The organism is Bradyrhizobium ferriligni, assembly GCF_056837965.1.
Genome location: NZ_JBXEJO010000055.1, coordinates 1 through 56792, shown reverse-complemented (window position 1 = coordinate 56792; position 56792 = coordinate 1). Strand labels below are relative to the sequence as shown.

At 65.3% G+C, this 56792-nt stretch carries 51 protein-coding genes (1 of these 51 running past the window's edge); 33 read left to right on the top strand and 18 right to left on the bottom strand.

The features are described from left to right. The 5 genes in view from AC1VNY_RS29000 to AC1VNY_RS28980 are tightly spaced (at most 14 nt apart) and all read left to right on the top strand, a layout consistent with a single transcriptional unit that may run on beyond the window. Positions 1-631: the 3' portion of an ABC transporter ATP-binding protein gene (locus tag AC1VNY_RS29000; RefSeq protein ID WP_482407751.1), read on the top strand. It extends 218 nt beyond the left edge of the window; 631 of the gene's 849 nt are visible here — the last part of the coding sequence; the start codon falls outside the window, past its left edge; its stop codon occupies positions 629-631. A 14-nt stretch (positions 632-645) separates the two neighbouring features. Further along, on the top strand, positions 646-2052 hold the full coding sequence (locus AC1VNY_RS28995; RefSeq protein WP_482407750.1) for a hypothetical protein: 1407 nt from the start codon (positions 646-648) through the stop codon (positions 2050-2052). Continuing rightward, a complete protein-coding gene (locus AC1VNY_RS28990) occupies positions 2049-3200 on the top strand; it encodes a Gfo/Idh/MocA family protein (protein ID WP_482407749.1) in 1152 nt (383 codons plus the stop codon). The genes AC1VNY_RS28995 and AC1VNY_RS28990 overlap by 4 nt, the downstream gene beginning before the upstream one ends. 14 nt (positions 3201-3214) lie before the next feature. Further along, positions 3215-4423 carry a dihydrodipicolinate synthase family protein gene (locus tag AC1VNY_RS28985; RefSeq protein ID WP_482407748.1) on the top strand — a complete coding sequence of 403 codons (1209 nt, stop codon included), beginning with the start codon at positions 3215-3217 and terminating at the stop codon, positions 4421-4423. Next, positions 4423-5286 carry a sugar phosphate isomerase/epimerase family protein gene (locus AC1VNY_RS28980; protein ID WP_482407747.1) on the top strand — a complete coding sequence of 288 codons (864 nt, stop codon included), beginning with the start codon at positions 4423-4425 and terminating at the stop codon, positions 5284-5286. The genes AC1VNY_RS28985 and AC1VNY_RS28980 overlap by 1 nt, the downstream gene beginning before the upstream one ends. A 42-nt stretch (positions 5287-5328) precedes the next feature. On the opposite strand, the gene AC1VNY_RS28975 is transcribed toward AC1VNY_RS28980, so the two are convergent. The 4 genes from AC1VNY_RS28975 to AC1VNY_RS28960 all read right to left on the bottom strand — a co-directional run bounded on the left by AC1VNY_RS28975 (position 5329) and on the right by AC1VNY_RS28960 (position 10669). Continuing rightward, a complete protein-coding gene (locus AC1VNY_RS28975; protein ID WP_482407746.1) occupies positions 5329-6108 on the bottom strand; it encodes a potassium channel family protein in 780 nt (259 codons plus the stop codon). Positions 6109-6149: 41 nt separating this feature from the next. Continuing rightward, positions 6150-7499, bottom strand: coding sequence for a Spy/CpxP family protein refolding chaperone (locus AC1VNY_RS28970; RefSeq protein WP_482407745.1), 1350 nt, complete (start codon positions 7497-7499; stop codon positions 6150-6152). 606 nt (positions 7500-8105) lie between these two features. Continuing rightward, positions 8106-9320, bottom strand: a complete 1215-nt coding sequence (gene rocD, locus AC1VNY_RS28965) for an ornithine--oxo-acid transaminase (protein ID WP_482407757.1) — start codon at positions 9318-9320, stop codon at positions 8106-8108. Positions 9321-9445: 125 nt separating this feature from the next. Continuing rightward, entirely contained in the window at positions 9446-10669 is a 1224-nt protein-coding gene (locus tag AC1VNY_RS28960) for a cytochrome P450 (RefSeq protein WP_482407744.1), read from the bottom strand. Positions 10670-10873: 204 nt separating this feature from the next. Between AC1VNY_RS28960 and AC1VNY_RS28955 the strand changes: the two genes are divergently transcribed. The 6 genes from AC1VNY_RS28955 to cnbZ all read left to right on the top strand — a co-directional run bounded on the left by AC1VNY_RS28955 (position 10874) and on the right by cnbZ (position 18013). Next, a complete protein-coding gene (locus AC1VNY_RS28955) occupies positions 10874-11407 on the top strand; it encodes a phosphonopyruvate decarboxylase (protein WP_482407743.1) in 534 nt (177 codons plus the stop codon). Beyond that, positions 11404-11994, top strand: coding sequence for a thiamine pyrophosphate-dependent enzyme (locus tag AC1VNY_RS28950; protein ID WP_482407742.1), 591 nt, complete (start codon positions 11404-11406; stop codon positions 11992-11994). Before AC1VNY_RS28955 ends, AC1VNY_RS28950 begins: the two co-directional genes overlap by 4 nt. 64 nt (positions 11995-12058) lie before the next feature. Then, positions 12059-12760: a TetR/AcrR family transcriptional regulator gene (locus tag AC1VNY_RS28945; RefSeq protein WP_026192475.1), complete on the top strand. Its 702-nt coding sequence runs from the start codon at positions 12059-12061 to the stop codon at positions 12758-12760. A 1-nt stretch (position 12761) separates the two neighbouring features. Further along, on the top strand, positions 12762-13955 hold the full coding sequence (locus AC1VNY_RS28940) for an efflux RND transporter periplasmic adaptor subunit (protein WP_016842923.1): 1194 nt from the start codon (positions 12762-12764) through the stop codon (positions 13953-13955). An 81-nt stretch (positions 13956-14036) separates the two neighbouring features. After that, positions 14037-17138 carry a multidrug efflux RND transporter permease subunit gene (locus AC1VNY_RS28935; protein ID WP_038383847.1) on the top strand — a complete coding sequence of 1034 codons (3102 nt, stop codon included), beginning with the start codon at positions 14037-14039 and terminating at the stop codon, positions 17136-17138. Positions 17139-17269: 131 nt separating this feature from the next. Beyond that, positions 17270-18013: a 2-amino-5-chloromuconate deaminase CnbZ gene (gene cnbZ / locus AC1VNY_RS28930; protein WP_482407741.1), complete on the top strand. Its 744-nt coding sequence runs from the start codon at positions 17270-17272 to the stop codon at positions 18011-18013. Between the two features lie 244 nt (positions 18014-18257). On the opposite strand, the gene AC1VNY_RS28925 is transcribed toward cnbZ, so the two are convergent. From AC1VNY_RS28925 to AC1VNY_RS28870, 12 genes are all read right to left on the bottom strand, one after another. Next, positions 18258-19148 carry an ABC transporter permease gene (locus AC1VNY_RS28925; protein ID WP_482407740.1) on the bottom strand — a complete coding sequence of 297 codons (891 nt, stop codon included), beginning with the start codon at positions 19146-19148 and terminating at the stop codon, positions 18258-18260. A 4-nt stretch (positions 19149-19152) separates the two neighbouring features. Further along, a complete protein-coding gene (locus tag AC1VNY_RS28920; protein WP_482407739.1) occupies positions 19153-20094 on the bottom strand; it encodes an ABC transporter permease in 942 nt (313 codons plus the stop codon). Between the two features lie 22 nt (positions 20095-20116). Beyond that, positions 20117-21628 (bottom strand): ABC transporter substrate-binding protein, encoded by a 1512-nt coding sequence (locus AC1VNY_RS28915; protein ID WP_482407738.1) that lies wholly within the window; start codon positions 21626-21628, stop codon positions 20117-20119. A gap of 17 nt (positions 21629-21645) precedes the next feature. After that, entirely contained in the window at positions 21646-22743 is a 1098-nt protein-coding gene (locus AC1VNY_RS28910) for an ABC transporter ATP-binding protein (protein WP_482407737.1), read from the bottom strand. Beyond that, positions 22740-23729, bottom strand: coding sequence for an ABC transporter ATP-binding protein (locus tag AC1VNY_RS28905; protein WP_482407736.1), 990 nt, complete (start codon positions 23727-23729; stop codon positions 22740-22742). Before AC1VNY_RS28905 ends, AC1VNY_RS28910 begins: the two co-directional genes overlap by 4 nt. Then, a complete protein-coding gene (locus AC1VNY_RS28900; RefSeq protein WP_482407735.1) occupies positions 23726-24436 on the bottom strand; it encodes a DUF1028 domain-containing protein in 711 nt (236 codons plus the stop codon). The genes AC1VNY_RS28905 and AC1VNY_RS28900 overlap by 4 nt, the downstream gene beginning before the upstream one ends. A 15-nt stretch (positions 24437-24451) precedes the next feature. Continuing rightward, positions 24452-26257: a gamma-glutamyltransferase family protein gene (locus AC1VNY_RS28895; protein WP_482407734.1), complete on the bottom strand. Its 1806-nt coding sequence runs from the start codon at positions 26255-26257 to the stop codon at positions 24452-24454. Between the two features lie 112 nt (positions 26258-26369). Further along, entirely contained in the window at positions 26370-27362 is a 993-nt protein-coding gene (locus AC1VNY_RS28890) for an ABC transporter ATP-binding protein (RefSeq protein WP_482407733.1), read from the bottom strand. Further along, positions 27359-28342, bottom strand: a complete 984-nt coding sequence (locus tag AC1VNY_RS28885; protein WP_028338803.1) for an ABC transporter ATP-binding protein — start codon at positions 28340-28342, stop codon at positions 27359-27361. Before AC1VNY_RS28885 ends, AC1VNY_RS28890 begins: the two co-directional genes overlap by 4 nt. Then, positions 28339-29298 carry an ABC transporter permease gene (locus AC1VNY_RS28880; RefSeq protein WP_225160751.1) on the bottom strand — a complete coding sequence of 320 codons (960 nt, stop codon included), beginning with the start codon at positions 29296-29298 and terminating at the stop codon, positions 28339-28341. Before AC1VNY_RS28880 ends, AC1VNY_RS28885 begins: the two co-directional genes overlap by 4 nt. 11 nt (positions 29299-29309) lie before the next feature. Continuing rightward, on the bottom strand, positions 29310-30290 hold the full coding sequence (locus tag AC1VNY_RS28875) for an ABC transporter permease (protein WP_038383837.1): 981 nt from the start codon (positions 30288-30290) through the stop codon (positions 29310-29312). A 103-nt stretch (positions 30291-30393) separates the two neighbouring features. Next, complete coding sequence (locus AC1VNY_RS28870; RefSeq protein WP_304499267.1) at positions 30394-31989, bottom strand: ABC transporter substrate-binding protein; 1596 nt, start codon at positions 31987-31989, stop codon at positions 30394-30396. A 398-nt stretch (positions 31990-32387) separates the two neighbouring features. Here AC1VNY_RS28870 and AC1VNY_RS28865 point away from each other — a divergent pair, with 398 nt between their 5' ends. The 6 genes from AC1VNY_RS28865 to AC1VNY_RS28840 all read left to right on the top strand — a co-directional run bounded on the left by AC1VNY_RS28865 (position 32388) and on the right by AC1VNY_RS28840 (position 40251). Beyond that, complete coding sequence (locus tag AC1VNY_RS28865; RefSeq protein WP_018270495.1) at positions 32388-32636, top strand: DUF6489 family protein; 249 nt, start codon at positions 32388-32390, stop codon at positions 32634-32636. An 8-nt stretch (positions 32637-32644) separates the two neighbouring features. After that, on the top strand, positions 32645-33436 hold the full coding sequence (locus AC1VNY_RS28860) for an alpha/beta fold hydrolase (protein WP_482407732.1): 792 nt from the start codon (positions 32645-32647) through the stop codon (positions 33434-33436). 59 nt (positions 33437-33495) lie between these two features. Further along, positions 33496-35046: a WS/DGAT/MGAT family O-acyltransferase gene (locus AC1VNY_RS28855; RefSeq protein WP_028338799.1), complete on the top strand. Its 1551-nt coding sequence runs from the start codon at positions 33496-33498 to the stop codon at positions 35044-35046. A 12-nt stretch (positions 35047-35058) separates the two neighbouring features. Next, complete coding sequence (locus AC1VNY_RS28850; RefSeq protein WP_482407731.1) at positions 35059-36054, top strand: alpha/beta fold hydrolase; 996 nt, start codon at positions 35059-35061, stop codon at positions 36052-36054. A 135-nt stretch (positions 36055-36189) separates the two neighbouring features. Next, complete coding sequence (locus AC1VNY_RS28845) at positions 36190-39423, top strand: bifunctional cytochrome P450/NADPH--P450 reductase (protein WP_482407730.1); 3234 nt, start codon at positions 36190-36192, stop codon at positions 39421-39423. A 153-nt stretch (positions 39424-39576) separates the two neighbouring features. Continuing rightward, a complete protein-coding gene (locus AC1VNY_RS28840) occupies positions 39577-40251 on the top strand; it encodes a spermidine synthase (RefSeq protein ID WP_482407729.1) in 675 nt (224 codons plus the stop codon). A gap of 65 nt (positions 40252-40316) precedes the next feature. Here AC1VNY_RS28840 and AC1VNY_RS28835 read toward each other — a convergent pair whose 3' ends face one another. Both AC1VNY_RS28835 and AC1VNY_RS28830 read right to left on the bottom strand, forming a co-directional pair. After that, a complete protein-coding gene (locus AC1VNY_RS28835; protein WP_482407756.1) occupies positions 40317-40712 on the bottom strand; it encodes a nuclear transport factor 2 family protein in 396 nt (131 codons plus the stop codon). A gap of 293 nt (positions 40713-41005) precedes the next feature. Beyond that, positions 41006-41926: an alpha/beta fold hydrolase gene (locus tag AC1VNY_RS28830; protein ID WP_438079440.1), complete on the bottom strand. Its 921-nt coding sequence runs from the start codon at positions 41924-41926 to the stop codon at positions 41006-41008. Positions 41927-42104: 178 nt separating this feature from the next. On the opposite strand from AC1VNY_RS28830, the gene AC1VNY_RS28825 reads away from it, so the two are divergent. The 16 genes from AC1VNY_RS28825 (at position 42105) to AC1VNY_RS28750 (ending at position 56666) form a co-directional block, all read left to right on the top strand. Continuing rightward, positions 42105-42488 carry a hypothetical protein gene (locus AC1VNY_RS28825; protein WP_482407755.1) on the top strand — a complete coding sequence of 128 codons (384 nt, stop codon included), beginning with the start codon at positions 42105-42107 and terminating at the stop codon, positions 42486-42488. Then, on the top strand, positions 42485-43567 hold the full coding sequence (locus tag AC1VNY_RS28820) for a PHA/PHB synthase family protein (protein WP_482407728.1): 1083 nt from the start codon (positions 42485-42487) through the stop codon (positions 43565-43567). Before AC1VNY_RS28825 ends, AC1VNY_RS28820 begins: the two co-directional genes overlap by 4 nt. A gap of 26 nt (positions 43568-43593) precedes the next feature. Continuing rightward, complete coding sequence (locus AC1VNY_RS28815) at positions 43594-44190, top strand: GNAT family N-acetyltransferase (protein WP_038383826.1); 597 nt, start codon at positions 43594-43596, stop codon at positions 44188-44190. A 181-nt stretch (positions 44191-44371) separates the two neighbouring features. Next, a complete protein-coding gene (locus AC1VNY_RS28810; protein WP_028331816.1) occupies positions 44372-44848 on the top strand; it encodes a phasin in 477 nt (158 codons plus the stop codon). A 203-nt stretch (positions 44849-45051) separates the two neighbouring features. After that, positions 45052-46335 (top strand): DUF445 domain-containing protein, encoded by a 1284-nt coding sequence (locus tag AC1VNY_RS28805; protein ID WP_482407727.1) that lies wholly within the window; start codon positions 45052-45054, stop codon positions 46333-46335. Between the two features lie 190 nt (positions 46336-46525). Then, positions 46526-47296, top strand: a complete 771-nt coding sequence (locus AC1VNY_RS28800) for an esterase/lipase family protein (protein ID WP_209909809.1) — start codon at positions 46526-46528, stop codon at positions 47294-47296. Positions 47297-47469: 173 nt separating this feature from the next. Then, positions 47470-48339, top strand: coding sequence for a phenylacetic acid degradation operon negative regulatory protein PaaX (gene paaX, locus AC1VNY_RS28795; protein WP_482407726.1), 870 nt, complete (start codon positions 47470-47472; stop codon positions 48337-48339). A gap of 76 nt (positions 48340-48415) precedes the next feature. Continuing rightward, a complete protein-coding gene (gene paaA, locus AC1VNY_RS28790) occupies positions 48416-49408 on the top strand; it encodes a 1,2-phenylacetyl-CoA epoxidase subunit PaaA (protein WP_482407725.1) in 993 nt (330 codons plus the stop codon). Positions 49409-49421: 13 nt separating this feature from the next. Then, entirely contained in the window at positions 49422-49709 is a 288-nt protein-coding gene (gene paaB, locus AC1VNY_RS28785; RefSeq protein WP_244064672.1) for a 1,2-phenylacetyl-CoA epoxidase subunit PaaB, read from the top strand. Positions 49710-49876: 167 nt separating this feature from the next. Then, on the top strand, positions 49877-50653 hold the full coding sequence (paaC, locus tag AC1VNY_RS28780) for a 1,2-phenylacetyl-CoA epoxidase subunit PaaC (protein WP_482407724.1): 777 nt from the start codon (positions 49877-49879) through the stop codon (positions 50651-50653). After that, a complete protein-coding gene (gene paaD / locus AC1VNY_RS28775) occupies positions 50647-51150 on the top strand; it encodes a 1,2-phenylacetyl-CoA epoxidase subunit PaaD (RefSeq protein WP_482407723.1) in 504 nt (167 codons plus the stop codon). Before paaC ends, paaD begins: the two co-directional genes overlap by 7 nt. 2 nt (positions 51151-51152) lie before the next feature. Beyond that, positions 51153-52229 (top strand): 1,2-phenylacetyl-CoA epoxidase subunit PaaE, encoded by a 1077-nt coding sequence (paaE, locus tag AC1VNY_RS28770; RefSeq protein WP_461195855.1) that lies wholly within the window; start codon positions 51153-51155, stop codon positions 52227-52229. 96 nt (positions 52230-52325) lie between these two features. Beyond that, the gene (paaI, locus tag AC1VNY_RS28765) at positions 52326-52781 is read left to right on the top strand and encodes a hydroxyphenylacetyl-CoA thioesterase PaaI (RefSeq protein ID WP_482407722.1); all 456 of its coding nucleotides are present in this window, start codon (positions 52326-52328) and stop codon (positions 52779-52781) included. A gap of 19 nt (positions 52782-52800) precedes the next feature. Continuing rightward, a complete protein-coding gene (paaK, locus tag AC1VNY_RS28760) occupies positions 52801-54132 on the top strand; it encodes a phenylacetate--CoA ligase PaaK (RefSeq protein WP_482407721.1) in 1332 nt (443 codons plus the stop codon). 442 nt (positions 54133-54574) lie between these two features. Then, positions 54575-55585, top strand: coding sequence for a quinone oxidoreductase family protein (locus tag AC1VNY_RS28755; RefSeq protein ID WP_482407720.1), 1011 nt, complete (start codon positions 54575-54577; stop codon positions 55583-55585). 25 nt (positions 55586-55610) lie between these two features. Continuing rightward, positions 55611-56666, top strand: coding sequence for a YeeE/YedE family protein (locus AC1VNY_RS28750; protein WP_482407719.1), 1056 nt, complete (start codon positions 55611-55613; stop codon positions 56664-56666). Positions 56667-56792: the final 126 nt, after the last annotated feature.

The following is a 56792-nucleotide window of genomic DNA, read 5'->3' as shown; positions in this document are numbered from 1 at the left end:
GTCCACGCTGCTCAAGATGATCTCGGGCCTGCTGCCGCCGACGACGGGCGAGGTGCTGGTCGACGGCGAGCCGGTGACCAGGCCGCACGGCAATGTCGGCATCGTGTTCCAGAACGCGCTGCTGCTGCCGTGGCGCAACATCCTCTCCAACGTGATGCTGCCGATCGACATGAAGCAGCTGCCGCGGGACAAGTATCTTGCCCGCGCCAAGGACCTGCTGAAGCTGGTCGGCCTCGAAGGCTTTGAGAAGAAGCTGCCCTGGCAGCTGTCCGGCGGCATGCAGCAGCGCGCCTCGATCTGCCGCGCGCTGGTGCACGACCCCAAGATCATGCTGATGGACGAGCCGTTCGGCGCGCTCGACGCCATGACGCGCGAGCGGATGAACGTCGAATTGATGCGGATCCAGCGCGAGACCGGCAAGACCGTGCTGCTGATCACGCACTCAATTCCCGAGGCCGTGTTCCTCGCCGATCGCGTGCTTGTGATGACCGAGCGGCCCGGCGCGATCGCCGCGATCTACGACGTGCCGATGCCGCGGCCGCGCTCGCTCGAGACGATGTCCGATCCCGTCTTCAACGAACTGGTGCAGCGGATCCGGAAGCATTTCTTCACCCAGGGGTCGCTGGACTAACACCCGAGCCTTCAATGCCGCTTCGCCTCAAAGTCAACGATATCGCGTTCTTCGAACGGCCGCTGGTATTCGCCCGGCCGTTCCGCTTCGGCGCGGTGACGATCACCGCATCGACGCAGTTGTTCGTGCGGGTCGAGATCGAGGTGGAGGGCAAGGGCCGCGCCACCGGCGCCGGCGCCGAGATGCTGGCACCGAAATGGTTCGACAAGCGGCCGCATCTGACCGAAGCGCAGTCGCTCGACGGACTTCGCCGCTCGCTTGCGGTTGCGCGCGAGCTCTATCTGACGAACAGGGGCTTTGACACCGCGTTCGGCTTGCACGCCGCGTTTATCGGTCCGCAGGTCGCGGCCTGCGCCGCGGAAGACATTCCACCGCTTGCCGCCGGCTTTGGCCCGGCCGAGATCGACAGGGCGATGCTGGATGCGTTGCTGCGCGCCGCCGGCGCGAACTTCTTCGACGGCATGGCCGGCAACATCGCCGGCATCGACGCGCGGCTGACGCCTGATCTCGACGACGCCGCGATCGCGCGGTTTCTGTCGACGCGCCAACGGCTCGAGCGTGTCGCCGTCAGGCACACGGTCGGGATGGACGACAAGGTTGAAGGCGAGGGCGGCGTTGCCGACCGCAACGAGAACGCCGGTGCGCGCTATTTCAAGCTCAAGCTGAACGGCGATCCCGCGCATGATGCGGCGCGGCTGGCGCGGATCGGCAGCGAGCTCGCAAGGCTGCCTTACGCAACCAGGATCACGCTCGACGCCAACGAGCAATATGCCGACCTTGTCGCGCTGAGCGCGCTGGTCGACCGGCTCGACCGTGACGCGGCGTTGCAGCCGATCAGGGCAAACCTGCTCTATATCGAGCAGCCGATGCCGCGCGATATCACAAGGGCCTCGCCGCTCGGGAAACTGGCGGCGCACGGCTTCATCATCGACGAAGCCGACGATTCCTATGATGCATTCCCGCAGGCGCGCGCGCTCGGCTACCGCGGCATCTCCTCGAAATCGTGCAAGGGTATCTACAAGTCGATCATCAACGCCACCCGCGCAGCGGCGTGGAACGCTGAGAGCGGCGGGTATTTCATCAGCGGCGAGGACCTGACGTGCCAGGCCGGGCTCGGCGTGCAGCAGGACCTCGCGCTCGGGGCGCTGATCGGCGTCACCCATGCCGAGCGCAACGGACACCATTATGTCGATGGCTTTGCCGACACCCCGACTGACGAGGCCGACGCCTTCCTCACCGCGCATCCCGATCTCTACGCGCGCGCGGGCGGCAAGGTCCGCCTCGCGATCCATGACGGCGATCTGCTGACCGGATCGATCGCCGCCGCGCCGGGCTTTGCCAGTTCGGTCCATCCGGATTGGTCCACCATGCAGCCGCTGCGGCGGCCAACACCACGCGTTTCGCAGGAGCAAGCAGTATGACGACCAAGCGCCTCGGCCTGATCATGAACGGCGTCACCGGCCGGATGGGGCTCAACCAGCATCTGATCCGCTCGATCGTCGCGATCCGCGAGCAGGGCGGTGTGCAGCTCGCTAACGGCGACCGCGTCATGCCCGATCCGATCCTGGTCGGCCGCGACGCCGAGAAGGTCGGCGCTTTGGCAAAACGCTACAACATCGAGCGCCACACCACCGAGCTCGATCGTGCGCTCGCGGACAAGGGCGACACCGTGTTCTTCGACGCCGCGACCACGCAGGCGCGGCCCTCACTGCTGACCAAGGCGATCAATGCCGGCAAGCATGTCTATTGCGAGAAGCCGATCGCGACCAATCTCGAGGAGGCCGTTGCGGTCGTGAAGCTGGCCAATGCCAAGGGCCTTAAGCACGGCACCGTGCAGGACAAGCTGTTCCTGCCGGGCCTGAAGAAGCTCGCTTTCCTGCGCGACTCCGGTTTCTTCGGCCGCATGCTCTCGGTACGCGGCGAGTTCGGCTATTGGGTGTTCGAGGGCGGCTGGCAGGAAGCGCAGCGGCCGTCGTGGAATTACCGCGCGGAGGATGGCGGCGGCATCATCCTCGACATGGTCTGCCACTGGCGCTACGTGCTCGACAATCTGTTCGGCGAAGTCGAGAGCGTGACCTGCCTCGGCACGACTGATATCCCCGAGCGCTATGACGAGAAGGGCAAGAAATACCAGGCGACTGCCGATGATTCCGCCTACGCCACCTTCCGCCTCAAGGGCGGCGTCATTGCACACATCAACATGAGCTGGGTGACGCGCGTCTACCGCGACGACCTCGTGACCTTCCAGGTCGACGGCACCCACGGTTCGGCTGTGGCGGGGTTGACCGACTGCGTGATCCAGGCGCGTCAGGCGACACCGCGGCCGGTATGGAATCCGGACGAGAAGCGGATGCACGATTTTTATGCCGACTGGCAGAAGCTGCCTGAGAACGTCGTGTACGACAACGGCTTCAAGGAGCAGTGGGAGATGTTCATCCGCCATGTCTGCGAGGATGCGCCCTACAAATACACCCTGCTCGAAGGCGCCAAGGGCGTGCAGCTCGCCGAATGCGCGCTGAAGAGCTGGAAGGAGCGGCGCTGGATCGACGTCGCCCCGATATCAGTCTGAGAAGGGACCTTGCCATGAACAAGCCAGTCCTGCCCAAGCCTGCCCTGACAAAGTCATCGCTGTCGCTGAAACTGCCGACCACAGGCGGCGGCCTCGAGACCTATCGCCTGGCGGCGTCGCGGACCTTTCCGGCGAAGCTCGAGGGCACGCTCAATCGTGTCGCGTTCTCGGCCGCCCATGTGGTCGCAGATCCCAGCGCCGACGTCGATCCCTGGCTGACGGCCGCGATCGACTGGGACAGGACGATCGCGTTTCGTGAGCACGTCTGGGACCTTGGCCTCGGCGTCGCTGAAGCCATGGACACCGCGCAGCGCGGCATGGGGCTGGACTGGGCGACCTCGCTCGAACTGATCCAGCGCTCGGTGAAGGCGGCAAAGGCCAGGGGCAACGCGCTGGTGTTCTCCGGCGCCGGCACCGACCATCTCGCGGTCGAGGACGCCAGGTCGATCGACGATGTGATCCGTGCCTATGAGGAGCAGATCGCGGCAGTGGAGAAGGCAGGGGGGCGCATCATCCTGATGGCCTCGCGCGCTTTGGCAAAGCTCGGCAAGGGCGCGGAGGATTACGCCAGGGTCTATGACCGCGTGCTGTCGCAGGTCCGTGAGCCCGTGATCATTCACTGGCTCGGCGACATGTTCGACCCGGCTCTGTCAGGTTACTGGGGCACGGCCGATCTCGACAGGGCGATGGATACGGCGGTTGCGATCATCAACGCCAATGCGGCCAAGGTCGATGGCGTCAAGGTCTCGCTGCTCGACAAGCAGCGCGAGATCGACATGCGGCGCCGGCTCGATCCGCGGGTCAAAATGTACACCGGCGACGACTTCAACTATGCCGAGCTGATCGCCGGCGACGACAAGGGATTTTCCCACGCGCTGCTCGGCATCTTCGATGCCATCGCGCCGGCGGCGTCCTACGCGCTGTCGCGGCTCGCCGCGGGTGACGAGGCCGGCTTCCACGATGTGCTGGGACCGACGGTGCCGTTGTCGCGCCACATCTTCAAGGCGCCGACGCGCTTCTACAAGACCGGCATCGTGTTCATGGCCTATCTCAACGGGCATCAGGACCATTTCACCATGGTCGGCGGACAGGAGAGCGCGCGCTCGACCTTGCATCTTGCCGAGCTGTTCCGGCTTGCCGACAGGGCCGGTCTGCTCGCCAATTCGGAGCTCGCGACGCGCCGGATGACGACGATCCTGGCCACCCGCGGCATTGAAGCCTGATGCGCGATTTCTTCTATGACCACCGCTGGCTGTCGCTGAACACGGCGACCGTTCGCAAGCAGGGCGATCTCATCGCCATCGTCGAGGCCTGCGCGCGCCATGGCATCCGCGCGATCGATCCCTGGCGCGACCAGGTCGCAGCCGTCGGCCTCGATCGCGCCGTCCGTGCGGTCAAGGATGCCGGGCTCGATCTGTCGGGCTATTGCCGCGGCGGCATGTTCACGGCAGATGGCGCGCATCGCAGCGAGGCGCGCGACGACAACCGCCGCGCGGTCGACGAGGCGGCGGCACTCGGCGCCTCCTGCATCGTGCTGGTGGTCGGCGGCCTGCCGCAATATTCACGGCCGGGCAGCGCGGCGTCCAAGGATATCGCGTTGGCACGATCGCAGGTGCACGACGGCATCGCCGAGATGCTGGCCTATGCGAAGCAGGCAAAGCTGCCGCTCGCGATCGAGCCGCTGCATCCGGCCTATGCCGCCGACCGCGCCTGCGTGAACACCACCAAGCACGCGCTCGATATCTGCGACGCACTCGATCCCGACAGAACCGGCGCGATCGGCGTCGCGCTCGACGTCTATCACATCTGGTGGGATCCGGAGCTGATGAGCCAGATCGCGCGCGCCGGCCAGGATCGCCTGCTCGCGTTCCACGTCTGCGACTGGCTGGTGCCCACCAAGGACATCCTCAACGACCGCGGCATGATGGGCGACGGCGTCATCGACATCAGATCGGTGCGCGCCGCCGTCGAGGCGCAGGGCTTTGCCGGCTATTCGGAGATCGAGATATTCTCGAATGACTGGTGGGGCCGTCCGCTGGACGAGGTGCTGCGAACCTGCATCGAGCGGCACCGGACGGTGGTCTAGGACGCCGTCAGGTGGACGCAGCGCTGCATGCCCGCTTCGCGCTCAGGACTCCTCGTTGCGGTGCTCGATCTCCAGCGTGACGAGCCGCGCCAGCAGCGTTGCCGGATAGAGCTGGCCGAAGATCGCCTCGAGATTGCACAGGCTCCGCGCGATCGGATGCAGCGGAGCGACGTCGCCATAACCTGTCGTCGTGAGCGTAGCGAAGCTGAAATAGAGGACGCGGCTCGCCAACGTCGGGCTGTCCTCCACCTTCATGCCGGGAAATGCGTCGGGCCTCAGCGTGCCGACAAAGGTGAAAAGCGCCGCGAAGATCACGGCGACCGTGAGATAGAGCAGAACCGCGCCGATCACGCGGTGATAGGTGACGCGGCCTGGCGCGAACGTCGCGCGCGCCACCGTCACGGCCATGGTGAGGCCGACGAGCAGCCAGGATCCGGCGAACAGGTTGAGATCGACAATTGAAGGTGAGCGTAGTCTCAGGATTCCGCCCGTGACGATCATGACGAGCGCGACCAGCATCGTGACGACCGCCACCGCGCTGCCTGACATCAGGAAGACGCCGCCGACCAGGACCAGCGCGAGCAGGAGTTCAAAAATCTGGAATTCGAACAGGCCCAGCGCCTGCAACGGCGCTACCACGAAAATCATGACCACGAGCAGGATAGTGAGCACCGTCAATAAGGAATCGCCCCAGCGCTCGCGTAGCTCGCCAGTGCTCATCCAGCCGCGCGTCATTCCCGCCCCGTCATTCGGCATCGCATCGGGATGCCGGTGACAGAGATTGCTGCGCGCCGGCCGCAAACGCAAGACGGGGACAGGCATCCTATGGCGCACCCGGCGATCCGGATCGCCCGCCGGCCGTCTCAGGGGCTCGCGACCTGCTGCAGCGTATTGAAGCGGGCTTTCTGCTCGCTGCTCAGCATCGTATAGAACTCATCCAGTGCAGGCTCGATCAGCTTCGCGGCCTTCTGCATGGCCTCGAGCCGGTGCTGCATCGCCTCCAGCCGGCCGACCGGCGTCAGCGGCACGTCGTTCGGACAGGCCGCCTGCAGGTCCGCGATGGCTTTTGTGGTTGCATCGCTCAGGCGGTCGAGCGCCTCCTTCTGCTTGCCCGCCGGATGAAGCGAGGCCGCGATCCGGTTGATCGGCAGGTGGGCCAGGTCGGATTTCGAATCGCCGCAATTGCCGGTTTGCGCGGTCGCCTCCTGCTGCTGCGGCGAACGCTCGCCGACATGTGGACCGAGCGCATTGAAGCGGGCCTGTTGCTCGTCGCCGAGCGAACTGTAGAAATTCTCCAGCGCCGGCCGCACGATCTTGATCGCCTCGAGCGTCGCGCTGATGCGGTTTTGCATCGACCGCAAGCGGCCGGTTGGCGTCATGGCATAGCTATCCGCGCAGGAGTCCTTGAAGATATCGGCGGCTTTGGCCGCTGATGTCTTCAACTCGTCGAGCAGCGCGCGCTGCTGCTGGTCCGGCCGTACCGCCCGCGCGATGTCGGCAAGCGGCCAGGCCGTGACGCCCTTGTCCGGTTCGCCGCAGAGCTGCTTGATTGCCTGCGGGCTCGTGTCGGTACGTTGACGGGACCGATAGCGGCCCGCGGTCGCAGCATAGTCGCCAGGATTGATACTGGCATAGGCGGAGTAGGGAGTGTTGGTGTCCCAGAACACGGTGTCGACGAAGTCGTCATAGGCGTAGGCCCAGTAGCCGGGCTCGTAGGCATAGGACCAGAATGTGTAGTCAAAGATGTCCGAATAGGCGTAGGGCCAGAACACCGGCCCAAGCCACGCCACGAAGGCCGCGCGGCTGCCGCGTCGCCAGGCATGCCGGGGCGCCCAGCCGCCCTGGCGCGCCGCAAGCCCTGCCTGGCCTTGCGCGCCTGCCTGCTCGCGGAAGTGTGCGGCAAATCGCTCGCGCTGAGCCGCCTGCGTCGCGGCCGTGGTCGCGACCGCGGCGCCAACCGTCGCTGCCGGCGCCAATCTCTGCTGGCGGGCAACGTCGGTCTGCTGCGCACGCTGCTCGCGCTGCAACAGGCGGTTCTGCGCCTGCAGGGCACGGTCATGGACGCGTTGCGCCCGTGCGCCTTGGACCCTTTGCGACTGCAATTGCTGCACGCGTTGCTGCAGGCGATCGATCCGGGTTTGCCGCTCGGTGGTCTGGCGCGAGAGCGTGTCACGCTGCCGCTGCTGCGCTGCCTGCTGGCGTTGCTGGATCATTTGCTGCTGCTGCTGCGCGCGCTGTTGAACGCGCTCCGTCGGCGACGGCCGCTCGCTCAAGCGCGACGGTGGGCTCGGGCGTGATGGCGCCGCGATATGCGGAGCCTGACGCTGCGGCGCTCCTCGACGGAATTCGGGGCGTGGCGTTGCAACACGCGGCGCGGCGATATGGGGGGCCTGGCGTACCGACGGGGCGGCGAAATGCGGTGCCGCGCGCGGCGCCATCGCCGGTCGCTGCGGGGCGTGGAACGCGGGTGCTGCCGGCCGTGCCATCGCGGGTGGCCGCGCCATTGCAGGCGGTCTCGCCATTGCGGGCGGCCTGGCCATTGCGGGAGGGGCGGCGTGTACCATCGGGGCGGGACGTGCCATTGCGGCCGGTGCAGCCGGCCTTGCCGCCGGTGGACCCTTTCCGTGCGGCTGGGCGGACGCGCCGCCGCTCGCCACGAGCATCGAGGTGCCAATCGAAAAGACAACAAACAAAGCGCGACGGGAAAGCATGAGCGTAGCTCTCCTTTCAACAGTCGCCCGCAGTGCTTTAACGCACCGGCGTCGGATTCGTTCGTTGTGGCTACGGCCGGCGTTACGGTCTTCCAGCGCGGGGAACCGTCAGGAGACGTCCTGCGTGAGGGTCGCCGCGATCCGCTCCGTCGCCCAGTCGACCTGATCGCCCGTGATCACCAGCGGCGGAGCGATCCGGATGGTGTGCTCGTGGGTGTCCTTGGCGAGGATGCCGCGCGCCTGCAGCGCCCGGCAGTAGCGGCGGGCACCGCAGGCTTCGGGGTGCAGCTCGATCGCCAGCATCAGCCCGCGCCCGCGCACCTCGCGGATCACGTTGGCGCGAATGTCCTGCAATCCGGCGAGGAAGCGCGCGCCCTGTTGCGCCGCGTTCTCGATCATTCCCTCGTCGATCAGTACGCGCAACGCCGCCCGCGCCACCGCGCAGGCGAGCGGATTGCCGCCGAAGGTCGAGCCGTGCTGGCCCGGCCGCAAGGTGCCGAGCACGGCGTTGTTGGAAAGCACCGCCGACACCGGATAGAAGCCGCCCGACAGCGCCTTGCCGAGCAGCGTCACGTCGGCTTCGATCCCTTCGTGCTGCTCGGCGAGCAGCTTGCCGGTGCGGCCGAGCCCGGTCTGAATCTCGTCGAGCACAAGCATCACATTGTGCGCGGTGCACAGCTCGCGCACGCGGACGAAATAGCCTGGCGGAGGAATCACGACGCCGGCTTCGCCCTGGATCGGCTCGACCAGGAAGGCCGCGGTGTTCGGCGTGATCGCCTGCTCGAGCGCGGCGGCATCGCCGAACGGGATGATCTTGAAGCCCGGCGCGAACGGGCCGAAATGGTCACGCGAACCGGGGTCGGTCGAGAAGCCGACGATGCCGAGCGTGCGTCCGTGGAAATTATTGGCGCAGACGATGATCTCGGCCTGCCCGTCCGGCACGCCCTTGACCTCATAGGCCCATTTGCGCACCGACTTGATCGCGCTCTCCACCGCCTCGGCGCCGCTGTTCATCGGCAGCACCTTGTGCGAGCCGGTCAGTTCCGCGAGCTCGCGGTAGAAGGGAGCGAGCTGGTCGTTGTGGAAGGCGCGCGAGGTCAGCGTCAGCCGATGCGCCTGCTCGATCATTGCTGCGAGGATCTTCGGATGGCAGTGGCCCTGGCTCACCGCCGAATAGGCGGAGAGACAATCGAGATACCGGTTGCCATCCGTATCCCAGACCCAGACGCCTTCGCCGCGGGACAGCACGACCCCGATCGGCTCATAATTGTAGGTGCCGAACTGCGCTTCGGTTGCGAGGAAATCAGTGACCGATGCATTCATCATGCGTCACTCCCGCTGCAGCGCACGAGAGATTACATCAAATCGTGCCTGCAGTTGATTTGGGCATCGGTTCCTCCACAGGGAAGTGTGTCGCCGGCCAAATTCGCAGGCGACAATGTGTCGTCTTATGCGCTGATGCTGCAGGGCACGCTGAGGAAGCCGCGGAAGCGCACCCGCCCGCCGCGCACCGGCTCGCCGTCGAGCGCGTAGTTCGGGAAGCGTTCAAGGAAACGCGAGATCGCGATGGCGCCTTCGAGGCGCGCCAGCGCCATGCCGGCGCATTGATGCGCGCCGGTGCCGAAGGCGAGGTGGCGGTTCGGCGTGCGCGCGACGTCGAAGCCTTCCGGATTGGGGAATTGCGCCGGGTCGCGGTTGGCGGCGCCGATGCACAGCGTGACCAGCGTGCCGGCCGGCATCGTGATGCCGCCGAGCTCGGTTTCTTCCACGATCATGCGGTTGCCGAGCTGGTTCGAGCTTTCGTAGCGCAGCATCTCCTCGACCGCGGTCTTGATCAGCTCGGGTTGCGCGATCAGTCGTTGCTTCTGATCCGGATTTTGGGTGAGCGTCACCAGCCCGTTGCCGATCAGATTGGTCGTGGTCTCATGGCCGGCGTTGAGCAGGAAGATGCAGTTGTGCAGCAATTCCTTCGCGGTCAGCCGCTCGCCATTGTCCTCACCCTGGATCAGCCTTGTCAGCACGTCGCGTTCGGGATTGCCCGGTCTTGCACGGCGGCGTTCAACCAGCGTTTCGAGATAGGCGAGAAAATCCTTCACCGCATTGTTGCCGCGGTCGAACGCGTCCTTGCCGATCACCGGCTCCAGCGCGCCCAGAATCGCCAGCGACCAGTCGCGCAGCGGCTCGCGTTCGTCGTGCGGCACGTCGAGCAGATTACCGATCACCTCGACCGGAATTGCCGAGGCGAAGTCGCCGATCAGCTCGAAGCGGTCGCGGGTCTCGATCCGGTCGAGCAGGCTGTCGACCAGCGCGATCAGGTCAGGCTCCATGCCGGCGATCGCCCGCGGCGACAATGCGCCCATGATCAGCCGCCGCACGCGGGTATGCGCCGGCGGATCGTTGAAGACGAGGCTGGTCGTGTGATGCTCGTAGAGCAGCGAGTTGCCGTATTTCGGCAAGAACTCCTTCTTCTTGTCGGAGGAGAATACCTTGGTGTTCTTGTAGGCGGCGATGAGGTCGTCGTAGCGGGTGAGAAAATAGCAGGCGTTCGGCAGCCGCTTGACCGGCGCGTTCTCGCGCAACGCGCGATAGGTCGGGTAGGGGTCGGCGTAGAACTCCGGCGTCAGCTTCTCGAGGTCGAAGCCGTCAGCCAGCTCGCGCGCGTGTCCGTTCATGGCGCATCCAACCCAATTAGTTTCATTTGCAACTATCGTAAGCCGCGGGCGGCGGCCGCGCAACACAATTTGCCAGGCGCCGGGAACAGCGCGCCGGGCGTCGCGTGGTGCGAGCAAATCGCAGAGCCATATGCGGTTTTGCGCTTTGATGAAGCGCGCGCGCCCCTCTACAGTCGCGACCAAACAACAAGACCGGAAACGCCAATGCATGCCCGTGCCGACACTGCGGCCTCCTGGCCCGAGGAGATCTTCTCGATATTGCAGCGCTTCGAGGTGCGTCAGGTGCCCTACGTGCCGGACGCCGGCCATTCGGAGCTGATCGAGCGGGTGCTGGGAGCGTCCTCGATGCGCGGCATTGCGCTGACGACCGAGGAGGAGGGCGTGGCGCTGCTCGCGGGCGCCTGGGCCGGCGGCCAGCGCGGCGTATTGCTGATGCAATCGAGCGGGGTCGGCAATTGCATCAACATGCTGTCGCTGGTGCAGATCTTCCGCTTGCCGTTCCTCACGCTGGTGACGATGCGCGGCGAATGGGGCGAGTTCAATCCCTGGCAGGTGCCGATGGGCTCGAACACACAAGGGATTCTCGAATTGTCCGGGATCAAGGTGCTGCGCGCCTCGCACCCTGAAGAGGTCCGCGAAGTCGTCGAGGCCGGCGCAGCGCAGGCCTATAACGCCTGCACGCCAACCGCCGTCCTGCTGTCGCAGCGCCTGATCGGGGCAAAGGTCTTCACCAAATGAGTAAAGCCAATCTCCTCGACCGCCGTGCCGTCGTTTCCGAACTGCTCAGGGATCGCAAGGGCGCCTTCGCCGTCGGCGGCCTCGGCGCCTCGACCTATGACATCGCCGCCGCCGGCGACCACGACCGCAACTTCTATCTCTGGGGCGGCATGGGCGGCGCCGTGATGATCGGGCTCGGCCTTACGCTGGCCCAGCCGACGCTGCCGGTCGTCGTGATCACCGGCGACGGCGAGATGTTGATGGGGATGGGGAGCCTTGCCACCGTCGGCCTGCAGCAGCCCAAAAATCTCTCGATCATTGTGCTGGACAATGAGGCTTACGGCGAGACCGGCGGCCAGGCCAGCCACACCGGCGGAACCGCCGACCTCGTGGGTGTTGCCAAAGCCTGCGGAATCGGGGATAGCCGGGCGATCAGCACGATGGCTGAGGTCGAGGCTTTTGCCTCGTCTTTGCAAGACGTTACGGCGGGGCCGCGGTTCGCCAGCGCGAAGATCGACGGCGCTAATCTGGAGCGCGTGCTGTCCAGCCGCGACGGCACCTACCTCGTGAATCGCATCAGAGGGTCGATCGGCCACACTCCTATTTAAAGTGGCTTTCGCGGTGCAATAGAACCTTGACTTTTGGTAAAGTGAGTGATTACTCACGACCCAAATGTCTACCTTACGCATGACGAGTGACTTACGGCGTCAGTTGATCCTGAGCGCCGCAAAGCGGTGTTTCGCCCGCAACGGCTTTGCCGGCACCACGACAAAGAGCGTGGCGGCCGCGGCTGCCATTTCGGAAGGGCTGCTGTTCAAGCATTTCCCGTCCAAGGCGGCGCTCTATGCCGAGATCCTTGCCGAGGAGTGCGAGGCGGATCCCGATCTCGCGCATCTGCTCGGCCAAGAGCCCTCGACCGCCACACTGGTCGAACTGGTGCAAGGCATGGTCGGTCACTTCATGCAGTTGCGTGATGCGCCGGATCAGGAAGAGGCGCAGCGGATGCGGCTGATGGTGACGAGCCATCTCGACGACGGCGAGTTTGCGCGCCTGCTCTACGACAAGGTCGGCAAGCTGATCGGTCCGACCTTCGCCGCCTCGCTCGAGCGGGCAATTGCCGCCGGCGAGGCCACGAAGATCGGCGACGAGCCGCTCAACCTGTTCTGGTTTGCGCACCATACCGTGCTGATGGGTGCGCTGACACAGCTGCCTGCGACACCATGCCTCCCCTACGGCGATGCCGCCGCGGCCGAGCGCCAGCTTTGCCAATTCATCCTTCGCGGCATCGGACTTACCGAAGCCGCAATTTCAACTCATTTGGGCCGCCAGCCGTCGCCGATCGCAGGACCGTCGGTAACTGCAGAAAGTGCATGACATGAATATTCAGACCGAAAGCCACATCTCGGGGCAACCGATCAAGGAGAAGCAAGCCAAGCGTCCCGTCCGCATGGTGCGCTGGTTCATCATCGTAGGCCTGTTGCTGGCCCTGCTCGTTGGTGCGCTGGTCGGCTTCAACGCCTTCCGCAGCCACATGATCGCGCAGTTCTTTGCCAACAATAAGCCGCCGCCGGCGAACGTGTCGGCCGTCGAGGCGAAGACGGAAGTGATTCCGAACCTGCTGACCGCCGTCGGCGATCTCGTCGCCGTGCACCAGGTCAACGTCACGACCGACGTGCCGGGCCGCATCACCGAGATCCTGTTCACGGCCGGCAGCCACGTAAAGGCCGGCACGCCGCTGGTGCAGTTGTTCGACGCACCGGAGCAGGGCGACCTCGCCAACTACAAGGCGCAAGCGACCGTCGGCGAGCTGCAGCTCGACCGCGCCAAGCAGCTCGCGTCGCGCCAGTTCGGTCCGCAATCGACCGTCGACACCGCGCAGGCCGCTTACGACCAGGCCAAGGCGGGCATTGCCAAGACCGAAGCGCTGATCTCGCAGAAGCTGGTGCGCGCACCGTTCGAAGGCGATCTCGGCGTGCGCCAGGTCGAAGTCGGCCAGTACCTGACGGCCGGCACCCAGATCGTGTCGCTGACCGATCTGTCGGTGCTGTACGCCAACCTGACCGTGACCGAGAAGCAGAGCTCGCAGATCAAGGTCGGCCAGGCCGTACGCGTCTCGGTCGACGCCTATCCGGGCCGCACCTTCGAAGGCAAGATCACGACCATCGAGCCGCAGATCGCGACCGACACCCGCAACATCCGGGTGCAGGCCACGATCCAGAATCCGGACAGCATCCTCAAGCCCGGCATGTTCGCGACCACCACGATCGTGCTGCCCGGGAAGCCGCCGGTCGTGACCATTCCGGAAACCGCGGTCGACTACACGCTGTATGGCGACTCGGTGTTCCTGATCACCGAGAAGAAGGGCGACGACGGCAAGACCACCCTGACTGCGGACCGCACCTTCGTGAAGACGGGCAACCGCGTCGAGGGCCGGGTCGAGATCCTCAAGGGCCTGAAGGCGGGCGACAAGGTCGTCGCCGTCGGCCAGATCAAGCTGCAGTCGGGCATGGCGGTTGCAATCTCGACCGATCCGCCGCCGCCGGTTCCGGCGGAACCGCCGCGCTACTGATCTTCATTCATCGAACTCGGAGGGCCATTGGCCCTCCGCCACATCTTGCCGCAAGCCGGCAGAACACGAATCGAGTTGGCGATGGCCTTCACTGATATTTTCATCAAGCGCCCGGTGCTGTCGGTCGTCGTCAGCCTGCTGATCCTGCTGATCGGCCTGCGCGCGGCGATGGTTTTGCCAATCCGGCAATATCCGAATCTTTCGAACACCGTCGTGACGATCACCACGTCATACCCCGGTGCGTCGCCCGAGCTGATCAACGGCTTCATCACCACGCCGATCGAGCAGGCCGTCGCGTCGGCCGAAGGCGTCGACTACATGACGTCGAACTCGGTGCTCGGCACCTCGACGATTCAGGTTTACGTCAAGCTCAATCACGATCCGAACCAGGCGCTGACCGAGGTGCTCGCCAAGGTCAACTCGGTCAAATACCTGATCCCGAAGGAAGCCTTCGATCCGGTCGTGACCAAGGCGACCGGTGACACCATCGCCGTGATGTATCTCGGCTTCTCCAGCGAAGAGCTGACCGGATCGTCGATCTCCGACTACCTGACTCGCGTCGTACAGCCGGTGCTCTCGACGGTCGATGGCGTCGCGTCGGCCGACATCCTCGGCGGCCAGACCTTTGCGATGCGCGTCTGGCTCGATCCGACCCGCATGGCCGGACGCGGCGTGTCGCCCAACGACGTCGCCGCCGCGATCGCCGCCAACAACTTCCAGGCGGCCGCCGGCCAGACCAAGGGTTTCTTCATCGTCTCCAACGTCTCGGCCAATACCGACCTTCAGAACATCGATCAGTTCAAGCGGATGATCGTGAAGGCGAAGGACGGCGGCTTTGTGCGCATCGAGGACATCGCGACGGTGGAACTCGCGGCGCAGAGCACGGACGCCAGCGTCGCCTTCAACGGCGAGCATGCGATCTTCATCGGCATCAAGGCGACGCCGCAGGGCAACCCGCTGACCCTGGTGAAGGGCGTGCGCGCGCTGTTCCCCGACCTCGAGCGCAACCTGCCGCCGTCGATGAAGATGAAGGTGGCCTACGATTCCACCAAGTTCATTCAATCGTCGATCGATGAGGTCGAGAAGACGCTCACCGAAGCGGTCCTGATCGTCGTCGTCGTCATCTTCCTGTTCCTGGCCTCACTGCGGTCGGTGATCATTCCCGTCGTCACCATCCCGCTGTCGCTGATCGGCGTCTGCATCCTGATGCTGGCCGCCGGCTTCAGCTTCAACCTGCTGACGCTGCTGGCGATGGTGCTGGCGATCGGCCTCGTGGTCGACGACGCGATCGTTGTCGTGGAGAACATCCATCGACATCTCGAGGAGGGCCTGCCACCGGTGCAGGCATCGCTAAAGGGTGCCCGCGAGATCGTCGGTCCCGTCGTCTCGATGACGATCACGCTGGCGGCGGTGTACGCGCCGATCGGCTTCCTCGGCGGCGTGACCGGCACGCTGTTCCGCGAATTCGCCTTCACGTTGGCCGGCTCGGTGATCGTGTCGGGCGTGATCGCGCTGACGCTGTCGCCGATGATGTGCTCGGTGTTCCTCAAGAGCGCGGAGGAGGGGCGTTTCGCCAGGCTGGTTAATCGCGTGTTCGGCGCGTTGACGCGCGCCTATGGCCGCCAGCTCGACCGTTCGCTCGACTACCGCCCGATCACGGCACTGTTCGCCGTGACCATCCTCGGTCTGGTCGGCTTCCTCTACATGCACATCCAGAAGGAGCTGGCGCCGCAGGAGGATCAGGGCATCGTGTTCGCGGTGACCAAGGCGCCGAAATACGCCAACATCGACTACATCGATTTCTACGGCGACAAGATGGACAAGGAGTTCCAGAAGTTTCCCGAGACCGACCTGCGGTTCATCCTGAATGGCATCACCGGTCCGCAGGGCGGCTTCGCCGGCATGCTGCTCAAGCCGTGGGATGAGCGCAAGCGCAGCGCGCAAGCGCTGCAGCCGCTGGTTCAGGCCGAGCTGTCCAAGATCGAGGGCATCAGCGCGTTCGCGTTCAGCCTGCCGCCGCTGCCCGGCGGCCCCGGCGGTCTGCCGGTGCAGATGGTGATCTCTTCGACGGCCGGATTCCAGCAGGTGTTCGACCAGATGAGCAAGCTGAAGGATGCGGCGCGCAAGAGCGGCCTGTTCATCGTCACCGACAGCGACCTCGACTTCAACCAGCCGGTGGTCCGGGTGAAGGTCGATCGCTCCAAGGCGAGCGACCTCGGCATCACCATGCAGTCGATCGGTGGCGCCCTGGCGACGCTGCTCGGCGGCAACTATGTCAACCGCTTCAATCTGGAAGGACGCTCCTACCAGGTGATCCCGCAGGTGCCGCGCGCCAGCCGGCTCGCGCCTGAGGCATTCAACGATTACTACGTCCCGACCGCGACCGGGCAGCTGGTGCGGCTGTCGACCGTGGTTTCGGTCGAGACTGGCGTCGATCCGAACGCGCTGACCCACTACAACCAGCTCAACTCGTCGACCTTCCAGGCGGTGCCGATGCCCGGCGTCTCGATGGGCCAGGCGGTGGAGTTCCTGCAGGGTGAAGCCAAGAAGCTGCCGTCCGGCTTCAGCTACGACTTCCTGGCCGACTCCCGGCAATACGTCCACGAAGGCAACCAGCTGCTGGTCACCTTCGCGTTCGCCATCATCATCATCTTCCTGGTGCTGGCGGCGCAGTTCGAGAGCCTGCGCGATCCGTTCGTGATCATGATCTCGGTGCCGATGGCGATCGTCGGCGCCTTGATCCCGCTGTTCTTCGGCGTCGCCACCATGAACATCTACACCCAGGTGGGCCTGCTGACGCTGGTCGGACTGATCACCAAGCACGGCATCCTGATGGTGGAGTTCGCCAACGAGTTGCAGCTCAACGAGGGACTGGACCGTCGCGCGGCGATCGAGATGGCCGCCCGGATCCGCCTGCGTCCGATCCTGATGACGACGGCGGCCATGGTCACCGGCCTGCTGCCGCTGCTCACGGCCTCCGGTGCGGGCGCTGCCAGCCGCTTCTCGATCGGGCTTGTGGTCGTGGCCGGCATGACGATCGGCACGCTGTTCACGCTGTTCGTGCTGCCGATGGTCTACACGGTGATCGCGACCGACCACCAGGCCGCGGCCCATTCCGATCGCGCCAAGCAGATCGCCGACTACGAGCTCGACCAGCGTGGCGGCGCGCTGAAACCGACCTGAGCCCTCCAAGCTCATGCTCGCAGGGAAGGCGGCACTGGCGAAAGCCACTGCCGCCTTTTCTTTGTCCCGTGATAGGCTTTGCCGACGGCGGGCAGAAAGTACTCGCCTTAAGGAATCCGGAGGAAACAGGCATGGCGAGCGAGTTTGCGGCGGGCAACTACCGGTTCATTCCGGCCGTGTTCCAATATTCAAGCGGCGCGCAGGCGAACGCCGGTTATGAGATCGAGCGGGTGCGCTTCGATCGCCTGCTGCCGCTCGCGGAAGGCTTTGCGCGGATCGCGGCCTACATCCGCGACGCCGGCCGGCCGCTGACCGCGTTCTGCGCCTGCGAATTGCGTTCGCCGGCCGCCTTCACCGAGGACGGCTTCCGGGCTTTCAACCAGCACTACGTCAAGACGCTCGCCGAATGGGGCCTGTTCGACGGCACCATCAATCCGGTGGCGCGCAGCAATGTCTGTCCCGAGATCGATCCGCCGGCCGAGCCGTCGTTCCATGCGTTCTCGTTCACGCGGCCGAGCACGACGACGTCGCCGTCCTTCGTGATCGCCGGCGGCGCCGAGGCACGCGGCGGCACCGCCAGCTATCCCGACCGCATCGTCTGCTATCGCGATCTCGGTCCCGGCGCGTGGAAGGAGAAGGTCCGCTTCACCGCGAGTGAGATGGAACGCCGTCTGGCGGAGTTCAGCTTCGGCTGGCAGGAGACGACGGCGGTGCAGGCCTACACCGTGCACGACATCCATCCGGTGCTCGTCGACGAACTGGTCCGCCGCGGCGCCACCCGCTCCGGCCTGACCTGGCACTTCTGCCGCCCGCCGGTGGTCGATCTCGAATACGAGATGGATTGCCGCAGGGTGCTAAGGGAGGTGGTGATTTAGGTTCGGTCATTGCGAGAAGCGAAGCGACGAAGCAATCCATAGCTCCGCATGCTCGGTGATGATGGATTGCTTCGCTTCGCTCGCAATGACGAGAACTTAGTGCCCCGTCATCCCCGCGCAAAGGCTTCGCCTTTGTCGCTGGAGGTGCGAGCGGAGCGAGCCTCGAAGGATGCACGGCCACCAGCCGGGCCGTCGACCCTTCGAGACGCGCGTTCCGCGCTCCTCAGGGTGACGGGGGTCAATGTCACCGCGCCTTCGGATCGAGCGCGTCGCGCAGGCCGTCGCCGACCAGGTTGAACGACAGCACGACCAGGAAGATCGCAAGCCCCGGCCAGACCGCCATCCAGGGCGCGCTGGTCAGGAAGCGTTGCGCGGCGTTGAGCATGCTGCCCCAGGACGGCGCCGGCGGCTGCTGGCCGAGGCCGAGAAAGGACAGCGCGGCCTCGGCGATGATCGCGGCCGCAATCGACAGCGTCGCCTGCACCAGCAGCGCCGGCAGGATGTTGGGCAGGATGTGGACCAGCGCGATGCGCCAGCGCGGATTGCCCATGGCGCGCGCGGCCTCGACATAATCCTCGACCTTGACGCTCATCACCTGGCCGCGGGTCAGGCGGATGAAGATCGGGGTCGCCGAGACGCCGATCGCGATCATGGCATTGCTAAGACTTGGACCGAGAAATGCTGCGAGCGCGATCGCCAGGATCAGGAACGGGCAGGCCAGCATGGCATCCGTGATGCGGCTGATCAGCGCGTCGATGAAGCCGCCGCGATAGCCGGCGAGGAGGCCGAGCGGCACGCCGATCGCAAGCGCGATGCCGACCGAGATGACGCCGGCAAGCAGCGAGGCGCGGGCGCCGAACACGACGCGGGCGAACACGTCGCGGCCGAGTTCATCGGTGCCGAACCAGTGTTGCGCCGACGGCGCCTTGCGCACCAGCGACCAGCTCGTCGCGACCGGATCATAGGGCACGATCAGCGGCGCGAACACGGCGAGCAGGATAAAGAGCGCGATCACGGCAAGGCCGAGCACGGCGCCCTTGCGCCGGATCAGCCGCCGCCAGGCGCGCTGCGCCGGGCTCTCGAGCGTTTCGGCGGCGGCGAGCGGAGCGAGGGGGCTGAGTGCAGCGTCGGTCATCCGATCAGCCCCTCAGCCGCGGGTTGACGAGGATGTAGGCGATGTCAGCGATCAGATTGAGCGTGATGTAGATCGTCGCCGTCGTCAGCACCACGCCCTGCACGACGGCATAGTCGCGGTTGAACACGGCATCGACGATCAGCTTGCCGAAGCCCGGGATCGAGAAGATCTGCTCGGTGAGCACCGCACCCGACAGCAGCGTGCCGAGCTCGAGCGCGCCGAGCGTGATGATCGGCGTCAGCGCGTTGCGCATCGCATGCTTGAGGATCACAGTGCGCTCGGACAGGCCCTTCGCCCGCGCGGTGCGGACATAGTCGCTCTCCAGCACCTGCAGCATCGCGCTTCGCGTATGCCGCATCAGGACCGCCGCGATCGCATTGCCGAGCACGAAGGCCGGCATGACGGATGCGGCGAGGCTCGCGCGCCAGTTTTCGCCGAGCGGCACGTAGCCGGAGGCCGGCAGCCAGCCAAGTTCGACGGAGAACAGGAAGATCAGCATGATGCCGAGCCAGAAATTTGGCGTCGAGATACCCCACAGCGCGAACAAATTGGCGCCATAGTCCCACGCCGTGCCGATCTTCACCGCCGAGATGATGCCGGCAGGAATGCCGATCAGGAAGGCGACCACGATCGCCATGCCGGCGATTTGCATCGTGACCGGCAGCTTCTGCGCGATCAGGCTCGACACCGGCATCTTGTTGCGCAGGGACTCGCCGAGGTCGCCCATGAGCACGCCCTTGACCCAATAGGCATATTGCACCGGAATCGGTTGATCCAGGTGGTATTGCTGGCGGATCTGTTCGATGACGGCCGGATCGCGCTCCTCGCCGGCCATGACGAGTGCCGGATCGCCGGGCAGCAAATGTTGCAGCGAGAAGATCAGGAGCGAGACGAAGAACAGCGTCGGGACCAGCTGAACCAGCCGCTTGGCGAGGAAGTTCAGCATTGTCGGCCCCGCGCTGTGGCGATCATTTCAATTTCAGCCCGACCACGCGCACCAATCCGTCCGGCATCTGCCGGTAACCCTCGACCTTGGTGGAGTGGGCGATCAGGAGGGTGCGGTGATAGATGTAGATAATCGGCTCGTCATTGAGCACGATCCTGGTCATCTTCTCGTAGATCGCCTTGCGCTGGGCGGGATCGTTGATCAGCCGCGCATCTTCCATCAGCTTGTCGGCTTCCGCGTTGGAATAGCCGCCGTCGTTCTGCGGCGCCTTGGTGTGCAGGAAGACATAGGAATTGCCGTCAGGATCGATCCGGCCGCTCCAGTTGATCTGAAACACCTGAAATTCGCCGGCCTGGGCCTGCTTGAAAGTCGTCGCAAATTCGACCACGCGGATCTTGATGTCAAAGCCTGCTTCGGCCGCCATCGACTGCACGACCTGGGCCACCGCTTCGTTCTCGGCGCCCTTGGGGACCATGTAGTCGATGGCGACGGGCAGCGTGACGCCGGCCTCCTTCAGCAGCGCCTTGGCCTTGGCAATGTCGCGTCCCCGAACCGGAAACGCCTTCTGATAGTAAGGGTGCGTCGGGCTGACCCACTGATTGCCCGGCGTGAACTCGCCGTTGAAGACGACCTGGTTGAGCGCCTCGCGGTCAATCGACAGATCGAGCGCCTGGCGCACCTTTTCCGACTGGCTGAGCGGCCCCTTGCTCTTGTCGTTGCCGACGTTGATGGTGAGGCCGAGATAGCCGAGTTCAGGTGCGGTCGACAGCACGAGCCGCTTGTCGGCTCGGACGTCCCTGATATCGGTGGCGAGCACGCGCTCGATCAGGTCGAGCCCGCCGGATTTCAGATTGGCGAGCCGCACCGTGGCATCGACGATAGGAAGGAACACGATGCGATCGATGAAGACGTTGTCCTTGTTCCAGTAATCCCCGAATTTCTCGAACACCATGCGGTCCTGCTGCACGCGTTCGACGAACTTGTAGGGGCCGGCGCAGACTGGATGCAGGCCGAATTTGTCGCCCGCTTCCTTCACCGCCTTCGGCGAAACCATCATGCCGGCGCGGTCGGTCAGCTGGGCGATCAGCGGCGAGTAGGGCGTCTTGAGCACCAGCTTGATGGTCAGGGGATCAACGACGTCGACGTGGTCGAGCGCAGCCAATTCCGGTTTGCGAAACGAGGTCGGCAGCGTCAGATGGCGCTCCAGCGAGAATTTGGCGGCTTCGGCGTCGAACGGCTCACCGTCGTGGAACTTGACGCCCGGCCGGAGCTTGATCGTCATCTCCTTGCCGTCGGCCGAGTTCTCGTAGGACAGCGCGAGCTGCGGAACGATGTTCAGCTTCTCGTCAATGTCGAACAGCTTGTCGCAGAAGGCTGAAAAGACGATGCGGCCGACATAGGTGCGTCCGATTGAAGGATCGAGGATGTCGGGGTCCTCGGCGAGCCCGATGCGAAGTGTCGTCTCGGCACGCGCGCTCGTTCCGCACCAGGTCACGAGGGCCGCCATCAGGACCGCCAAGCGCCAAAATCTCATCGCCAACCCCTTATTTCCTACGCCTTTGTTCCCTGTGAAATAACCCCGGGCCGCCCCGAGGCTTCCGCCGCATTGAACGCCGCCACCAGCTTTTCCAGTGTCGGCGAGAACCCGCCATCGGAGGGCACGATCGCCTCCGCGCCGGGCAGCTCGCCCGTCCGGTGACAGGCCGTTGCATATCCGGTGCCATCTTCGCGCAACTGCGGCACTTCGCTGCGGCAGCGCGCGATCACGTAAGGACAGCGCGTATGGAAGCGGCAGCCGGACGGCGGATTGAGCGCGCTCGGCAGCTCGCCCTCCAGCACGATGCGGCTGCGCCTGGCGCGCGGCTTCGGCACCGGGATCGCCGACAGCAGCGCGCGGCTATAGGGATGGCGCGGCGCGGCGAACAGCGCTTGGGCATCCGCCGTCTCGACGATGGTGCCGAGGTTCATCACCGCGACGCGGTCGGCGATGTGCTTAACCACGGCGAGATCGTGCGAGACGAAGATGTAGGCAAGCTTCAGACGATCCTGCAGGTCGCGCAGCAAATTCAGGATCTGGGAACGGATCGAGACGTCGAGCGCCGACACCGGCTCGTCGCAGATGATCAGCTTCGGCTCGACTGCGAGCGCGCGGGCAATCGCGATGCGCTGGCGCTGGCCGCCGGAGAATTCGTGCGGATAGCGGCGCGCAAAGCGCGGCTCGAGCCCGACCAGACGCAACAGCTCCTCGACCCGCGCGCGGCGGTCCGCGGCCGGGACGAGATTATGCAGCGCCAGCGGCTCGGTCAGGATCTGGCTCACCGTCATGCGCGGGTTGAGCGAGGCGTAGGGGTCCTGGAAGATCAGCTGCGCGGCGCGGCGGAATGCGCGCAGCTGCCCGGCATTGAGCGTGCCGAGGTCGCGGCCCTCGAAGCGGATCCGTCCGGCGTCCGGCTCGATCAGCCGCAGCACCAGCCGGCTGACGGTGGATTTGCCGCAGCCGGATTCGCCGACCAGCGCCAGCGTCTTGCCGGCCTCGACCGTGAAGCTGACGCCGTCGACCGCCTTCACATGGGCGGTCGGCCGGCCGAACAGCGAGCGTTCGGCGACGAAATGCTTCACCAGCCCTTCGACCTCGAGCAGCACGGTCATGACACCAGCCGCTCCAGCGGCGCGCGGAGGCAGCGCGAGGCGTGGGTCGGGCTCAGCATCGCGAGCGGCGGCGGCGCTTGGGTGCAGGCAAGTTCCACGAACGGACAGCGCGCGGCGAAGCGGCAGCCGGCGGGCGGGTTCGCCATGTTCGGCACCATGCCCTCGATGGTGGCGAGGTGGCTGGTGCGGCGGTCGAGGCGCGGGATCGAGCCGAGCAGACCGACCGTGTAGGGATGCTGCGGATTGGCAAACAGCTCGTCGACCGGTGCGCGCTCGACGATCTCGCCGGCATACATCACCGCGACCTCGTCGCAGACTTCGGCGACGACGCCGAGATCGTGGGTGATCAGGATGATCGCGGCGCCGCTCGCGGCCTTCAGCTCCCGCATCAGATCGAGGATCTGCGCCTGCAAGGTGACGTCGAGCGCGGTGGTCGGCTCGTCGGCGATCAGAAGCTGCGGATCGCAGGCCAGCGCCATCGCGATCATCACGCGCTGGCGCATGCCGCCGGACAGCTTGTGCGGAAACTCGTCGATGCGTTTCTCGGGCGAGGGGATGTGGACGCGGCGCAGCAGCTCGATGGTGCGTTCGCGCGCCGCGCGCCGGGAGCCGCCGCGGTGGCGCAAGATGGTCTCGGTGATCTGGTCGCCGATGGTGAAGCTCGGGTTGAGCGAGGTCATCGGCTCCTGGAAGATCATCGCAAGGCGATTGCCGCGCAGGTCGCGCAGCGTCGTATCAGGCACGTCGAGCAGGTCGAAGCCGTCGAAGCGGATCGCGCCGGAGACCGCGGCGGATTGCTTCGGCAACAGCCCCATGATCGCGAGCGAGGTCACGCTCTTGCCGCAGCCGGACTCGCCGACGAGGCCGAGCGTCGCGCCCTTGGCGACGGAAAGATCGACGCTGTCGACGGCATGCGTCTTGCGGCCGTCATCGCCCTGGAAGGTGACGCGCAGGCCTTCGATCTCGATCAGCGGGCCTGCCGTCATTCGCGGCTCGTGGTTGCCGTGGCGATGCCGGCGTCGATTGTGGCGCGATCGCTGGTTCCGGCCGGGTTGCCGCGGGTCGGCATGAAGCTCCGGAACGGCACCCAGTGCTCGCGGCTGACGGCTTCCAGCCGCTCAAGCTCGCGCAGGGGATCGGCGTGGTCGTCGACGCGCAGGTCGAGCGCCGGCCATTCCTCCGCGCCGTGGATCAGAAGCGCCGCCGATTGCTTGCCGCGCTTGTCGCCGCCGGCCGCTTCGCCGGCGAACATCGCCTTGATCAGCCGTTCCGCGAACGGCAGCTTCTCGTTCTCGGCATAAACGCGCGCGGTCTCGTCGAGCACCGCAGGTCCGGCCAGCATGTTGCCGGCGATCGAGAATCCGTCGCCGGCGATATGGCCGAACCAGTCGATGCAGTCCTTGCCGGAATGCGCCGCGATGCGGCCGCTGGCGTCCATGACATGGAGCTGCCGGCTTTCGCGGCCGCTGTCGGGCGCAATCAGCGCCGCGATCACCTCATGCGGGCTGTTGCCGCCGCGTAACAGGGCGAGGCCGTCGATGCCGTAATAGGGATTGACCAGCGCCTGCGTCGCCACCGCGCCGATCCCGGGTGCGATGTGCGGCACCAGCGCGCCGACCGCGAAGAACCGCGTCGTGACGGCGATGCCGAGCTGGCCGGTGGCGCTGTCGCGGGCGATGATCGACCAGGTCATCTCAAACCTTCGTGCTTAGCGGCCTGCGGCGTAACCCTGCATGCCGCGCGGATTGGCGGCGGCGCGGCGGCGGGGGCCGACCTTCGAGGCCGCGGTGAGGCGGCCTTCCGACCAATCGGGACCAATCTCAACCACATGGCCGCGGCGTTTCAATTCGTCGATGGTCGATTTCGGCACCCGGTTTTCCAGCACCAGGACGCCGGGCCGCGACGTGCGCGGCCAGAACGAGATCGGGAAATGCTCGGAGTGCCAGGCCGGCGCGTCGATCGCCTCCTGCAGATTGAGATTGGCGTGGACATGGCGCAGGAAGAACTGCGTGATCCACTGGTCCTGCTGGTCGCCGCCCGGCGAGCCCCAGGAGAGATACGGCTCGCGGTCGCGCAGCGCCATGGTCGGCGAGAGTGTGGTGCGCGGCCGCTTGCCCGGCGCGAGTGAGGCAGGGTGGTTCTCCTCGAGCCAGAACATCTGGGCGCGGCTGCCGAGGCAGAAGCCGATCTCGGGAATCACCGGCGAGGACTGCAGCCAGCCGCCGGACGGCGTCGCCGAGATCATGTTGCCGGCCTTGTCGATGATGTCGAAATGCACGGTGTCGCCGCGCACTTCGCCGAACCGGCCGACGGTCGGCTCGCCCGCGCCCATGGCGCCGACCGCTTCGCGATGTCCTTCGGCGTGTCGCAACTTCACGACGCCGCCGAAGCCCTCGACCGAGCCGGGACGGAAGTCGAGCGAAGCCTGGTCTTTTGAGATCAGCTTGCGCCGTTCGTTGTTATAGGCATCGGACAGCAGCGTCTCGATCGGGATGTCCGTGAACTTCGGGTCGCCGTAGAACGTCTCGCGATCGGCATAGGCGAGCTTGGCGGCTTCGATCTGCAGATGGATGAAGTCGGGGCCTGCGGGATCGAGCCCGTCGAGCTCGAAACCCTTCAGCAGCGCGAGCTGCTGCAGCATCACCGGACCCTGGCTCCAGACCCCGGCCTTCTGCACGGTGTAGCGGCCGTAATCGTAGGTGAGCGGCGCCTCGATGGTCGGCTGCCAGCGCGCCATGTCGTCGGCCGACAGCACGCCGCGATGCGGCGAGCCGGAGACGTCCATCACCTCCTGGGTGCGGCAGAACTTGTCGATCGCCTCGGCGACGAAGCCCTTCGACCAGGCCTGCCGCGCGCGCTCGATCTGCGCGACGCGGTCGCTGCCGGCGCTCTCTGCCTCATCGAGGATGCGTGTGTAAGTTTCCGCGAGCTTCTTGTTGGTGAAGATCGTGCCGGGCTTCGGCACCTCGCCGTTGGGCAGATAGACGTCGGCCGATGTGGTCCAGTATTTCCGGAACAGTTGTTCTACGGTCTTGATGGTGGCCGATGCGCGCTCGACCAGCGGATAGCCGTCGCGTGCGTAGGCGATCGCGGGCTCCAGCACGTCGCGCAGCTTCATGGTGCCGTAGTCGCGCAGCAGCAGCATCCAGGATTCGAATGTGCCGGGCACGCAGGCCGCAAGCAGGCCGGTGCCGGGCACCATCTCGAGACCCTCGCTGCGATAATGCGCGATGGTTGCCTTCGCCGGCGCCGGGCCCTGGCCGCAGATCACCTCGCTTTTGCCGCGCTTGACGTCGTGCACGATGATCGGCACGTCGCCGCCGGGGCCGTTCAGATGCGGCTCGACCACCTGTAGCGTGAAGGCGGTGGCCACTCCGGCGTCAAAGGCGTTGCCGCCCTTCTCCAGCGTTGCCATGCCGACCGCGGTGGCGATCCAGTGCGTCGAGGTGACGACGCCGAAGGTGCCTTCGATCTCGGGCCGGGTTGTGAACGGATCGGGGTTGATGTTGCTCATGGCGATTGACCGTTCGTCGGTTTGTTGTTGGGTCTTCTCGGCGGGCGCACTTGATCACAGGCCGGCTGGTATGCCAACCGCTTGGTGGACATGGCCGCTCCCATCCGCGTGATCATGCCGGAACGGCGGCGGGATTGTTGACGGCATGGCAGGCGACGCCGTCGATCAGTTCCGGCGTCTTCTGGCGGCAGAGATCGAAGGCGAGGGGACAGCGCGGGTTGAACGAGCAGCCCTGCGGCGGATCGATCGGATTTGGAATCTCGCCCTTCACCGGGATGCGCTGGCGGCCGGACATCGCAAGGTCCGGAACCGCGCCGAGCAGCATCTTCGTGTAGGGCATCCGCGGGTTCTCGAACAATTCCCGACCCTCGGCGATCTCGACAATGCGGCCGAGATACATCACGCCGATCCGGCTCGCCATGTGGCGGACCACTGCGAGATTGTGGCTGATGAAGAGATAGGTGAGGCCGAACTTGTCCTGCAGGTCGCGCATCAGATTGAGGATCTGCGCCTGCACGGAAACGTCGAGCGCCGAGGTCGGCTCGTCGCAGACGATGAACTCGGCCTCGGACGCCAGCGCGCGGGCGATCGCAATGCGCTGGCGCTGGCCGCCGGAAAATTCGTGCGGGAATTTTTGGCCGTCGTCGGGGTGCAAGCCGACCAGCGAGAGCAATTCGCCGACCCGGGCCTTGATGTCGCGCTCGCCCTGGATCAGGTCGAAGGCGCGGATCGGCTCGGCGACGATGGCGGCGACCCGGTAGCGCGGATTGAGGCTCGCATAGGGATCCTGGAAAACCATCTGGATGCGCCGGCGCAGGCGGCGGCGCGCCTGGCCCTGCCGCGGGTCGGTCATCGAGACCCCGTCGATGACGACCTCGCCCGAACTCGGCGGCAGCAGGCCGACCACCATGCGTGCGACCGTGGTCTTGCCGGAACCGGATTCGCCGACCAGCGCGAAGGTCTCGCCGCGCTTGATGTCGAAAGAGACGCCGTCGACGGCTTTCAGGAATTCGAGATGGCCGCCCTCGATCACGCGGTTGAGCCACGGCTTGGAGACGTCGAAGACGCGGCGCAGGTTCCTGACCTCGATCAATGTCCCGCTCATGCCGCCGTCTCCTTCGCCGGCTCGAACAGGTGGCAGGCGACGGATTGCGTGCCCTGCCGGATCGGCTCGGGGCGTTCGACGTGGCAGCGATCGAAGGCAAACGCGCAGCGCGGATTGAACGGGCAGCCCGGCGGGATCGCCGACAGCCGCGGCATCGAGCCGGGGATCTGCACCAGGCGCTTGTCCTCGCCGGCAAGCGTCGGGATCGCGCCCATCAGGCCCCTGGCGTAGGGATGCAGCGGATTGCGCACCACCTCCTGCACCGGGCCGATCTCGGCGATGCGGCCGGAATACATCACCGCAACGCGGTCACAGGTCTCGGCGATCACGCCCATGTCGTGGGTCACCAGCATCACGGCGGTCCCGTGATCGCGGCCGAGCCGCTTGATCAGCGCGATGATCTGCGCCTGCACGGAGACGTCGAGCGCGGTGGTCGGCTCGTCGGCGATGATCAGCTCGGGCTCGGCACAGATCGCAAGCGCGATCACGACGCGCTGACGCATGCCGCCGGAGAATTCGTGCGGGTAACCGTCGATGCGCTTCTCCGGCGCGGGAATGCCGACCTCGGCCAACAGATCGATGGCGCGCCTGCGCGCGGCGCTCTCGCTGAGATTGCTGTGGGTTCGAATGGTCTCGATGATCTGGTCGCCGATCCGGTAGAGCGGATTGAGGCTGGTCAGCGGATCCTGGAAGATCATGCCGATCCGCTTGCCCCTGATGCGGCGGATCTCCTCCGGCGGCAGATGGTCGATCCGCGTGCCCGAGAGCTCGATCTCGCCGCCGGAAATGCGGCCGGGCGGATCGATCAGCCCGATCACGGCAAGGCCGGTGACCGATTTGCCGGCGCCGGACTCGCCGACCACGCCGAGCACCTCGCCCTTGGCGATGTCGAACGACACGCCGTTGATGGCGCGCAAGGTCGCACGGCGGGTGACGAATTCCACCTCGAGATTGCGCACGGAAAGAACAGGCTTGGTCATCGGAGCTTCGGATTGAGGGCGTCGCGCAGCCAGTCGCCGAGCAGGTTGATGGAGAGGATCAGGCCGGCCAGCGCAATGCCGGGGAAGGCCACGATCCACCATTCGCCGGCGAACAGATAGTTGTTGCCGATCCGGATCAGGGTGCCGAGCGAGGGCATGGTGTCGGGCATGCCGGCGCCAAGGAACGACAGCGTCGCCTCGGTGATGATCGCGAGCGCGAGGTTGATGGTGGCGATGACGAGGATCGGGCCCATCGTGTTCGGCAGCACGTGCCGCAACATGATCTTCGGCGCCGGCAGGCCGATCAGCTGCGCCGCGGCCACGTAATCCTTGTTCTTCTCGACCATCACCGAACCGCGCACGGTGCGGGCATATTGCACCCAGAAACTGAGGCCGATCGCGATGATCAAGACGCCGAGCGTGCTCATCTCGTCGAGCCGGTTGCCGAGCAGCGATTTGGCGACGCCGTTGACCAGCAGCGCGATCAGGATCGCGGGGAAGGTGAGCTGCACGTCGGCGATCCGCATGATCACGGTGTCGACCACGCCGCCGAAATAGCCTGCGATCAGCCCGAGGGCGATGCCGAGCGCGCCGGCAAAGACCACGCCGGCCAGGCCGACTGCAAGCGAGATGCGCAGGCCGTAAAGGATCGCCGAGAGCACGTCGCGGCCCTGCTCGTCGGTGCCGAGCAGGAACGGGCTCTGGCCGTCGGCGGTCCACAGCGGCGCGATCCGCGAGTTGATCAGCTGCAGTTGCGCCGGGTCGAACGGGTTCTGCACCGCGAGCCATGACGCGAAGATCGCGAGCAGAAAGAACAGCAGCGTGATCACGGCGGCGACCATCGTCAGCCTGGAGCGGCGGAACGAATAGAAGATGTCGCTATCGAGCGCGCGCCTGAACCAGCCGGCAGGGGCCTGGTGGTCTTGGGAGCGATGGGGGACGACGGCATCGGACATCGGTCAGCCCCTCACGCCGCGCGGCCGACGGTCGACCGCAAGCGCGGATCGACCACGGTGTAGAGGATGTCGACCACGAGATTGATGGTGACGAAGATCAGCGAGACCATCAACAGATACGCGGCCATGATCGGGATATCGACATTTTGCACGGCCTGCACGAACAGAAGTCCCATGCCCGGCCATTGGAACACGGTTTCGGTGATGATCGAGAAAGCAATAACCGAGCCAAACTGCAGCCCGGCCACCGTGATCACGGGAACCAGGGTGTTCTTCAACGCATGGCCGAAATGGATCGCGCGCGTGGTCAGACCGCGGGCGCGGGCGAAGCGGATATAGTCGGTCCGCAGCACTTCCAGCATTTCGGCGCGCACCAGCCGCATGATCAGGGTCATCTGGAACAGCCCGAGCGTAATCGCCGGCATGATCAGCGCCTTGAGGCCCGAGACGGTCAGCAGTCCGGTGGTCCACCAGCCGAGCTTCACCACCTCGCCGCGGCCGAAGGAGGGCAGCCAGCCCAGCGTCACCGCGAACAGATAGATCAGGAGGATGCCGATCAGGAAGGTCGGCAGCGAAATGCCGATCAGCGATACCGCCTGGAATAATTTGGCGAGCACGGTGTCGCGGCGCAGCGCCGAATAGACCCCCATCAGGATGCCGGCCACCATCGCGAACAGCGTCGCGCAGATCGAAAGCTCCAGCGTCGCCGGCAGCCGTTCCGCCAGCAGCGAGGAGACCGGCAGGCGGAACTGGTAGGACACGCCGAACTTGAACTGCAGCGCATTGATGAAGTAGCGGCCGAACTGCACCAGCACGGGATCGTCAAGGCCGAGCGACTGCCGGATCTCGGCGCGCTGCGCGGCCGAGGTATCGATCGAGACGATCTGGTTCACCGGATCGCCGGCGAAGCGGAACATCGCGAACGCAATCACGCCCACGGCGAGCATCACGCCGATTGCCTGCAGGAAGCGGCGAAGAGTGAAAGCCAGCATCTCTACCTTTCACTGCCTTTGACATTCGGCGCGCGGCCTTGCGCGGCCGGAAAATGAGCGGTCCCGGAAGCCTGCGCTTCCGGGACCCAATTCGCCGAAGCCACTATTCACCCTGTTTGGTCGCCCAGTAGAGCAGCACCTGGTTGTCCGCGCGCTGGGTCAGTTTGACCTTTTTCGACACGCCCCACACCAGCGGTTGCTGATGCAGCGGAATGTAGCCGTAATCCTTGATGACGATGTCGTAGGCTTGCTTGATCAACTGGTCGCGCTTGGCAGTGTCGCCCTCGATCAGCACCTTGTCGGTGAGCGCGTCGACTTCCTTGTTACAATAGCCGCCGAGATTGGCCTCGCCCCGGGTGGCATCCTTCGGATCGTCGCGGCAGCCCAGGATGTCGTGCAGCACGTTGTGCGAGTCGGACGTCGCGGGCGTCCAGCCCAGCATGAAGAACGAGGTCTGGTAGCCGCCGGGCTTCAGCACCTTGGCGAAATACTGCGCCTTCGGCTGCGCCAGCAGGTTCACCTTGACGCCGATGCGGGCCAGCATGCCGACCACCGCCTGGCAGATCGCGGCGTCGTTGACATAGCGGTCGTTCGGGCAGTCCATCGTGACTTCGAAGCCGTTCGGATAACCGGCGTCGGCCAGCAGCTTCTTGGCACCATCAGGATCGAGCTTCGGCCGGGTGAATTCCTTCGACAGCGGATAGAGCTCGGGGGCGATCATCAACGTCGAGGGGGTCGACATGCCGCGCATCACGCGGGTCTTGATCAGATCGACGTCGATGGTCTTGTAGAACGCTTCGCGGACGCGGATGTCCTTGAACGGATTCTTGCCCTTGATGTTGGAATACAGCAGCTCGTCGCGCGCCGTATCCATGCCGATAAAGATGGTACGAATCTCCGGCGCGGTCATGACGGTGGCGACGCCGCTGGAATTGACGCGCTGGATGTCCTGGAGCGGAACCGGTTCGATCACGTCGACTTCGCCCGAGAGCAGCGCGGCAACGCGGGTGGCGTCGGAGCCGATCGGGGTGAAGATGATCTCCTTGAGATTATGCTCGGGCTTGCGCCAATAGCCGGGAAACGCCTTGAACACTGTTTTCACGCCGGGCTGGTGGCTCTCGATCGTGAAGGGGCCGGTGCCGTTCTCGTGCAGCGCCGCGTAGCTCGGCGTGGTTGCGGAGGCCGGCGTCGGTGCAACCGAATTGTTCTCCTCGGACCACTTCTTGTCCATGATGTACCAGCTATCCCACTGCGAGATCAGGATGGGATTGGGCGAGTCCAGCGTCACGTCGACGGTGTAGTCGTCGACCTTGCTGAACTTGGCGTCGGCCGGGACGTTGCTGAGGAAGTTGGAGCCCTTGGCGCGGACGCGCTCGGCCGAGAACAGCACGTCGTCGGCGGTGAAGGGATCGCCATTGTGGAATTTCACGCCCTTGCGCAGATGGAAGCGCCATTTGGTCGGGCTCAGCGTCTCCCAGCTTTCCGCCAGGGCCGGAATGATCTTGAGGTCCTTGTCGCGCGCGGTGAGGCCTTCGTAGACGTGGGCGTGGTGCGCGATCGTCGTGGTTTCCTTCAGCGTGTAGGGATCCAGCGACTTCAGCTCGCCCTGGTTCGCATACTTCAACGTCTGGGCCGATGCCGGCCAAGCAAAGGCGACGAATGCGACGGCAGCCGCCGCAAAACTCCAACGTACCGACATGTGATCCCGCGTCCCCGTTTTTGTCCGCCGGCTGCTGTGTCCGGCTGGTATTATCGATCCATGTTGCCAGAGTTTACCGGCTGCGCAAGCGCGATTTGCCAAAGGGTTAACCGGTTTGCGCGGGTGCAGCGCAATGAAGCGATCTAAGAGCAGGCGGCAGGCGCGAACGCGTGACATTCGACTTTCGGAGTGCCGCTTGTCGCTCCCGGGAAAGATCTCGGGCGCGCCGCGTTACGCCGGCCGCTCCAAACGGTTTGGAGCAACCGCTCCAAACAGTTTGGTTGACCATAACGGATGATTGAGGCCGACTGCCCCCCGGGGCAGGTACGGCTCGCTTGCGCAACTCGCCCCGTCGCGGCGATACTATGGCGGGCCAAGGCGCATTTGAGGAGGCGGATATGAAGGTCAACGTCGAGATAGATTGCACGCCCCTCGAAGCGCGACAGTTCTTCGGCCTGCCGGATGTGGCGCCGATGCAAACCGCCGTCATGGACAAGCTGCAGCAGCAGATGCTGTCGAACATCGAGAAGATTTCGCCGGAATCGCTGATGCAGAGCTGGTTCACCTTCGATCCCAAGCTCGCCGAGCGCTTCCAGGACATGTTCGTGGCCATGGCCGGCTTCGGCGGCGCGAGCAAGAAGAAATAGTGGCCGGCATGGACAGGAGCGTTGATGGGACCGAACGCCGGTTGCGCCCGCCGAGCCTGTTCCTGATGCTGGCGGAGGCGCGCGGCGTGCTCGAACTCAATTCGAGCCTGCTGCTGTCGCCTTTGCTGATGCGGGCGCCGAGAGGCGACGGTCATCCGGTGCTGGCGCTGCCGGGCTTCCTTGCCAGCGACCTTTCGATGGCGCCGATGCGGCGCTATCTGAAGGAGCTCGGCTACGATGCCTATGCCTGGAACATGGGCCGCAATTTCGGCGGGATTTCCAGCAGGCGGGCTGCGCTGCGCGACCTGCTGAAGCGGGTCCATGAGGCGTCCGGGCGCAAGGTCTCGATCATCGGCTGGAGCCTCGGCGGCGTCTATGCGCGCGACCTGGCGTCGCAGATGCCGGAGCTGGTGCGCTCCATCATCACGCTGGGCAGCCCGTTCGCTGACGACATCCGCGCCACCAATGCGACGCGGCTCTATGAGCTGTTGTCCGGCGAAGGTGTCGACGCCATCCCGGAGATCCGCACCGCGATCGCCGGCGACATGCCGGTGCCGACAACCTCGATCTATTCCCGCACCGATGGCATCGTGAACTGGCGGACCTCGCGCGTGCGGCCGTCGGCCACCGCCGAGAACATCGAGGTGCATTTCGCCAGCCATATCGGCCTCGGCGTCAATCCCGCGGCGCTGTGGGCGATTGCGGACCGGCTGGCCCAGCCGGAAGGGGAATTCCGGCATTTTGACCGCTCGGGCCCCTTTGCCATTGCCTACGGGCCGGCAGAACAGGCACTATCCTGACCAGAAGACGAGAAGCGCCGCCCAAGGCGCCCGCGTAAGTAGGCTCTCGGGAGGAGATCATGAGCGACGCCAAAAAGCTGTCCTCGCTGGACGCATCGTTTCTCTATCTGGAAACGCCGGAAATGCCGATGCATGTCGGCAGCATGGCGATCTTCCGCCTGCCGGACGGCTACAAGGGCGACTTCTTCGAGGAGTTCAAGGCGATGATCGCCTCGCGGCTGCACATCGCGCCGATCCTCAAGGCGCGGCTGCAGAAGGCGCCGCTCGACATCGACCATCCGTCCTGGGTCGAGGACGATCAGTTCGACATCGACCGTCACATCTTCCGTGCCAGCCTGCCGGCGCCGCACGATCGCGCGACGCTGGAGCGCATCGTCGGCTGGATGCACGCCAAGCTGTTGAACCGCGCCCGCCCGCTCTGGGAGTTCTACGTCTTCGAGGGCATGAAGGACAACGAGATCGGGCTCTATTCCAAGATGCACCATGCCTGCATCGACGGCGGTGCCGGCGCGGCGCTGACCAGCATGATCTACGACCTGACGCCGGTGCCGCGCGAGATCGAGCCGCCGAGCGCGAAGAAAGTCGCGCAGGAGCCGCGCGACATCGCGGCCAATCTGATCGATGCCTATCAGCAGCTCTGGACCCAGCCGTTCGAGGCGGCCGCCGCCGCGCAGAAGAGCCTGGAGCTGCCGCGTTCCGGCAAGAGCGACCTCGGCTCGATCCTGTTCGACAACGCCATGTTCCAGATCGAGAGCGCGGTGAAGTTCGCCGGCTCCATGCCGACGGTCATGAAGAGCCTGTCCGACGTCGTCGCCAAGGTCGCCGATCCGAGGTCGCGCGAGAGCCTGCAGGCGATGTCCTCGCCGCCGACCATCCTCAACAAGGCGATCTCGTCCGAACGCAGCTTTGCCGGCACCTCGATCTCGCTGTCGCGTGCCAAGGCACTGGCGAAGGCGTCCGGCGGCAAGCTCAACGACGTCGTGCTGGCGCTCGCCTCCGGCGTGGTGCGGCGCTATCTGATCAGCCAGGGCGCGCTGCCGAACAAGTCGCTGACGGCAGGCGTTCCGATCTCGCTGCGCGAGGAGGGCAACGCCGAATCCAACAACCAGGTGTTCGGCATGATCTGCTCGATCGCGACCGACATCGAGGACCCAAGGAAGCGGCTGGAAACCATCATCGCGCAGTCGACCAGGTCCAAGGAGATGTCGCATCCGCTGCGCGCCTTGGTGCCGCAGGTCACCAACATCTCGCTGCTGGGGGCGCCGATCCTGGTGCAGATCCTGGCGCTGCTCTACAGCCGCTCCGACCTCTCCAACGTGCTGCCGCCGGCCACCAACATCACGGTCTCGAACGTGCCGGGGCCGCGGCAGACGCTGTATGCGGCGGGTGCCGAGCTGCTGCACATCTTCCCGGTTTCGATCTCGACCCACGGCGTGGCGCTCAACATCACCGTGCAGAGCTACCGCGATCAGCTCGATTTCGGTTTCATCGTAGGCGCCAACATCATTCCCCACGTGCAGGTGATGTGCGACATGCTGCCGCTCGAGTTCGATGTACTCGAGGCGGCGTTCGCTCCCCCGCCTGCGGACATCAAGGGCGCAGCCGAATAAGGATCCCTGCCGATGATTGAAATGCCACCGCTGCAGTTCGCCGAGACGAACGGCATCCGCATGGGGTTTTATGAAGCAGGCCCCAAGACCGACACGCCGCCGGTTGTGCTGTGCCACGGCTGGCCTGAACTGGCGTTCTCCTGGCGCCACCAGATCAAGGCGCTGGGCGAGGCCGGCATCCGGGTGATTGCGCCGGACCAGCGCGGCTATGGCGCGACCGACCGGCCGGAGCCGGTCGAGGCCTACGACATGGAGCACCTGACCGGCGACCTCGTCGGCCTGCTCGACCATCTCAAGATCGACAAGGCGACCTTCGTCGGTCACGACTGGGGCGGCTTTGTCGTCTGGCAGATGCCGCTCAGGCATCCTGCGCGGGTCGCCGGCGTCGTCGGCGTCAACACGCCGCATTGGGACCGTGCGCCGATGGACCCGATCGCGCTGTTCCGCCAGCGCTTCGGCGATCACATGTACATCGTCCAGTTCCAGGATCCGGCGCGCGAGCCCGACCGCATCTTCGGCGGCCGCGTCGAGCAGACCTTCGACGCCTTCATGCGCAAGCCGGCGCCGCGTCCGGCGGATGCGCCGCCCGAACAGCCGATCGCCGGCGTCGGCGCCTCGGCGCGGCTCAATCTGGCGTTTCCGCAGATGATCGCGAATTACGACGCCAAGCACGATCCGCGCACGCCGATCCTGTCCGCGGACGAGAAAAAGGTGTTCGTCGACACCTTCACCAAGACCGGCTTCACCGGCGGCATCAACTGGTATCGCAATTTCACCCGCAACTGGGAGCGCTCGTCCGGGCTGGACCATCACGTCCGGGTGCCGTCGCTGATGATCATGGCCGAGAACGACGCGGTGCTGCCGCCCTCGGCCGCCGACGGCATGGAGCGGCTGGTGCCGGACCTCGAGAAGTACCTGGTCAAGGACAGCGGCCATTGGACGCAGCAGGAAAAGCCTGACGAAGTCAGCGCGAAGCTGATCGAATGGCGCAGAAAGCGGTTTGGGTAGCCGTCATCCTGCGGTGCGCGCCGCCTTTGGCGCGCCTCGAAGGATGAGAGGGACTGGAGCAAGCGGCCATCCTTCGAGACGCGCGCGTTGCGCGCTCCTCAGGATGACGGTGCGTAGTGAGGGGGCACTTCGAAAATGGCGTCCGGCAACAGACTGAGTCCGATTCCGCATCCGCCGACGAAGCCGGTGGTCGGCAACATGCTGTCGCTGGACTCGACCGCGCCGGTGCAGCATCTCGTGAAGCTCTCCAAGGAGCTCGGACCGATCTTCTGGCTCGACATGATGGGCGCGCCGCTCGTGATCGTCTCCGGTCACGATCTGGTAGACGAGCTCTCCGACGAGAAGCGCTTCGACAAGGCGGTGCGCGGCTCGCTGCGCCGGGTGCGCGCGGTCGGCGGCGACGGGCTGTTCACCGCCGACACCAGGGAGCCGAACTGGAGCAAGGCGCACAACATCCTGATGCAGCCGTTCGGCAACCGCGCCATGCAGTCGTATCACCCGAGCATGGTCGACATCGCCGAGCAGCTGGTCAAGAAATGGGAACGCCTCAACGCCGACGAGGAGATCGAGGTCGTCCACGACATGACGGCGCTCACCCTCGACACCATCGGCCTGTGCGGCTTCGACTACCGCTTCAACTCGTTCTACCGCCGCGACTACCACCCGTTCGTGGAATCGCTGGTGCGCTCGCTCGAAACCATCATGATGACCCGCGGCCTGCCGCTCGAGGGTCTGTGGATGCAGAAGCGGCGCAAGACCCTGGCCGACGACGTCGCCTTCATGAACAAGATGGTCGACGAGATCATCGCCGAGCGGCGCGGCAGCACCGCCGCGACCGACGACAAGAAGGACATGCTGGCGGCGATGATGACCGGCGTCGACCGCGCCACCGGCGAGCAGCTCGACGACGTCAACATCCGCTACCAGATCAACACCTTCCTGATCGCCGGCCACGAGACCACCAGCGGCCTGTTGTCGTGCACGATCTACGCGCTGCTGAAGCACCCGGAGGTGCTGAAGAAGGCCTATGAGGAGGTCGATCGCGTCCTCGGTCCCGACGTCAACGCGCGGCCGACCTATCAGCAGGTGACGCAGCTCACCTACATCACGCAATGCTTGAAGGAGGCGCTGCGGCTGTGGCCGCCGGCGCCGGCCTACGGCATCGCGCCTTTGGCCGATGAGACGATCGGCGGCAAATACAAGCTGAAGAAGAACACCTTCATCACCATCCTGGTGATGGCGCTGCACCGCGATCCCAGCGTCTGGGGCCCCAACCCGGACGTGTTCGATCCCGAGAATTTCAGCCGCGAGGCGGAGGCCAAGCGGCCGATCAATGCCTGGAAGCCGTTCGGCAACGGCCAGCGCGCCTGCATCGGCCGCGGCTTCGCCATGCACGAGGCGGCGCTGGCGATCGGGATGATCCTGCAACGCTTCAAGCTGATCGACGTGCATCGCTACCAGATGCATCTGAAGGAGACGCTGACCGTCAAGCCCGATGGCTTCAGGATCAAGGTGCGGTCGCGCGACGACAAGGACCGCGGCGCGTTCGCCGGCGGCACGGGCGCGGTTGCAGCCGCGCCGAAGGCGCCGCGCGCGCCGGCCACGCGCCCGGGCCACAACACGCCGATGCTGGTGCTGTACGGCTCCAATCTCGGCTCCGCCGAGGAACTGGCAACCCGCATGGCGGATCTGTCGGAGATCAACGGCTTCGCGACGCGGTTGGGTCCGCTGGACGATTATGTCGGCAAGCTGCCGGAGGAGGGCGGCGTGCTGATCATCTGCGCCTCCTATAATGGCGCGGCGCCCGACAACGCCACGCAGTTCGTCAAATGGCTTGAGAGCGACCTGCCGAAGGATGCCTTCGCCAAGGTGCGCTACGCGGTGTTCGGTTGCGGCAACAGCGATTGGGCGGCGACCTACCAGTCGGTGCCGCGCTTCATCGACGAGCAGCTGACCAAACATGGCGCGCGCGCCGTCTATCCGCGCGGCGAGGGCGATGCGCGCAGCGATCTCGACGGCCAGTTCCAGAAATGGTTTCCGGAGGCGGCCAAGGTCGCGACCAAGGAATTCGGTATCGACTGGAATTTCACCCGCACCGCCGAGGACGAGCCGCTCTACGCGATCGAGCCGGTGGCGCAGGGTGCGGTCAATACCATCGTCACGCAGGGCGGCGCGGTGCCGATGAAGGTGCTCGCCAACAGCGAGCTGCAGACCAAGGAGGGCGCTCATCCGTCGGAGCGTTCGACCCGGCACATCGAGGTCGAGCTGCCGGCCAGCCTGAAATACCGTGTCGGCGATCATCTCAGCGTGGTGCCGCGCAACGATCCGACATTGGTCGATTCCGTTGCGCGCCGCTTCGGCTTCCTGCCGGCCGACCAGATCCGTCTGCAGGTCTCGGAAGGCCGCCGCGCGCAATTGCCGGTCGGCAATGCCGTGTCGGTCGGGCGGCTGCTCACCGAGTTCGTCGAGCTGCAGCAGGTCGCGACCCGCAAGCAGATCCAGATCATGGCCGAGCACACCCGCTGCCCGGTGACCAAGCCGAAGCTGATGGCCTATGTCGGGGACGACGATGCCTCGGCCGCGCGCTATCGCACCGACGTCTTGGCGAAGCGCAAATCGGTATTTGACCTGCTCGAGGAATATCCGGCCTGCGAGCTGCCGTTCCACCTCTACCTCGAAATGCTGTCGCTGCTGGCGCCGCGCTATTATTCGATCTCGTCGTCTCCGGCCGGCGAGGCGCAGCGCTGCAGCGTCACCGTGGGCGTGGTGGAGGCGCCGGCAAGTTCCGGGCTCGGCATCTACAAGGGCGTCTGCTCGAACTATCTGGCGCGTCGCCGCGCCGGCGACACCGTCCACGCCACCATCAAGGAGACCAAGGCGGGCTTCCGCCTGCCCGATGACAATGCCGTGCCGATCATCATGATCGGGCCGGGCACCGGGCTCGCACCGTTCCGCGGCTTCCTGCAGGAGCGCGCCGCGCGCAGGGCGCAGGGCGCGACGCTGGGACCGGCGATGCTGTTCTTCGGCTGCCGGCACCCCGAGCAGGACTTCATCTATGCGGATGAGCTGAAGGCGTTCGCAGCCGACGGTGTCAGTGAACTCCACACCGCCTTTTCACGTGCCGATGGCCCGAAGACCTATGTGCAGCACCTTGTCGCCGCGCACAAGGACCGGATCTGGGAGCTGATCGAGAAGGGCGCGATCGTCTATGTCTGCGGCGACGGCGGCAAGATGGAGCCCGACGTCAAGGCGACCTTGATGTCGATCTATCGCGAGCGCACCGGTGTCGACGCTGCCGCCGCCGCGCGCTGGATCGAGGAAATGGGCACCAGGAACCGCTACGTGCTCGACGTCTGGACAGGTGGGTAGGCTTGCGGCCTAGGATGACCGTGATGCATCCCCATCGTCGTCCCTGCTTTCGCAGGGACGACACGGAGTTTGTTGCGCCAGTCGTGAGTCACTATTTCGCATTCTCCAGGCGCTCGCTTCGCGTGCCTCGACGCCCATGCTAGAAACCGCCGCATGATTCCCTGGGAAAAGATCGATACCGCGCGCATTCCCGGAACCGAGGGTGAATTGCGTCTGATGCGGCGAGGCCGCGAATTCTCGATCATGCTCGGCACCAACGAGCTGATGAACAGCCGCCTGTCGGGCTCGGAAGAGGCGTTGGCGACGCTTGCCGCGAAGAAGATCGAGAAGGTCGCACGGCCGCATTTTCTGATCGGCGGCCTCGGCATGGGCTTTACGCTGCGGGCCGCACTCGCCGTACTCGGGCCCGAGGCGCGGATCACGGTGGCCGAACTGGTGCCGGCTGTCGTTGCCTGGGCGCGAGGCCCGATGGCGGAGATCTTCGGCGACAGCCTGAACGATCCGCGCGTGAGCATCCGGGAGGAGGATGTTGCCAGCGTGATCGAACGCCAACCGCTGAGCTTCGATGCCATCCTGCTCGACGTCGATAACGGGCCTGAAGGCCTGACCCGCAAGGCCAATGACGCGCTATATGATGTCTCCGGGCTTAGGATCGCACACACGGCATTGCGGCGCGGCGGCGTGCTCGCCGTCTGGTCGTCCGGTCCGAATGCCAAGTTCCCGAAATCGCTGACCCGGGCCGGGTTCGCGGTCAACGAAATTGCCGTCCGCGCCACCGGCCGGGGCCGCGGTGTCCGCCACGTGATCTGGATCGCGGTCAAGCAATAGCCGGCATCCCGGCGCGCTCGCCAGCCTGATCATGCCAATGGCCGAGCACAAGCCGTCACGATGCTTCAGAACATCGTGTTGCTGTTCGCCGGGTTTTCCGGAATTGGCTGCACCACGTCCCAATGCTCGACGATCTTGCCATCCTCAAGCTTGAAGATGTCGACGATCGCATTGCCGCGGGTGCCGGGCTCGCGCACGGCGTGGACGTGCAGGATCACGTAGTCGCCGTCGACGAATGAGCGCTTGATCTCGCTGTGCGAGTTCGGAAACTTCTCGCGCAGGAAGCCGATGAACTTGCGGAAGCCTTCCGGGCCGTCGGCCGCGCCGGGATTGTGCTGCACATAGCGGTTGCCGACATAGGCGAGCGCTGCATCGGCGTCCTTCTCGTTCAGCCCCTTCTCGTAGAACGCCAGCACCGCCTTGCGGTTGGCCTCCTGCTGCGCCTCGCCGGCGGCCGCCATTGCCGATGAAGATGCCAGCGCGAGGAGGAGAGCGGCGACGGCTGTCCGTGGCCGGAGAAGGGTCTTCATCTGGGGACTCCCGGTGGCTGATGGTGCGCGACCCGCGCGATGCATTGCGCTGTCTACCGCCTCCGCGCGGGCGCCGGAAGAACGCACTCCTGGCTCACATGGTTACCGGAAGATACCAGAGCCCCGTTCCGATTGAATCGGGACGGGACGGGGCTCTCGATTGTGGCTTTGACGCGTTTTCTTCACGCGAACCGGGATCCACTTCGCTCGAAAACGCTCCGGCCTCACGCCGCCTTCGCCGCCGCGCCATGCGCGTGCTTGTCGATGGCGTCGATGATCTGCGGCCACATCGGAATCGGCAGGGCGTGGCCCATGCCCTCGATCATCACGAGCTTCGCGCCCGGGATCGAGACCGCGGTGTCCTTGCCGCCTTCGGGATGTACCAGCGGATCGATGGTGCCGTGGATCACCAGCGTCGGCGCCTTGACGCCGCGCAGGCGCTCCTTGCGGCTGCCGGAGGCGAGGATGGCGCGGAGCTGGCGGCCGACGCCCTCCGGATTGAGGCCGCGCTCGAAGGTGCGCCGCGCGCGTTCGGGATCGAGCGCCTCATCCTCGGGAAACGAGCCGTTGCGCAGGACTTTCCAGGTCTGCCCGAAGCGGACGAAATACTCTTCCTTGCTCTTCGGCGGCGGCGCCATCAGCACCGCGGTCGCCTCGCGGGTCGGTCCTGGGATCTTTGGATTGCCCGTGGTCGACATGATCGAGGTCAGCGAGCGCACGCGCTCGGGGAAGGTGATGGCAACCTCCTGCGCGATCATGCCGCCCATCGAGGCCCCGACCAGATGCGCGGTGCGGATGCCGAGCGCATCCATCAGCCCGATCGTGTCCCTCGCCATGTCGGCCAGCTTGTAGGGCGCTGCGACCGGGATCTTCAGGAAGCGGAGCTTGAGCAGTTCGAGCGCGGTCAGCCGCTTGCCGCCGCTCAGGCGGGAGGATTTGCCGATATCCCTGTTGTCGAATCGGATGACGCGAAAACCGCGCGCGGCGAGCTGGCGGCAGAACTCGTCGTCCCAATGGATCATCTGGGCGCCGAGGCCCATGATCAGGAGCAGCGGCTCGGCATTCGCATCGCCAAAAATCTCGTAGCAGATGTCGATGCCATTGGCGCGGATGATCTGCGGCGGCTGATGGGCGAGCGTGGTCACGGGCGTCCCCTGCTGGTGTCGCGGTCAGGAACCTCTATGCCACGGATTGACGCAGCGCAGAAGAGCCTCGGCGTCGCTGGTCGCGCCGCGCTGTTGACCGATCAGCAGCAACAGTGTCGTATGGCAGAAACAAATGGAAGCGCGGCAAGCGCTCGGATTTGGTGTGGAGGAGCGCCGCATGGCCGACAAGGGCAACGACCCTGCCGTGATCTGGCAGACGATGATTGGCGAGATGGAGAAGGGGTTCAACTCCTTCGGCAACCAGCTCATGACCTCGCCGGAATTTTCCAAGGTGATGAACCAGGCCGGCGGCGTTGCGGCCGGCGCGCAGAAGCAGCTCGGCGAACTGATGGAGAAATATCTGCTGGCGATGAACCTGCCGAGCCGCGCCCAGCTCGTCGGCATGGCCGAGCGCCTGCAATCGATGGAGAACCAGCTCAACAAGATCAAGACGCTGCTGCAGCAGGTGCACCACAATTCGCTGGCGGCGGACGACGGCCACGGCGCAACGCCGCGGCCACCGCGCACCAAGCAGCCGCCAGCGGAGGGAGGCAGCAAATGAATGCTCCCACCCCCATTGATTTCGCCTCGATCTCCGAGCGGGTGCAGTCCGAGGTGCAGCGCGCGATCCAGCGCAGCATCAAGGGCGTCGAGTATTTCTCGAGCTCCGGCCCGTCGCTCGGCTCGACGCCGAAGGACGTGCTGTATTCGCGCGGCACCATGAACCTCTATCACTACCGGCCGCTGGCCGACGAAGTCTATCGCGTGCCGGTCCTGATCGTGATGGCGACCACCAACCGCGGCTACATCCTCGATCTGGTGCCGGGGCAGAGCTTCATCGAATTCCTGCTCAAGCGCGGCTTCGACGTCTACATGCTGGACTGGACTGCGCCGAAGCCCGAGGAAAAATCGCTGCGCATGGAGGATTACGTCCTCGACTTCATCCCGGAATCGGTCCGCCGCGTGCAGCAGGACTCCGGCGAAAAGGACGTCTCCGTGATCGGCTATTGCTTCGGCGGCGTGCTGTCGCTGCTCTATGGCTCGATCTTCAACGACGGGCCGATGAAGAACCTGATCTGCTTCACCACGCCGATCGATTTCCGCGAGATGAAGCTGTTCTCGAATTTCGCCGATCGCCGCTATTTCGACGTCGACCGGCTGATCGACAGCACCGGCAACATGCCGCCCGAGCTGATCCTGCAATCATTCGACATGTTGCGGCCGGCCGCGCGTGTCGCCGGCCAGATCCAGCTCTGGGACAACATCTGGAACGACGAGTTCGTGAAGTCGTACCGGATGTTCGACCGCTGGGCGACCGACACGCTGCCGCTCGCCGGCGAATATTTCCGCGCCATCACCAAGGACCTGATGTGGGACAACAAGCTCTACAACGACACCATGACCATCGGCGGCCGCGAGGCGAAGCTTGCCGACATCAAGGTGCCGATCCTGCATGCGGTCGCCGAGCACGACCACATCGTGCCGTATGATGCGGCAAAACATCTGATCACAAAGATCGGCTCCGCGGACAAGGAGGAGGTGATGCTGAAAGGCGGTCACGTCTCGCTGGTCGCCGGCGCAAACGCAATCAAGCGGCTGTGGCCGAAACTGGACTCCTGGCTGGGCAAGAGATCGACCTAAGAAGGGTCGACTTGAGAGAGATCGACATGACCGAACAACGTTCCTATCCGCGCCGCGTCAAGACCGAAGCGGGCGACATCGAGTTTCGCCTGATGATTCGGGACCACGAGGCCGCGGTGCTGGCCTTCGCGCAGAAGCTGCCGACGCATGATCTCTTGTTCCTGCCGCGCAATATCAGCCAACCGAAGGTGCTGTCGGCCTGGATCAACGAGATCGAGCGCGGCGACATCACGAGCCTGCTCGCGATCAAGGACGGCAAGGTGGTCGGCTGCGGCACCCTGGTGCGCGATCCGCACTCCTGGTCGCCGCATGTCGGCGAGATCCGGATGGTGGTGTCGCTCGACGTGCGCGGGCAGGGCGTCGGCCGGGCGCTGTCGCAGGAGACCTTCGCCATCGCGCTCGGTGCCGGGCTGGAGAAGTTCTCGGTGCAGATGACAGTCGACCAGCGGGCGGCGATCGCCTTGTTCGAGAGCCTCGGCTTCAAGGCGGAGGCCCTGCTGCGCGACCATGTCCGCGACGTCGAGGGCAAGACCCACGACATCGTCGTGCTGGGGCACAATGTGGCGCAGGTCCGGGCACAGATGGAAGCGTACGGGGTCTCTGACGCGGTCAGTGGTAATTAGGGACCGCTTGCTGCTGGTTCCTTAGGCGATCTGCCGGATATTCATGCTGTTCACGGTTTCGTGATATCGCGCTGCAACATCAATGTTGCGACGCACCATGAGGTGTGTCATAACACCGTTGCCCCGGGCCAAACCGGACGGGGTGAGCCCATAGCTCAAACCTGAGGATGGAGAGACCCCAATGACCACCGAAACCAATTCCGTGCTGAACAGCGTCAAGGAAGCCTTCGCGCCCGTCACCGAGGCGTTCACCAAGCTTCAGAACCTGGAAGTTCCGGAAGCCGCCCGTGAGTTCGTGAAGAAGCAGGCCGAGGCCGCCAAGACCCGCGCTGCCGATGCCTATGCCGGCTCGGAGAAGGTGACCAACGTGATCGAGTCCGCTGTTGCCGGTTCGGTGACCGAAGCCGCCAAGATCAGCCGCAACATCCAGCAGGCGATCTACCAGGACGCCGAGGCGTTCTTCGCCGGCATCGACAAGCTCGCGTCCGCCAAGTCGCTGAGCGAAGCCGCCCAGATCCAGTCGGAGCTGGCCCGTGCGCGTGGCGAACTGTTCGTCTCGCGGGCGAAGGCCACCACCGAGTATCTCGGCAAGCTCGTCACCGATGGTGCGAAGACCGCGCAGGACAACTTCGCCAAGGTCTACGGCAAGACCGCCTGATCGCGCTTGCACTGACCGACTGCCCTTTTCGAAGGCCCGCCATTTGCGGGCCTTCTTTTTTTGGGCGCACTCCCATACATCTCCTCATGGTGAGGAGGCGCTCTTGTGCCGTCTCGAACCATGAGGCCACCATACGGGCCTCATCCTTCGAGATGCGCTCCGCGCTCTGTAGGGTGAGGATCGTCGTCCAGTCGAAGGTCCCCATGACCCTTCCCGCCGCTCTCATCGCAACGCCCGTCGATGCCGAACGCGCGGCCGAACTGCGGCGCGTCAAGTGGCTGGCGACCGGCGTGCTGGCGGCAACCTTCGTCATCTTCGTCGCAGCGAAGGCGCTGCTGCCGATGCATCCGGTGTTCGGCTTCATCGCGGCATTTGCCGAGGCCGCAACCATCGGCGGGCTCGCCGACTGGTATGCCGTCGTCGCGTTGTTCAAGCGGCCGCTCGGCCTGCCGATCCCGCACACCGCGATCATCCAGAGCAATCAGGCGCGTATCGCCGAGAAGCTCGGCGAGTTCATCGAGAACAATTTCCTGGAGTCGGGGCCGGTCGAGGCCAAGCTGCGCGAGATCGATTTCGGTTCGTTCATCGCCGACTGGCTGCGCGACCGCAAACGTTCGGAGGATCTCGCCCGCTTCGTGCTGCGGATGCTGCCCGAGGCATTCGCGGCGACCGAGAGCTCGGGGCTGATGCAGTTCATCAGCCGCCGCGTCACGACGCAGGTGCTCTCGATCGACCTCGCGCCGCTCGCGGCCGGCGCGCTGCGCGGCTTCGTGCAGGAGGGCAAGCACGGCGGCCTGCTCGACGACATCCTGCGCGTGCTGCACCAGACGCTGACGCAGCAGGAGACCATGGCCGTGATCCGCGACAAGGTCCGCGCCGAGATGCCGACGCTGCTCCGGCTCTATCGTGCCGACAAGTTCGTGGTGAACCGGATCATCGCGTCCGCCACGAAATTCTTCGAGGAAGTGCGCAACGATCCGCAGCATCCGTTCCGCGGCGAGTTCGACCGCATGCTGCTGTCCTTTGTCGACCGGCTCGGCAGCGACAAGGCATTCGCCGATCGCATCGACGGGCTCAAGCGCGATCTGATGGCGCGGCCCGAGCTTGCCAATCTCGGGCGCACCATCTGGGCCAACGTCAAGGACTTCATCGAACGCAGCGCCTCGGGCGAGTCGCAGGTGCTGCAGCATCAGCTGGCGCGAATGCTGGTCGAGGCCGGCGACGCGCTCGACGGCGATGCCGATCTGCGCGGCGAGATCAATCAGGGCCTGGTGGCGATCCTGCGCACCGTCGTCGCCGAGCAGAAGAGCGGCGTCTCGAGCTTCATCGCCGACCAGATGAAGAGCTGGGACATGGAGCAGCTGATCTCCCTGATCGAGGTCAATGTCGGCAAGGACCTGCAATACATCCGCTTCAACGGCGCGCTGATCGGCGGGCTTGCCGGCCTTGCGCTCTACACCCTGGAGTACACGCTGCGGCTGCTGTGACCGATTGAGCACGAGCGTCACTTTAGTTGTGGCAAGTGTGACCTGGACCGCTTGCACGAAAGTGTCCGGTTCCCTAGCTTTTCAGGACAGATTGTTGCGTTGCGGAACGATTCCGCCGGGTTTGCGTCAATTCCGTTGACCCATTCTCGTTGGTCCCATTGCCGGCGGTCCTGCCGGAAGAGGAGCTGAAATGTCCGTTGCTGCGCAGACGCTACGCCCGCCGTCCAGGACGCTGATGTTTCTGGAAGGCCGCGCCATTCATGAGCTCGGCGCCTTTCTTGGTGCATTGCCGCTGCTCAGCCTCGCGCCGCGCGGCGATGGGCATCCGGTGCTGGTGCTGCCGGGGCTGATTGCCTCCGACATGTCGACCCGGCCGCTGCGCGACTTTCTCAGAAGCAAGGGCTACGCCGTCAGCGGCTGGCGCCAGGGCCGCAATCTCGGGCTTCGCGCCGGCGTGCAGGACGGGATGGTCGAGCTGCTGCAGGAGATGAATGAAGCGACCGGCCGCAAGGTCTCGGTGGTCGGCTGGAGCCTCGGCGGCCTCTACGCGCGCCAGCTCGCCAAGATGATGCCGGAGCGCGTGCGTCAGGTGATCACGCTCGGCAGCCCGTTTGCCGCCGGCCCGAAGTCGACCAACGCCTGGCGCGTCTATGAGATGGCCAGCGGCCGGCGCGCCGACGAGGAGGATTCCCGTTTCGGCGGCTCGCTCGCCAGCGCGCCGCCGGTGCCGACCACCGCGATCTTCAGCCGCACCGACGGCGTCTGCGCCTGGCAGGGTTGCCGCGAGCAGTCCTCGTCGATGACCGACAGCATCGAGGTCGAGAGCAGCCATTGCGGCATGGGTCATCACCCGGCCGTGGTCTACGCGGTCGCCGATCGCCTCGCGCAGAAGGAAGGCGAGTGGGCGCCTTTCGATCGCAGCGGCTGGCGCAGCATCGTTTATCCCGATCCCAATCGCTGAGATCGCCTCCACGTCCATGGTTCGAGACGCGCGGCGTTGCCGCGCTCCTCACCATGAGGACCAAAGCCAGACCTCATCCTGAGGAGCGGCCTTTTGGCCGCGTCTCGAAGGATGCAGCCCGGCTGCTGGCTCGCGCATTGTCGTGAATCGACAAAACGCGCTATGCGTTGCGCATGCCACAGCCGCTTGCCCGCATCGTCGATCAGCTGAAGCGCGAGCCGTCACGCACCGGCTCGATCATCATCACCGTGTTCGGCGATTCCATCGTGCCGCGCGGCGGCTCGGTGTGGCTCGGCACGCTGCTCGAATTCTTCAAGTCGCTCGACATCGACGGCAATGTGGTGCGCACCGCGATGTCGCGGCTCGCCGCCGATGGCTGGCTCGAGCGCAACAAGGTCGGCCGCAACAGTTTTTATCGCTTGAACGCGAAGGGCCGGCAGACCTTCGACACCGCAACGCGGCACATCTACGATCCGCCGCCGTCGGACTGGACCGGCCGCTTCGAGCTGCTGCTGATCGGCAATGCCGAGGACCGCGACGCCGCGCGCGAGGCATTGAAGAATGCCGGCTTCGGCAGCCCGCTGCCCGGCGTGTGGGTCGCGCCGTCGGGCGTGCCGATCCCCGATGAGGCGTCGGGCGCGATCCGGCTCGAAGTCTCGGCGGAAGACGACAGCGGGCGCCGGCTGCTCAGCGAGAGCTGGCCGCTCGATCGCACCGCGGACGCCTATCTGAAGTTCATGAAGACGTTCGAGCCGCTGCACGGCTCCATCATCCGCGGTGAGACGCTGAGCGACGCCGACGCCTTCACCGCGCGCATTCTCTTGATCCACCATTACCGCCGGGTCGTGCTGCGCGATCCGCTGCTGCCGTATCAACTGCTGCCGAAGGATTGGCCGGGCAGGGCGGCGCGCAAACTCTGCGGCGAGATCTATCGCGGGCTGCTTTCGCCGTCGGAACAATGGCTTGACGACCACGCAACCAACGAGGACGGACCGCTGCCGAAGCCCAACGGGGCGGTGGCGCGCCGTTTCGAGGGTGTCTGAACATATTACAAAAAGATCTTGATTTTTGAAAATTGTGTTATATATTCCTGCCTAACAACACATTGGGAGGTCGGCCATGTATACGCAGGCGCTCAACTCATCCGACGGCGACGATCGCGGCGTCGAGGATGTCGCCCGTGCCAGTCAGTTCCAGGCCCGCATCGATGCCGACGAGCGCATCGAGCCGAACGACTGGATGCCCGCCGCCTATCGCAAGACGCTTACGCGGCAGATTTCCCAGCACGCCCATTCCGAAATCGTCGGCATGCTCCCCGAGGGCAACTGGATCACCCGCGCGCCGTCGCTGCGCCGCAAGGCTGCGCTGCTCGCCAAGGTGCAGGACGAATGCGGCCACGGCCTCTATCTCTACGCCGCCGCCGAGACGCTCGGCACTTCGCGCGAAGAGCTCGTCGACGCGATGCTCTCGGGCAAGGCGAAATATTCCTCGATCTTCAACTATCCGACGCTGACCTGGGCCGACATCGGCACCATCGGCTGGCTGGTCGATGGCGCCGCGATCATGAACCAGATCCCGCTGTGCCGCTGTTCCTTCGGTCCCTATGCGCGCGCGATGATCCGCGTCTGCAAGGAAGAGTCGTTCCACCAGCGCCAGGGCTTCGAGATCATGGTGACGCTGTGCCGCGGCACCGCGGAGCAGAAGGCGATGGCGCAGAACGCGCTCGATCGCTGGTGGTGGCCGGTGCTGATGATGTTCGGCCCGCCGGACCAGGTCAGCCAGCACAGCGACACCTCGACCAAATGGAAGATCAAGCGCTTCTCCAATGACGAGTTGCGCCAGAAATTCATCGACGCCACCGTGCCGCAGGCCGAGTTCCTCGGGCTGACAATCCCCGATCCCGGCATGAAGCAGAACGCGAACGGCAATTGGGAACACAGCCCGATCGACTGGGACGAGTTCAAGCAGGTGCTGGCAGGTAACGGTCCCTGCAACCGCGATCGTCTCGCCGCGCGCCGCAAGGCGCATGAGGAAGGCGCCTGGGTGCGCGAGGCCGCGATGGCCTATGCCGAAAAGCGCAAGAGCCGCCAGCTCGCGCAAGCCGCAGAATAAGGGAGCGCTAGAGATGGCCACGCCGAACGTTCCGCTCTGGGAAGTCTTCATCCGCAGCCGCAATGGCCTCGCGCACAAGCATGTCGGCTCGTTGCACGCGGCGGATCCGACGCTCGCCCTGCAGGCCGCGCGCGACATCTACACCCGCCGCGGCGAGGGGTTGTCGATCTGGGTGGTGCCCTCGAACGCGATCACCGCGTCCGATCCGTCCGAGAAGGGCATGATGTTCGAGCCGGCGGAATCCAAGATCTACCGCCACCCGACCTTCTACGACGTTCCCGACGAAGTCGGGCACATGTGAAGTTCACTGCCCCTCATGGTGAGGAGCGCGCAGCGCGTCTCTGGACGATGCTTCGCACCGCCAGGCGAACCATGAGGCCCGTGCAGTGACCGCGGCCCATCCTTCGAGACGCGCCTTCGGCGCTCCTCAGGATGAGGCTCGAGTGTGTTGATACAGGATATGGGAACATGGCAACCGCCAACATCGAAGTCTCCGAAACACCGCTGGTGCTCTATGCGCTGCGCCGCGCCGACGATGCGCTGATCCTCGGCCATCGGCTGTCCGAATGGTGCGGCCATGCGCCCGCGATGGAAGAGGACATGGCGCTCGCCAATATGGGTCTCGACCTGCTCGGCCAGGCCCGCGAGCTCTACAGCTACGCGGCCAAGGTCGAAGGCAAGGACAACGACGAGGACAAGTTCGCCTATTTGCGCGACGTCAGGCAGTACCGCAATCTGCTGCTGGTCGAGCAGCCGAACGGCGACTTCGCCCGCACCATGGTGCGGCAGTTCTTATACGCGGCATTCGCCGATCTGTACTGGCGCGCGATGATGGCCTCGTCCGATCCGACGCTGGCCGCGATCGCGGCGAAGTCGGAGAAGGAGAGTGCCTATCATGTCAGGCATTCGTCGGAATGGATCGTCCGGCTCGGCGACGGCACCGAGGAGAGCCACCGCCGCGCGCAGGGCGCGATCGACGATCTCTGGGCCTATACCGGCGAGATGTTCGCGGTCGACGACGGCGAGCGCGGCCTGATCGATGCCGGCATTGCGATCGATCCCGCGGCGCTGCAGCCGCGCTGGCTGAAGACGGTCACCGGCATCATCAACGAGGCGACGCTGTCGTTGCCGAAGAGCGATTGGATGCAGCAGGGCGGCCGCGTCGGCAGCCACAGCGAACATCTCGGCCATCTCCTCAGCGAGCTGCAATCGATGCAGCGGACCTTTCCGGGGGCGACATGGTGACGGTCGCGCTCAGCGATGCCGACCTGCGCCGGCGCGCCTGGCGCGCGGCCGCGCAGGTGGTCGATCCCGAAATCCCGGTGCTGACCATCGCCGACCTCGGCGTGCTGCGCGATGTCGCGGTCCATGACGGTCATGTCGAGGTCGCGATCACGCCGACCTATTCCGGCTGTCCTGCCATGAACATGATCGCGCTCGAGATCGAGCTCGCGCTGGAGCGCGAAGGCATTCATAAGCCGAAGGTCCGCACCGTGCTGTCGCCGGCCTGGACCACCGACTGGATGAGCGAGGACGGCCGCCGCAAGCTCAGGGAATACGGCATCGCGCCGCCGCTGCCGGGCTCCTCGCGCCGCGCGCTGTTCGGCGAACAGGCGGTCGCGTGCCCGCAATGCGGGTCAGGCGATACCGAGCTGCTCTCCGAATTCGGCTCGACCTCCTGCAAGGCGCTGTGGCGTTGCAAGAGCTGCCGTGAACCCTTCGACTACTTCAAGTGTCATTGACCATGTCGACACCACGATTCCACCGCCTGTCCGTCAGCGATCTGCGCCGCGAGGCGTCGGACGCGATCTCCATGACTTTTGCGATCCCTGATGATCTGCAAGGCGACTACCGTTTCACGCCGGGCCAGTATCTGACGCTGCGCACCACGATGGACGGCGAGGAAGTTCGCCGTTCCTATTCGATCTGCTCCGGTCCCGATGACGGCGAGCTGCGCATCGCGGTGAAGAAGGTCGACGGCGGCGCATTCTCGAACTGGGCCGCCGACGAGCTGAAGGCCGGCGACGAGCTCGACGTGATGACGCCGACCGGGCGTTTCGGCGTCGCTCATGCGCCGGGCGAGGCGCGGACCTATGTCGGCTTTGCCGCCGGCAGCGGCATCACGCCGATCCTCTCGATCATCAAGGGCGTGCTGGCGCGCGAGCCGGACAGCCGCTTCTTCCTGTTCTACGGCAACCGCTCGACCGAAGGCGTCATGTTCCGCGAGGCGCTGGAGGAGCTGAAGGACCGCTTCATGCAGCGGCTCTCGGTGTTCCACGTCATCTCGGGCGAGGAGCAGGACATTCCGATCCTGCACGGCCGGCTCGACGGCGAGAAGGTGCGGGTGCTGCTGCGCTCGCTGGTGCCGGCTGAGACGGTCGATCACGTCTTCGTCTGCGGCCCGGCCGCGATGAGCGAGACCATCGAGGCGACTTGCCGCGAGATCGGCATCGCCGACGAGCGTATCCATGTCGAACGCTTCGTGTCGGAATTCGGCGGCAAGCCGCGGCCGAAGGTCGTCGTTCCCGCCGGCGCGCCGCCGAAGGCGATTGCCGGGCTGATCATCGACGGCAAGCGCCGCGAGGTCCCGGTGGCCGACGGCGAGTCGATCCTCGACGCTGCGCTGCGCGCCGGCATGGACCTGCCGTTCGCCTGCAAGGGCGGCATGTGCTCGACCTGCCGCGCCAAGCTGGTCGAGGGCGAGGCGCCGATGGATCTGAATTATTCGCTGGAGCCGTGGGAGCTGAAGGCGGGGTTCATCCTCACCTGCCAGGCCAAGCCGTGCTCCGAGAAGGTCGTGGTCGACTACGACCACGTCTAATTCTGCTCGCGCGCGTTGACACCCAAGGCGTCGCGCCCAACACTGATTTGACACCAAGAGGCCCTCAGCAACGGGCCCGCGCACAGGGAGTTCGATGTGAACGTGAAGGCCACGCTATCGCCCGAGGACGTCGCCCGCGCCTGCGCGGACGCGATGTGGAAGGAAGACGACGCCAGCAAAGGCCTCGGCATGGAGCTCGTCGAGATCAGGCCGGGGCAGGCTACGATGGTGATGACGGTGCAGCCGCACATGGTCAACGGCCAGCGCATCTGTCATGGCGGCTACATCTTCACGCTGGCCGATTCAGCCTTCGCCTTTGCCTGCAACAGCCATAACGATCGCGCGGTGGCGGCGCAGGGCAATGTCACCTTCATCCGGCCCGGCAAGCTCGGGGATCGTCTGGTGGCGACCGCGCGCGAGATCTCGCGCAGTGGCCGCTCGGGAATCTACGACGTGAGCGTGACCTCCGGCGACAGCGTGATCGCCGAATTCCGCGGGCATTCGCGGGTGATAGCCGGCACTTGGCTGCCGGACATGGACATCAAGGCATAAGGCTTCAGGGAAAACGTCGATGGCAACGGCAAAGCTCAAGGTCAAGGACAGTGGTTATCGCGCCGAGCTCGACCCGGCCGAGCGCGCCTCGCGCGACGAGATCATGGCGCTGCAGACCAGGCGGCTGGCCTGGTCGCTCAAGCATGCCTATGACAATGTCGCGCACTACAGGAAGGCGTTCGATGCCGCCGGCGTGCATCCGTCCGATTTCAGGCAGCTTCCCGATCTCGCCAAATTTCCGTTCACGGTGAAGACCGATCTGCGCGACAATTATCCCTTCAACATGTTCGCGGTGCCACGCGAGCAGCTGGTGCGGGTCCATGCGTCCTCCGGCACGACCGGCAAGCCGATCGTGGTCGGCTACACCAGGGCCGACATCGATACCTGGGCGGACGTGATGGCGCGCTCGATCCGCGCCGCCGGCGGCCGCACCGGCATGCTGATGCACAATGCCTATGGCTATGGCCTGTTCACCGGCGGCCTCGGCGCGCATTACGGCGCCGAGCGGCTCGGCTGCACGGTGATCCCGATCTCCGGCGGCATGACCGAGCGGCAGGTGCAGCTCATCAACGACTTCCGGCCCGACATCATCACGGTGACGCCGAGCTACATGCTGGCGATCCTCGACGAGTTCAAGCGGCAGGGCCTCGATCCGCGCAAATCGTCGCTGAAGTTCGGCATCTTCGGCGCCGAGCCCTGGACCAACGCGATGCGCGTCGAGATCGAGCAGGCGTTCGACATGGACGCCACTGACATCTATGGCTTGTCGGAGGTGATCGGCCCCGGCGTCGCGCAGGAATGCGTGGAGACCAAGGACGGCCTGCATATCTGGGAGGATCACTTCTACCCCGAGGTGATCGATCCCCTGACCGGCAAGGTGCTGCCCGACGGCGAGAAGGGCGAGCTGGTGTTCACCTCGCTCACCAAGGAAGCTTTTCCGATCATCCGCTATCGCACCCGCGATCTGACGCGGCTGTTATCAGGCACGGCGCGGCCCGGCATGCGGCGGATGGAGAAGGTGACCGGCCGCTCCGACGACATGATCATCCTGCGCGGCGTCAACGTGTTCCCGACCCAGATCGAGGAAGCGCTGCTGGCGACCGACTGGTGCGGCGGTCACTTTGTCATCGAGCTGACCCGCGAGGGCCGCATGGACGAGATGACGGTGCTCGCCGAAGCCCGGCCCGAGAGCTGGGACGGCGAAGGGCTGACCGCGCACGCCGAGAAGGTCTCCGCCTTCATCAAGAACACGATCGGCATCTCGACCCGCGTCCGCGTCGTTGCGCCCGAGACGCTGGAGCGTTCGCTCGGCAAGGCGAAACGTGTTTACGACAAGCGGCCGAAAGAATAGCTCCCCGTGGTGAGAAGGCGCCAACGGCAAAGCCGTTGCGCCGGGATGAGGGGTGATTATTCAGCCTGCCCAGTGTCATCACCCGCGGATGCATGCGCGGTGATGACACCGCGCGGTCGACATCTTGAACTGCGACCCACCTCCATCGTCGTCCCTGCCTAGTGCGCAATTGCGCACGGGAGCAGGGACCCATAACCACGAATGGTTGTTGTTGGGCGATGCCGGAACCACGAGTCCCGTTCACAATACCCGCCGCGGAGTATGGGTCCCTGCTTTCGCAGGGACGACGCCGGGAGAAGCAGCCGCCTCTCGGCATTCCGCAACTCGCTAGCGGCTGCCCCTCTTGAACTAATTGCTCAATTCGTTAGTTACGGGAAAAGCCGTCATGGTATCGATCCATGCGGCCCCAAGATGCGGTCAGTTCTCCGAGCCGGAGCTCTCGATGCCTACCCCTCAACCTCACGGTCGCCTCGTCGACGCCCGCTGCGTGCGCCTGCTGACGAAGGCGGAGAACGCGGCGGCGGTGGCGCCGGTGGTCGAGACTCATGCATTTTCGCGCGGCGACAACGACGTCTTGATCGAGGTGAGGGCGGCGGCGGTCAATCCGTCCGACGTGAAAGCCGCGACCGGGCTGATGCCCTATGCCGTCTTCCCGCGCACCAGTGGTCGCGACTACGCCGGCGTCGTGATCGATGGCCCAGCTGAATTCATCGGGCGCGAGGTGTTCGGCTCGTCCGGCGATCTCGGCATCCGCCGCGACGGCACCCATGCCACGCATCTGGCGGTCGAGCGCGATGCCGTGGTGGAGAAACCCGCCGGCATCTCCTGGGACGAAGCCGCCGGGATCGGCGTGCCCTTCGTCACCGCGATGGAGGGCCTGCGCCGCGCCGGCCTGCCGAAGGCGGACGAAACCGTGCTGGTGATGGGCGTCAACGGCAAGGTCGGTCAGGCCGCGGTGCAGATCGCGAGCTGGCACGGCGCGCGCGTGATCGGCGTGGTGCGCAAGAGCGAGCCCTATGAGGGCCGCAGCAATTCGCCAGTCGAGGTGATCGACGCCTCGACCACCGACGTCGCCGCTCGCGTGCGCGAGCTGACCGGCGGCAAGGGCGCCGACATCGTCTACAACACGGTCGGCGATCCCTATTTCCAGGCCGCGCACAAGTCGCTGGCGCTGCGCGGCCGCCAGATCCTGATCGCGGCGGTCGACCGCATCGTGCAGTTCAACATCCTCGAATTCTACCGCGGCCAGCACACTTATGTCGGCATCGACACGCTTGCGCTGTCGTCGGTTGCGACCGGCGAGGTGTTGCGCGAGCTCGCGCCGGGCTTTGCCGGCGGATATCTGAAGCCATTCCCGATCAAGCCGAGCGCGATCTATCCGCTGGAACAGGCCAAGGCGGCGTTTGTTGCCGTGGCAGGCTCGTCGCGTGACCGCGTGATCCTGCGGCCGTGATGACGAGATAGCCGAGAGAACCCGCATGGACCCCGCCACGATCGTCATCATCGCCGCCCTGATCATCGGCCTGATCTATGGCTCGGTCGGGCTGCTCAGCGGCTTCTGCATGATGAGCGGCCTGCGCGGCTGGTGGGCGGAGGGTGACGGCCGCCTGGCGCGCACCTATGCGCTGGCGATGGGGGTTGCGATCGCGGCCTCGCAGCTTTTGGCGGCGGCAGGCCTCGTCGATCTCGGCAAGTCGATCTATCTGCAACCGTCCTTCTCGGCGCCGGTGATGTTCCTCGGCGGGCTGCTGTTCGGTTACGGCATGGTGCTGTCGAACGGCTGCGGCTCGCGGGCGCTGGTGCTGCTCGGGCGCGGCAATCTGCGCTCCTTCGTGGTCGTGATCGTGCTCGGCATTTTCGCCGAGATGACGCTGAAGGGTCTGATTGCCCCGGCGCGGATCGCAATGGTGCAGGCCTCGCAGGCCACGGTGTCAGCCAATTCTGTGCCGGCGCTATTGGCGCACATCGGCCTCGGCGCGGTGCCGGCGCGGATGATAGCGGCCTCGGTGCTCGCAGCCATCTTGATTATTTTCGCCTTTGCCCATGCGCCATTCCGCAAGTCGCCGGGCCAGATCGCGGCCGGCCTGATCGTCGGCCTGCTGGTGGCAGGCGGCTGGTACGCGACCGGCTATCTCGGCGCCGATGATTTCAATCCGGTGCCGGTGACGTCGCTGACCTTCATCGCGCCGATCGCCGATGCCCTGCAATATGTGATGCTGTCGACCGGCTCGACGCTGAATTTTGGCATCGTCACGGTGTTCGGCGTGTTCGCCGGCAGCCTGATGACGGCCATCGCCACCGGGCGCTTCCAGCTCGAAGGCTACCGGTCGCCGCAGCACATGCTGCGCTCGGCGAGCGGCGCCGCGCTGATGGGCGCGGGCGGCGTGATGGCGTTCGGCTGCTCGGTCGGGCAGGGGCTGACCGGACTGTCGACGCTCTCCCTGTCGTCCCTCATCGCGATCGCCGGCATCATGCTCGGCACCGGCGCCGGCCTGCGCGGGAGCTTGCGGGTCAGGCCGCTTGCGACGACCTAGCACTACTTTGGCAGAATTGGTTTGCGCCACTGTTTTTCAAGGATTTGCTTTCGGCAATACGGGCACTGCTGAGACGGCGGTCGAAGGATGAGATCAACGATGGCGTGACGTACGGCGGGCATGGTT

What these genes read in the sequence shown, in the direction of transcription:
- AC1VNY_RS28915 (WP_482407738.1), bottom strand. Translation starts at nt 21,628, where the DNA reads ATGAGATTTTGGCGCTTGGCGGTCCTGATGGCGGCCCTCGTGACCTGG.
- paaD (WP_482407723.1), top strand. Translation starts at nt 50,647, where the DNA reads ATGGTGACGGTCGCGCTCAGCGATGCCGACCTGCGCCGGCGCGCCTGG.
- AC1VNY_RS28865 (WP_018270495.1), top strand. Translation starts at nt 32,388, where the DNA reads ATGAAGGTCAACGTCGAGATAGATTGCACGCCCCTCGAAGCGCGACAG.
- AC1VNY_RS28800 (WP_209909809.1), top strand. Translation starts at nt 46,526, where the DNA reads ATGTCCGTTGCTGCGCAGACGCTACGCCCGCCGTCCAGGACGCTGATG.
- AC1VNY_RS28940 (WP_016842923.1), top strand. Translation starts at nt 12,762, where the DNA reads ATGAATATTCAGACCGAAAGCCACATCTCGGGGCAACCGATCAAGGAG.
- AC1VNY_RS28995 (WP_482407750.1), top strand. Translation starts at nt 646, where the DNA reads ATGCCGCTTCGCCTCAAAGTCAACGATATCGCGTTCTTCGAACGGCCG.
- AC1VNY_RS28860 (WP_482407732.1), top strand. Translation starts at nt 32,645, where the DNA reads ATGGACAGGAGCGTTGATGGGACCGAACGCCGGTTGCGCCCGCCGAGC.
- AC1VNY_RS28825 (WP_482407755.1), top strand. Translation starts at nt 42,105, where the DNA reads ATGGCCGACAAGGGCAACGACCCTGCCGTGATCTGGCAGACGATGATT.
- paaB (WP_244064672.1), top strand. Translation starts at nt 49,422, where the DNA reads ATGGCCACGCCGAACGTTCCGCTCTGGGAAGTCTTCATCCGCAGCCGC.
- AC1VNY_RS28905 (WP_482407736.1), bottom strand. Translation starts at nt 23,729, where the DNA reads ATGACGGCAGGCCCGCTGATCGAGATCGAAGGCCTGCGCGTCACCTTC.
- AC1VNY_RS28870 (WP_304499267.1), bottom strand. Translation starts at nt 31,989, where the DNA reads ATGTCGGTACGTTGGAGTTTTGCGGCGGCTGCCGTCGCATTCGTCGCC.
- AC1VNY_RS28845 (WP_482407730.1), top strand. Translation starts at nt 36,190, where the DNA reads ATGGCGTCCGGCAACAGACTGAGTCCGATTCCGCATCCGCCGACGAAG.
- AC1VNY_RS28880 (WP_225160751.1), bottom strand. Translation starts at nt 29,298, where the DNA reads ATGTCCGATGCCGTCGTCCCCCATCGCTCCCAAGACCACCAGGCCCCT.
- AC1VNY_RS28885 (WP_028338803.1), bottom strand. Translation starts at nt 28,342, where the DNA reads ATGACCAAGCCTGTTCTTTCCGTGCGCAATCTCGAGGTGGAATTCGTC.
- AC1VNY_RS28910 (WP_482407737.1), bottom strand. Translation starts at nt 22,743, where the DNA reads ATGACCGTGCTGCTCGAGGTCGAAGGGCTGGTGAAGCATTTCGTCGCC.
- AC1VNY_RS28835 (WP_482407756.1), bottom strand. Translation starts at nt 40,712, where the DNA reads ATGGCGGCCGCCGGCGAGGCGCAGCAGGAGGCCAACCGCAAGGCGGTG.
- AC1VNY_RS28935 (WP_038383847.1), top strand. Translation starts at nt 14,037, where the DNA reads ATGGCCTTCACTGATATTTTCATCAAGCGCCCGGTGCTGTCGGTCGTC.
- AC1VNY_RS28805 (WP_482407727.1), top strand. Translation starts at nt 45,052, where the DNA reads ATGACCCTTCCCGCCGCTCTCATCGCAACGCCCGTCGATGCCGAACGC.
- AC1VNY_RS28990 (WP_482407749.1), top strand. Translation starts at nt 2,049, where the DNA reads ATGACGACCAAGCGCCTCGGCCTGATCATGAACGGCGTCACCGGCCGG.
- AC1VNY_RS28850 (WP_482407731.1), top strand. Translation starts at nt 35,059, where the DNA reads ATGATTGAAATGCCACCGCTGCAGTTCGCCGAGACGAACGGCATCCGC.
- AC1VNY_RS28980 (WP_482407747.1), top strand. Translation starts at nt 4,423, where the DNA reads ATGCGCGATTTCTTCTATGACCACCGCTGGCTGTCGCTGAACACGGCG.
- AC1VNY_RS28755 (WP_482407720.1), top strand. Translation starts at nt 54,575, where the DNA reads ATGCCTACCCCTCAACCTCACGGTCGCCTCGTCGACGCCCGCTGCGTG.
- AC1VNY_RS28810 (WP_028331816.1), top strand. Translation starts at nt 44,372, where the DNA reads ATGACCACCGAAACCAATTCCGTGCTGAACAGCGTCAAGGAAGCCTTC.
- AC1VNY_RS28840 (WP_482407729.1), top strand. Translation starts at nt 39,577, where the DNA reads ATGATTCCCTGGGAAAAGATCGATACCGCGCGCATTCCCGGAACCGAG.
- AC1VNY_RS28750 (WP_482407719.1), top strand. Translation starts at nt 55,611, where the DNA reads ATGGACCCCGCCACGATCGTCATCATCGCCGCCCTGATCATCGGCCTG.
- AC1VNY_RS28955 (WP_482407743.1), top strand. Translation starts at nt 10,874, where the DNA reads ATGCATGCCCGTGCCGACACTGCGGCCTCCTGGCCCGAGGAGATCTTC.
- paaK (WP_482407721.1), top strand. Translation starts at nt 52,801, where the DNA reads ATGGCAACGGCAAAGCTCAAGGTCAAGGACAGTGGTTATCGCGCCGAG.
- AC1VNY_RS28970 (WP_482407745.1), bottom strand. Translation starts at nt 7,499, where the DNA reads ATGATCCAGCAACGCCAGCAGGCAGCGCAGCAGCGGCAGCGTGACACG.
- AC1VNY_RS28875 (WP_038383837.1), bottom strand. Translation starts at nt 30,290, where the DNA reads ATGCTGGCTTTCACTCTTCGCCGCTTCCTGCAGGCAATCGGCGTGATG.
- AC1VNY_RS28945 (WP_026192475.1), top strand. Translation starts at nt 12,059, where the DNA reads ATGTCTACCTTACGCATGACGAGTGACTTACGGCGTCAGTTGATCCTG.
- paaC (WP_482407724.1), top strand. Translation starts at nt 49,877, where the DNA reads ATGGCAACCGCCAACATCGAAGTCTCCGAAACACCGCTGGTGCTCTAT.
- cnbZ (WP_482407741.1), top strand. Translation starts at nt 17,270, where the DNA reads ATGGCGAGCGAGTTTGCGGCGGGCAACTACCGGTTCATTCCGGCCGTG.
- AC1VNY_RS28895 (WP_482407734.1), bottom strand. Translation starts at nt 26,257, where the DNA reads ATGAGCAACATCAACCCCGATCCGTTCACAACCCGGCCCGAGATCGAA.
- AC1VNY_RS28985 (WP_482407748.1), top strand. Translation starts at nt 3,215, where the DNA reads ATGAACAAGCCAGTCCTGCCCAAGCCTGCCCTGACAAAGTCATCGCTG.
- AC1VNY_RS28890 (WP_482407733.1), bottom strand. Translation starts at nt 27,362, where the DNA reads ATGAGCGGGACATTGATCGAGGTCAGGAACCTGCGCCGCGTCTTCGAC.
- AC1VNY_RS28950 (WP_482407742.1), top strand. Translation starts at nt 11,404, where the DNA reads ATGAGTAAAGCCAATCTCCTCGACCGCCGTGCCGTCGTTTCCGAACTG.
- AC1VNY_RS28960 (WP_482407744.1), bottom strand. Translation starts at nt 10,669, where the DNA reads ATGAACGGACACGCGCGCGAGCTGGCTGACGGCTTCGACCTCGAGAAG.
- paaX (WP_482407726.1), top strand. Translation starts at nt 47,470, where the DNA reads ATGCCACAGCCGCTTGCCCGCATCGTCGATCAGCTGAAGCGCGAGCCG.
- rocD (WP_482407757.1), bottom strand. Translation starts at nt 9,320, where the DNA reads ATGAATGCATCGGTCACTGATTTCCTCGCAACCGAAGCGCAGTTCGGC.
- AC1VNY_RS28925 (WP_482407740.1), bottom strand. Translation starts at nt 19,148, where the DNA reads ATGACCGACGCTGCACTCAGCCCCCTCGCTCCGCTCGCCGCCGCCGAA.
- AC1VNY_RS28820 (WP_482407728.1), top strand. Translation starts at nt 42,485, where the DNA reads ATGAATGCTCCCACCCCCATTGATTTCGCCTCGATCTCCGAGCGGGTG.
- paaA (WP_482407725.1), top strand. Translation starts at nt 48,416, where the DNA reads ATGTATACGCAGGCGCTCAACTCATCCGACGGCGACGATCGCGGCGTC.
- AC1VNY_RS28900 (WP_482407735.1), bottom strand. Translation starts at nt 24,436, where the DNA reads ATGACCTGGTCGATCATCGCCCGCGACAGCGCCACCGGCCAGCTCGGC.
- AC1VNY_RS28815 (WP_038383826.1), top strand. Translation starts at nt 43,594, where the DNA reads ATGACCGAACAACGTTCCTATCCGCGCCGCGTCAAGACCGAAGCGGGC.
- AC1VNY_RS28920 (WP_482407739.1), bottom strand. Translation starts at nt 20,094, where the DNA reads ATGCTGAACTTCCTCGCCAAGCGGCTGGTTCAGCTGGTCCCGACGCTG.
- AC1VNY_RS28855 (WP_028338799.1), top strand. Translation starts at nt 33,496, where the DNA reads ATGAGCGACGCCAAAAAGCTGTCCTCGCTGGACGCATCGTTTCTCTAT.
- paaE (WP_461195855.1), top strand. Translation starts at nt 51,153, where the DNA reads ATGTCGACACCACGATTCCACCGCCTGTCCGTCAGCGATCTGCGCCGC.
- AC1VNY_RS28975 (WP_482407746.1), bottom strand. Translation starts at nt 6,108, where the DNA reads ATGCCTGTCCCCGTCTTGCGTTTGCGGCCGGCGCGCAGCAATCTCTGT.